The organism is Kitasatospora sp. NPDC057965 (assembly GCF_042887135.1).
GTDB lineage: Bacteria > Actinomycetota > Actinomycetes > Streptomycetales > Streptomycetaceae > Kitasatospora.
On record NZ_JBHVPZ010000007.1, the window covers coordinates 316940 to 357639 of the forward strand.

Genomic DNA, 40700 nt, shown 5'->3' on the forward strand with positions numbered 1-40700 from the left:
AGGTGGTCGGCTGCCTGGCGCACGGCGGCCTCGGCTGGATCTACCTGGCGGTGGACCGCCGGGTCAACGACAAGTGGGTGGTGCTCAAGGGCCTGCTGGACACCGGGGACGAGGACGCGCTGGCGGTGGCCGTCGCCGAGCGCCGCTTCCTGGCCGAGGTGGACCACCCGGGCATCGTGCGCATCATCAACTTCGCCGAGCACCCGGACCTGCGGACCGGCGCCACCGACGGCTACATCGTGATGGAGTACGTCGGCGGCAAGTCGCTCAAGGACATCGCCAACGAGCGCCGCGCCCCGGACGGCCGACGCGACCCGCTGCCGGTCGAGCAGGCCATCGCCTACGCGCTGGAGGCGCTGCCGGCGCTGGGCTACCTGCACCAGCGCGGGCTGGTCTACTGCGACTTCAAGATCGACAACGTGATCCAGAGCGGTGACACCCTCAAGATCATCGACATGGGCGCCGTCCGCCGGTTCGACGACGACGGCCCGATCTACGGCACCATCGGCTACCAGGCGCCGGAGATCGCCGCCGACGGCCCCTCCCCCGCCTCCGACCTCTACACGGTGGCCCGCACCCTCGCCGTCCTCAGCTTCGACTTCCAGGGCTACTCCACCACCTACCGGGACACGCTGCCCGGCCCGGAGTCCGTCCCGGCCTTCGCCGCCTACGAGTCGTACTACCGGCTGCTGGTGCGCGCCACCGACCCCGACCCGGCCCGCCGGTTCGCCTCCGCCGAGGAGATGGCCGACCAGCTCACGGGTGTGCTGCGCGAGGTGCTGGCGCTCCAGGACGGCCGGGCCCGGCCCGCGCTCTCCACCCTGTTCGGACCGGAACTGCGCGTCGTCGACACCGAGTTGGTGGCCCCCACGGTGCAGGTGGGCGCACTGCGGCTGACCGCCGTCGACCCGGCCGGCGCCGCACTCGCGCTGCCCGTCCCCCGGGTCGACCCGGACGACCCCAACGCCGGCTTCCTCGCCACCCTGCTGGCCACCGACCCGCGGGAGGCGCTCGCCGCGCTGGACGGCGCGCCCACCGACTCGCTCGAACGCCGGCTGCGGGCGCTGCGCGCGCTGCTCGAACTCGGCCGCGGCCGGCAGGCCGCCGAGGCGCTCGCCGCGCTGGAGCAGGACCACCCGGACGACTGGCGGGTGGTCTGGTACCGGGGCCTGGCCTCGCTGGTCGCCGCCGCCGACCCCGACACCGCCGGTCCCGACACCGCCGGTCCCGACACCGCCGGTCCTGACACCGCCGACCCCGACACCGCCGGTCCCGCCGCCACCGGTCCCGACACCGCGGCGGCGAACCCCCGCGAACAGGCGCTGCGCGCCGCCACCGAGGCCTTCGACGCCGTCTACGACGCCTTCCCCGGCGAGGCCGCCCCCAAGCTGGCCCTGGCCGTCTGCGCCGAACTCCTCGGCAACGGCGGCGACGCGGCCGAGTTCTACCGTCTGGTGTGGAGCACCGACCAGAGCTACCTGAGCGCCGCCTTCGGGCTGGCCCGGGTCCGGCTCGCCGGCGACGACCGGGCCGGCGCGGTCGCCGTCCTGGAGTCCGTCCCGGCCACCTCCAGCCAGTACACCGCCGCCCGGATCGCCGCCGTCCGGGCCCGGCTGCGCGAGCGGCCCGCAACCGACCCGCTCGGCGCCGACCTCGGCGCGAGCTCCGAGCAGCTGACCGCGCTGCGCCTGGACGACCGCCGCCGCGAGGAACTCGCCGTCGAGGTGCTCGGCGCGGCGCTCGGCTGGGTGACCGCCGGGTCGCCCGGCGGACCCGGCGCTTCCGGCGGATCCGGCCCCGGCCGGACGACCGGCGAGGTCAGCGTGCTGGGACGGCCCGCGGTGGAACGGGAACTGCGGTTCGCCCTGGAGCAGTCCTACCGGGTACTCGCCCGGTTGGCCGACCGGGCCGATACCAGGATCGAGATGGTGGAACGGGCCAACCGGGCCCGTCCCAGGACGTGGGTGTAAGAGATGCCGCAGCAGACCGTGTGCCAGAGCTGTGCCGAGCCGATGGACCCGGAGGACGTCTTCTGCGGCTCCTGCGGCACGAGCCGGGACGGCCGCCCGGCCCCCGGCGCGATGCCGCCCGGCTGGTCCGCCGCCCGGGCGGCCGCCGGCGACGAGGACCATCCGCCGACCCTGCCCAACACGCCCGCCGTGCCCGCCCAGGGCGGTCAGGGCGGTCAGAGCGCCCACGGCGGCCACGGCACGCCGGGCGCGGCCGGGTGCGCCCACTGCGGACTCCACCAGGTGACCGCCGACGGCTACTGCGAGGCCTGCGGCCGCGCCCAGCCGCGCCCCCGCGACCACATGGAGAAGGCGCTGGCCGGCGTCGCCGGGGTCAGCGACCGCGGCCTGCGGCACCACCGCAACGAGGACTCCTTCACCGTCGCCGCCACCTCGCTGCCCGGCGGCGAGCCGGTCGTGGTGGCCGTGGTCTGCGACGGCGTCTCCTCCTCCGACCGGCCCGACCAGGCCTCCGAGACCGCGGTCGACGCCGCCTCCGAGTCGCTGCTCAGCTCGCTGGAGGCGGGCACCGACCCCACCACCGCGATGCGCCGGGCCATCGCCGACGCGGCCGACGCGGTGGCCGCGCTCGCCACCGACGGCACCCGGCCGAGCCGGCCCGACGTCAACGCGCCCGCCTGCACCTACGTCAGCGCCATCGCGGCCGGCGGCCGGATCACCGTCGGCTGGGTCGGCGACACCCGCGCCTACTGGATCCCCGACGACCGGCGCTCCGCCGAGCCGTTCCGGCTCACCCAGGACGACTCCTGGGCCGCCCGGATGGTCGAGGCGGGGCTGATGGGCGAGGCCGAGGCGTACGCGGACCCGCGCGCCCACGCCATCACCGGCTGGCTCGGCGCGGACGCCGAGGAGGTGGTGCCGCACACCCTCGGCTTCACCCCGCACGTCCCCGGGGTGCTGCTGGTCTGCACCGACGGGCTGTGGAACTACGCCGAGGCCGCCACCGACCTGGCGCAGTACGTCCGGCCGGACGCCCGCACCGAACCGCTGGCCGCCGCACAGGCCCTGGTGCAGTTCGCCGTCGCGGCCGGCGGGCACGACAACATCACCGTCGCGGTGCTGCCGATCGACCCGCCCCCGCCGGCCGAGGACCAGGAGGAGGACGCCCGGACCGCCACCGCGCTCGACCTGCCGGTGGTCACCGCGGGCGGGGACGAGGACGAGGAGGAGTACGAGCCGACCCTGCCGGACATCCCGGTGATCGGCTCCGCCGCCGCCCCGCTGCCGCCGGTGCCCCCGCTGCCCGCCGTCCCGCCGCCGCCCGTCGTGCCGCCGACCGTCCCGCCCCGCCCCACCGTGCCGCCGGCCCGCTGACCCGGCCGTCCTGCCAGGGCCCGCGCCCTCCCGGGCGCGGGCCCCACCACGCTCGCCCCAGCACGGCCACCCGACCTCCGAGCACCGCAGCCCCCGCACCAACCGACCACCCGACGGGAGCCACCGGCCCATGGCAACACTGGCGAAGCCGAACCTGCCCAGGTTCGACGTGGAGATCTTCCAGAACGAGTACCTCGCGGACGGCGCCCGCGAGGTGAACGCCATCGTCACCGTGACCGCGACCGGCGGCGGCACCTCCGGCGGGCGGCCGCTCGGCGTCGCCGACGCCGCGCAGGGCGGCGGGCAGTCCGCCGCGGTGGTGATCCTGGTGGACTGCTCCGGTTCGATGGACTACCCGTCGAGCAAGCTGCGCGGCGCCCGCGAGGCCACCGCCGCCGCCATCGACACCGTCCGCGACGGCGTCGCCTTCGCCGTGGTCGCCGGCACCCACGAGGCCCGCGAGGTCTTCCCCGGCGACGGCACCCTCGCCGTCGCCTCGGCGCGGACCCGCGACCTGGCCAAGGACTCGCTGCGCCGGCTCACCGCGGCCGGCGGCACCGCCATGGGCACCTGGCTCACCAAGGCCGACCAGCTCTTCCTCACCCGCCCCGACATACCGATCCGGCACGCCATCCTGCTGACCGACGGCAACAACGAGCACGAGAGCGCCGCCGAGCTGGAGCGCGTGATCGACCGGGTCGGCGGCCGCTTCACCGCCGACTGCCGGGGCGTGGGCACCGACTGGAAGGTGGAGGAGCTGCGCAGGATCTCCTCCGCGCTGCTCGGCACCGTCGACATCGTCCCCGAGCCGTCCGGCCTGGCCGAGGACTTCCGCTCGATGATGGCCGGCGCGATGGGCAAGCAGGTCGCCGACGTCGCGCTGCGGATCTGGACGCCCGCCAACGCGGTGGTCAGGTTCGTCAAGCAGGTCGCCCCCGCGCTGGAGGACCTCACCGACCGCCGCTCCGAGGCCGGGCCGCGGGCCGGTGACTACCCGACCGGCTCCTGGGGCGACGAGAGCCGCGACTACCACGTCTGTGTGGAGGTCCCGGCGGCGGCCGTCGGCAACGAGATGCTGGCCGCCCGGGTGAGCCTGGTCCTGCCGCCGTCGGTCGTCGGGGGGACGCCCGAGGTGCTGTCGCAGGGCCTGGTCAAGGCGGTCTGGACGGACGACCTCGCCTCGTCCACCCGGATCAGCCCGCAGGTCGCCCACTACACCGGTCAGGCGGAGCTCGCCGCGGCCGTCCAGGAGGGCATGGAGGCGCACCGCGCGGGGGACGTCCACCGGGCCACCGCCAAGCTCGGGGCCGCCGTGCGGATCGCGCACGCGACGGGGAACGAGGGCACCTACCGGCTGCTGCAGAAGGTGGTGGACGTGGTGGACCCGAAGGAGGGTACCGTTCGGTTCCGTAAGAACGTGAGCGAGGCCGACTCGATGATCGTCGAGACCCGGTCGACCAAGACCGTCCGTGTGAAGAAGTGACCGCCGAAGCGTCGACCGGGCCGCGAACCGGCCGGGGCCGGCCCCGGCCGGGCTGGAATTGAGGGGGGACCTGATGCCGATCTGCCCGAGGGGCCATGAGTCGCAGGCCGAGGACTGGTGCGACTTCTGCGGTTTTCCGATGACACCACCGCAGCCACTGCCGCCGCAGCCCGGCACGCACCCCGGTGCGCCCGGGAACCCGGGGGCGCACGGTGCTCCCGGCACGCCCTACGGGGCCACGCTCCCGCCGGGCGCGCTGCCGCAGCCCGGCGCCGTCCCGCCGCCCCCGGGGGCCGTGCCCCCGCCCCCGCCGGCCGGCCCGCCGTCGGCCCCGCAGGGCTTCCCCGACCTCACCGAGGGCCTGGCCGTCTGCCCGATCTGCCGCAGCCCGCAGACCGGACGGTTCTGCGAGGAGTGCGGCTACGACTACGACCTCTCGGCGCCGCAGCGCGCCCCGCAGCCGTTCCCGGCCGCCCCCGCGCCGCCGCCCGCGCCCGCCCCGCTGAACATCCCGGCGGCGTACGGCGGTGCCCCGCAGGCCCCGGCCGCCCCGCACCCGGACCAGCACCCCGGCCACCACCAGGGCCAGCACCCCGGCCAGCACCCGGGTCAGGGCCTGCACCCGGGTCAGGGCCTGCACCCGGGTCAGGGCCTGCACCCGAACCCCTACCCCGGCCCGTTCGCCGGGCAGCAGCACGGCGGCCACCCGGACGAGGCCCCGGCGCTGCCGCCGCAGCCCGCCGTGCCCTCCGGCTACGGCTACCCGCCGCCGGTCCCCGCGCAGCAGGCCCCGGCCCCGGTCGAGCCGCCCGTCCCCACCCAGCCGAACCCGCGGCCCGACGGGCCGTACGGGGCGCCGCCGCCGCGCGAGGACTCCGGCCCGGTCTACGCCCAGCCCGGACCGGCCCGGCGCGGGGACGAGTTCGGCACCTCGTTCCACCTGGCCCCGCCCGCACCGCCGCAGGGCCCGCCCGCCGAGCCGGTGCGGACCACCTGGTTCGCGGTGATCGCGGCCGACCGCGAGTACTTCACCGACATGATGGCCCGCAGCGGTCCGGAGGCGGCCGGGCTGTTCTTCCCGCCGTACTGCCCCGAGCGGCGGATCCCGCTGACCGGGCGCGGCCAGCTGCGGATCGGACGGCGCAGCCAGCACCGCGGAACCGTGCCGGAGATCGACCTCTCGGTCGCGCCGGAGGACCCGGGCGCCTCGCACCAGCACGCCCTGCTGGCGGAGCAGCCGGACGGCGGCTGGGTGCTGGTGGACCAGGACTCCACCAACGGCACCACGGTGAACGGCGGCGCGGAGCCGATCGCCCCGCACACCGCGATCCCGCTGAACGACGGCGACCGGATCCACATCGGCGCCTGGACCACGATCACCGTGCACCGCGCCTGACCCACCGGCACTCGACAACGTTGTAAAACTGATCATCAAATGATGCTTGGACAACTCCCCGCGACGGCCTGCCACCCCTACCCTCAGTCGTTATGACTGCTGCAATATCCGCCGACGGAATCCGTCAGCGGTACGGGGACGTGCAGGCCGTCGACGGGGTGTCACTCACCGTCGACGCCGGCGAATTCTACGGAATCCTCGGGCCGAACGGCGCCGGGAAGACCACCACGCTGGAGATCCTGGAGGGGATCCGCAAACCCGACGAGGGCCGGATCGAGCTGCTGGGGCTGGCGCCCTGGCCGCGCAACCCCCAACTGCTGCCGCGCATCGGCGTCCAGTTCCAGGCCTCCGCCTTCTTCAACAAGCTCACGGCGCGGGAGACCATCCGCACCTTCGGCTCCTTCTACGGCGTCGGCCCCAAGCGTGCCGACGCCATGCTGGAACGGGTCGGCCTGACCGAGTCGGCGGGGGTGATGACCGACAAGATGTCCGGCGGCCAGGCCCAGCGCCTCTCGATCGCCTGCGCCCTGGTCCATGGCCCCGAGCTGGTGTTCCTCGACGAGCCCACCACCGGCCTCGACCCGCAGGCCCGCCGCAACCTCTGGGACCTGCTGCGCGACATCAACGCCGAGGGCCGCACCGTCGTGCTCACCACCCACTACCTGGACGAGGCCGAGGTGCTCTGCGACCGCGTCTCGGTGATGGACCACGGCCGGATCCTGCGGACCGGGGCGCCCGCCGCGCTGGTCCGGGAGATCGACGACACCGTCCGGATCAGCGTGGAGTCCGGCCAGCTGGCCCTCGACACCGCGCGCGAGCTGCTCACCGCCGCCGGGGCGGAGATCACCTCGCTGGAGGACGACGGCACCTCGCTCTCGCTGTCCACCCGCCTGCCGGCGCCGGTGCTCTCCGTGCTGGCCGAGCAGGGCGCGCTGCGCGGCCTGGAGGTCCGCGGCGCCACCCTGGAGGACGTCTTCCTCCAGCTCACCGGACGGGAGTACCGCGCATGAGCGCCGAGCCCACCACGGCCCGCCCCGCGGCCGGCCCCACGACCGCCTCCTCCGCACCGGGCGGCACGCCCCCGGCGGCCGGCGAGCGCGAGCGGGTCTCCGCCTTCGTCAGCCTCTCCCGGGTGATGCTGGTCTCCTTCCTCCGCGACCGCAGCGCGCTGTTCTTCGTGCTGCTCTTCCCGCTGATGTTCCTGCTGCTGTTCGGCACCCTGCTCAAGGGCGCCACCACCCAGCACGCCAAGGTCGAGCAGGTCGGCGCGGTGCGGCTGCTGGACTCGGTCCAGGGCGAGGCCCGGACCGGCCTGGAGCAGGTGCTGACCATCACCCGGAGCGACGACGAGGCCGCCTCGCTGGAGAAGGTCCGCAAGGGCGATCTGGACGCCGTGATCAAGGAGGGCCCGGACGGCAGGGTCGAGGTCCGCTACAGCGCCGCCGACCAGGTCCGCGCCGGCACCGTCCGGGGCATCGTCAACTCCGTGGTCCAGCAGGCCAACCAGGCCGCCACCGGCAAGCCTCCGGCGTTCACCCTGGAGAGCAGCCAGGTGGAGGACGGCTCGCTCAAGCCGATCCAGTTCCTCACCCCCGGTCTGCTCGGCTGGGCGGTGGCCACCGGCGCGGTGTTCAGCGCCGCGCTGACCCTGGTCGGCTGGCGGCAGAAGAAGGTGCTGCGGCGGCTGCGGCTCGCCCCGGTGAGCGCCGGGTCGATCGTCGCCTCCCGGGTCGCCGTCTCGGTGCTGACCGCGCTCGCCCAGACAACGATCTTCCTGGTCCTCGCCACCCTGCCGTTCTTCGGGCTGAAGCTCACCGGCAACTGGTGGCTGGTGATCCCGCTGGTGATCTGCGCGACCATCGCCTTCATGTCGATCGGTCTGCTGGTCGGCTCGATCGCCAAGACCGAGGAGGCGGCCAACGGCTTCGCACAGATCATCGTGCTGCCGATGTCGTTCCTGTCCGGCTCGTTCTTCCCGACCGACGACATGCCGGGCTGGCTCAAGGCGATCTCCGAGGCGCTGCCGCTGAAGCACCTGGTCACCTCGGCGCAGTCGGTGCTCTCCCGGGGCGGCGGCGTGATGGACGCGCTGCCGACCATGGGCGGGCTGCTGCTCTTCGCCGCCGTGCTGACCGGCATCTCCTGGAAGCTGTTCCGCTGGGAGGACTGAGCACGCGGCGCCGCGCTCGGTCGTGGCGGGGTCGTACGCCTGCGGTCCTGGTCCCCAGGTCCCGGTGTACGGCCCCGCCGCCGTCTGCGACCATGGTCGGGTGAACGAGATCCGGCGTGGCACGCTCAGCGAGGAGACCTTCTTCGAGCAGGTCGGCGGCGAACCGACCTTCCGGCGGCTGGTCCACCGGTTCTACCAGGGCGTCGCCGAGGACGAGTTGCTCCGGCCGATGTACCCGGAGGAGGACCTCGGGCCGGCCGAGGAGCGGTTCGCGCTCTTCCTGATGCAGTACTGGGGCGGCCCGCGCACCTACAGCGAGCAGCGCGGCCACCCGCGGCTGCGGATGCGGCACGTGCCGTTCAAGGTGGACCGGGCCGCGCACGACGCCTGGCTGAAGCACATGCGGACGGCCCTGGACGAGCTGGGCCTGCCCGAGGACGCCGAGCGCCAGCTCTGGGACTACCTCACCTACGCCGCCGCCTCGATGATCAACACCGAGGGCTGACCGGGGCGCTGTGCCCCGGCGCGCATCGGGGACGGGCCCCTACCCGAGCGGGCTGAGGCCGAGCCCCGCGCCGGGCGCGGCCGCCGTGCGGACCGCCACCGACCCCGCCGGGGCGGACAGCCGCAGCCAGCCGCCGGCCCGGTGCACGGTCAGCGGGGCCTGCGGGGCCAGGAAGCCGATCACCTGGGCCGCGTGGGCGGCACGCAGCGGCAGTTCGGGCAGGACGGTCAGCGGGCGGGACCAGATCTCGTCGGCCAGCGCGTCGAGCACCGCGCGGGTCCGGTGGTGCGCCGGGACGGCCTCGCTGCGCTCGCGGAACTCCCGCACGGCGGCGGCCACTTCGAGGCGCACCTGGGCGGCGGGCGGGGTGCCGGCCGGCCGCCAGCCGGTGCGCGGCGGCAGCAGCCCGGCCCAGGCCGGGCCGGTGACCGGGGCGGGCAGCGCGAGGCCGTCCGTCGTGGTGTCCACGCCGTCCAGCAGTTGCCCGGCCGAGACCGTCAGGTCGAGCGGCCCGTCGAGCCGGGCCAGCCGCGCGGTGCGCACCACCAGCGCGCCCGAACCGCCCAGCGGCAGCCGCCCGAAGACGGCCAGGACGCCGCCGTCCGGTCGCGGCACCCCCTGCAGTCGGACCGACGCCGTCTTGTCGAAGCGCAGCAGACGGACCAGGAAGGCGGCCAGGTCGGCGGCCTCCCCGGTGTCGGCGAGGGCGAGGGCGGCGGTGCTGTTCAACGCTTCGGCTCACATCCGGGCATCGGGCGTACGGGTTCGGGCGGGGCGGGCACGGTCAGACCGCGACGGCCGGCTCCTCGTCCATGAAGCGTGCCAGGAACTCCCGCTCCACCGCGCTGATCCGGCGCGGCCGGCCCTCGGCGAGGTCGTAGGGCACCACCACGGTGGACGCCCGGACGTAGACGGTCTCGGTGCCGTCCTCGGCGGTGTCCTTGATCTCGTAGGAGACGGTCAGCGAGGCCCCGCCTATCCTGGTCACCCAGGTCTCGATGGTGACCGGCTGCGGCCGGTGCACCAGCGGACGCTTGTAGTCGATCTCGTGGCGGGCCACCACCGAGCCGCCCGCGAACTCGCCCGCGCCGGCCTCGGCGGCCTGGGTGAACATGAAGTCGATCCGGGCCTCCTCCAGGTAGCGCAGGAAGACCACGTTGTTGACGTGCCCGAAGGCGTCCATGTCGGACCAGCGCAGCGGGCAGGCGTAGATGTGGCGTGCCACGGAATCTCCTCGACGTCCGGTGGGCCGCCGGCGGTGGTGCCGGTCGGGCCGCGGCCCGGCAGGCCGGCCCCCACGGGGCGGGCGGCCTGCCGGGCCGTCGTCACGACTGGGTGTCAGCCGCGGGTCAGCTTCTTGTAGGTGGCCCGGTGCGGACGGGCGGCGTCCGCGCCCAGCCGCTCGATCTTGTTCTTCTCGTAGGACTCGAAGTTGCCCTCGAACCAGAACCACTTGCTCTCGCCCTCGTAGGCGAGGATGTGGGTGGCGACCCGGTCCAGGAACCAGCGGTCGTGCGAGATGACCACGGCGCAGCCGGGGAACTCCAGCAGCGCGTTCTCCAGCGAGGAGAGGGTCTCGACGTCGAGGTCGTTGGTGGGCTCGTCGAGGAGCAGCAGGTTGCCGCCCTGCTTGAGGGTGAGCGCCAGGTTGAGGCGGTTGCGCTCACCGCCGGAGAGCACGCCGGCCGGCTTCTGCTGGTCCGGGCCCTTGAAGCCGAACGCGGAGACGTAGGCGCGGGACGGCATCTCGACCTGGCCGACGTTGATCCAGTCCAGACCGTCGGAGACGACCTCCCAGAGGGTCTTCTTCGGGTCGATGTTGGAGCGGGTCTGGTCGACGTAGCTGATCTTGACGGTCTCGCCGACCTTGACCGTGCCGCTGTCCGGGGTCTCCAGGTCCTGGAGCATCTTGAACAGGGTGGTCTTGCCGGCGCCGTTCGGGCCGATGATGCCGACGATGCCGTTGCGCGGCAGGGTGAAGCTGAGGTCGTCGATCAGGACCTTCTCGCCGAAGGCCTTGTTGAGGTTCTCGACCTCGATGACGACGCTGCCCAGACGCGGGCCCGGCGGGATCTGGATCTCCTCGAAGTCCAGCTTCCGCATCTTGTCGGCCTCGGCGGCCATCTCCTCGTAGCGGGCCAGACGCGCCTTGGACTTGGCCTGGCGGCCCTTGGCGTTGGAGCGGACCCACTCCAGCTCTTCCTTGAGCCGCTTGGCGCGCTTGGCGTCCTTCTGGCCCTCGACCTTGAGACGGGACTGCTTGGTCTCCAGGTAGGTGGAGTAGTTGCCCTCGTACGGGTAGGCGCGGCCGCGGTCGAGCTCCAGGATCCACTCGGCGACGTTGTCCAGGAAGTACCGGTCGTGGGTGACGGCGACGACGGTGCCCTTGTACTTCTCCAGGTGCTGCTCCAGCCAGTTCACCGACTCGGCGTCCAGGTGGTTGGTGGGCTCGTCGAGCAGCAGCAGGTCGGGGGCCTCCAGCAGCAGCTTGCAGAGCGCCACGCGGCGCTTCTCGCCACCGGAGAGCTTGGTGACCGGCCAGTCGCCGGGCGGGCAGCCCAGGGCGTCCATGGCCTGCTCCAGCTGGGCGTCCAGGTCCCAGGCCTCGGCGTGGTCCAGCTCCTCCTGGAGCTTGCCCATCTCGTCGAGCAGCGCGTCCGAGTAGTCGGTCGCCATCTGCTCGGCGATCTCGTTGAAGCGGTCGAGCTTGCCCTTGATCTCCTTGACGCCGTCCTGGACGTTCTCCAGGACCGTCTTGGACTCGTCCAGCGGCGGCTCCTGGAGGAGCATGCCGACGGTGAAGCCGGGCGAGAGGAAGGCGTCGCCGTTGGAGGGCTGCTCCAGACCGGCCATCATCTTCAGCACGGTGGACTTACCGGCACCGTTGGGGCCCACGACGCCGATCTTCGCTCCGGGGAGGAAGCTGAGCGTCACGTCGTCAAGGATGACCTTGTCTCCGTGCGCCTTGCGCACCTTGCGCATCGTGTAGATGTATTCCGCCACGTGAGATCGCTCCGGCGTCGTCGGGAGTAATTCGGCTTGCAGCCTTCCATTGTGCCGCACCCGGCCCGGAGCCCCGAACCGCCGGGTACCCGTCCGCCGGTGCCCCGCAGGGGCGTCCCGCACGCGGCGCGGCCCGGCTCCCCGCACGCGTGGTGCGGGGAGCCGGGCCGGGTGTCACCGGATCACGCCCTGCCGGGCGGTGCTCCGGGCCGTGCTCCGGGTCTGGCCTCAGGCGGCGTTGCCACCGCGGCGGCGGCGCAGCAGGAAGACCGCGGCACCGCCGGCGACGACCAGACCGCCGGCGACGGCGGCGATGACCGGGGTGGCGTCGCTGCTACCGGTCTGGGCCAGGCCACCGGTGGCGGCGGGCGCCGTGGTGGCCGGCGGCAGCGGGTGGGCGGCCGTGGTGGTGGCGGAGGCCGACGGGGTGGCGCTCGGGGTGGCCGGCTTGGCGGTGGTGGTGGTCGGGGCCGGGCTGGTCGGCGCCGGGGTCGACGGCTTGGCGGTCGTCGGGGTGGCGGACGGGCTCGGCGTGGTCACGCTGGCGGTCTTGCAGTCCAGGATGCCCTTGAAGTTCTTGGTGAAGCCGTTCGGGCCGGTCACCGTGATGTCGTAGGCGGTGTCCTCGTCCACCTTGACGACCAGGGTCTCGATCTTGCCCGGCTGGACGGTGAGGTCCTTGCCCGGCTTCACCGAGACCGCGGCGGCCTCGTCGCCGCCGTTGGCCACGGAGACCTTGACGCCGTTGGCGACGCACTCGACGACCGCGGTGCTGTCGATCAGCGGGCCCTTGCCGGCCTGCCAGGTCGCCTTGGTGGCGTCCTTGACGCCGAGCTTGGTGGAGCCGGCCAGGATCATGGTCTGGCTGTGCTTGGCCGGGGTGTAGCCCTTGCTGAGGAAGACACGGCCGCTGGGCACGACGGTCTCGGCGGCGGCGCTGACGGTGGCGGTGCCGTCCGGGGTGCCCGCGGGCACGTCCAGGAACAGCTGGGTGTCCTTGGCGACCGGGCCGGTCAGACCGTTGACCTCCTTGCCGTCCTTGTCGACCAGCTTGACCTTGTCGGCGGAGTCGCCGCCGACGGCGAGCTTCACCTCGTTGGCGCTGGAGTTGATGGTGAACGGACCGAGCTTGTTGCCCGGCTTGCCGGACGCCGAGTCGGGGGTGAGGCTCAGCGAGGGCTTGGGCTCGGCGGCGATGCCCTTGTTCTTCTCGCTGACGAGGTAGTCGCGCAGCTGCTTGGCCTCGGCGTCGACCGGGGTGGCGGTCTTGCCGTCGGAGAACTTCCAGATCGCGGCCTGGGTTCCGGCGGCGGCGTCCTCCTTGGTCAGCTCGCCCTTGACGCCGGCGGCGTCGGCCAGCTTCTTGAGGTCGGTGACCTGCGGGTAGGAGTTCTCCAGGATCCAGCGGATCTTGGAGGCGTCCTCGGCCTTGTCCGGGCGGCCGAGCGAGCTCGACTTCCAGTCGGACTCCTGGTACTCGACGCCACTCTTGATGTCGACGGGGTGGTCGATGTCGATGCAGTACGTCTGGATCTCGCCGTCGGGCGTGGTGAGGGTGAAGAGGCCGCCCTGGATGGAGTGGCTGCCCTCGATGGCGATCTCCTCGCTCATCAGGGTCGGCTTGATCACCGCCGTGACGGCCCCGCCGGGGGCGTCCGCCGCAGCCGCCGCACCGGCCGCGAACAGGCCCCCGCCCAGCGCAACGCTGGTCGCGAGCATGACAGTAGTGATGCGGGGAAGCGTCCGCCCCTGCCTCTGCAACATCTTGGGATCCCTCCGGGCCGGGCCATGCCGATGGGCAGCCCGCCTTGCCTGCCGCGCCCCCTGTGGCGCTGCTTCATGATGTGAACCAGACGCATCCTATGAAGCGTCAGAGGCCCGGAAACCCCCATGCGAAATTAGGACGATACCGTATCCGAATCGTTATCAACCCTCTCGGTGTCTCCACAAGCTGACGGACAGCCAGAATTCCGGGATCATTCCGCTAACCGGGACGGGATTGCGCGTGCGGGTCGCAACACCCTTCTCGATTCGCATATTTGTCGACAGTGATACCGCCCCGTCGGACATCTCGCCGGCCGCTAGGCGTCGGCCCCGCCTTCCCCCTCCGCCACCGCGCCGGCGGCTGCCCCGGCCGGCCGCCGACCGCGCAGGGCGTCCACGATCCACCCGGGCACCGCCTCGCCGAACGCCGCCCCGGACGCCTCCTCCGGCCCCGCCGCCCCGCCGACCGACCCCCCGGCCGCCCGGCCCGGGGAGCCGCCCGGGGAGCCGCCCGGAGAACCGCCCGCGGATCCGGTCGCGGATCCGTTCCGCGCACCCGGCGCCCAGCTGAACCGCGCGGTGCCGCGACTCAGATCGTGTCCGACCGATCGCGCGTCGATCTCGACCCGGCTCCGCTTCGCCTCCCCTTCCGCCCACTCACGCACCCTCAGCCTCCCGCTCACCACCACCGGGTCCCCCTTCACCAGCGAATCGAGCAGGTGGCCCGCCAGCGCCCGCCAGGCCGTCACCGTCACCCACTGCGTCTCGCCGTCGACCCAGCCGTCCCGCGTCCGGTCGTAGCGCCGCTCGGTCGACGCGAGCCGGAAGTTGGCGACCGGCACCCCGCCGGGGGTCTGGGTGTACGTCACCTCGGTGGCGACATTCCCGATCACCGTCACCTGGGTCTCGTTCACAACACGCTCCGCTCTCTCGGATGCACCGTACGGAATCGACCGGTGCGCGTTGAGAGTGCGCTTCCCGGGAAATGCGCACCAGGGAGATCCGAAATCCTGTGGACAACTCGGGCCTGTGGAAAACCCATGTCGCCCGCAGGGGTGAATTTCAGCCTTTGTGCGACCATCACACCCATACCCTGCGGGGCCATGACAAGAATCTCCGGCCCGTCCCGCCGCCCCGGGACACCCCCAGGGGTGGCCCCGGGGACCGTCCGCGCACGTCATCCGACCGAACGAACCCGAATACGGCCCCCCACCCGCGTCGATGCCGGCCTCGGCCGCGGCGCTTTCTCCGTGCCGAATCCATAACGGGTGGGCAGACAGCCCCGTAACGAGTGCACAACGTCCGGCGCGGAACACCGCCAGACCGCTGCACTCACGGCCTTCACCTGCGATTATCGGACCGCTCCACCGAGGCCGACACACCAGCAACGGTGCCGCAACACCCGGCCGAGGAACGGGACACCCTTATCCTGTCCCCGACAGGGCAAGGACCCGCCAACTCCCACACCCCGCCCTCAAGGTACGGGGACGGACAGCGGGCGCCACGCGCCCACCGCCCGATCCCGGCAACGGTCGCGCCCGCCGGGGCGCCGCCCGTCCCGCCCCCATAGCTCAGCGGATAGAGCACCCGCCTTCTAAGCGGTAGGTCGCAGGTTCGAATCCTGCTGGGGGCACCACCCGACACCGCGCCGTCACGGCGCCGCGCACTGCGCGCACTTCGCGCACCGTGCGCATTTCCGCCCGGCACCGAGCGCGCATAACCCGTGACCATCCGTGTCATGCACTCTCCGAAAAGACCCGAGCGGGGAATTCCGGTACCGGAAACACCGGACCGGCACGCCCTACGCCGACGAACCGCCCGCGTCCCCGTCGGCGTCCCCGCCCGCCGTCAGCCGCGCCAGGTAGGCGTCCACCAACTCCGTCTGCCGCCGCGCCGGGAACTCCGCCGGGGCGAACAGCGCCTGCACCACCAGTCCCAGGACGAAGGCCTGCGCCGCCGCCGCGACCTCGGCCGCCGGCGGGCCGGCCGGGAGCTCGCCGAGCCGCCGGGCGACCTCCACGCACTCAGCCAGCAGGCCGCGGGCCCGCGCGTACCGCGCGGCGTGCGCCCCGGCCAGCTCCGGATCGGCCAGCGCGACGTCCCAGGAGCCCACCCAGATCCGGTTGCCCGCCCGGCCCGGCTCGTCCAGCGGCAGCACGTCCAGCAGCGCCGCCCGCAGCCGCGTCAGCCCCTCGGGCGGCGGCGCCGCCCCGTCGGCCGGGGCCAGCCGCCGCGGCCGGGCCAGCGAGTGCCGGTCCAGCACCTCCAGCGCATGCGCGACCAGCGCCTTCTTGCTGGGGAAGTAGTGCGTCAACAGCCCGGTGGTGGCCCCCATCTCGGCGGCCACCGCACGCAGCGTGAGCCCCTCGAAACCCCGGGTGGACAGCACCCGCCAGACGGCCTCGGAGACTTCGGTCCGGCGGGCTTCGTGATCTCCACGGGCGGGTGTCATGGGGTTATCTTACGTACCAAACGTTTGTTACGGACGTCCGCGCCACCGGCCGCACCGCCGCCCGCACCACCACCGCCGCACCACCGACCCCGCCGCGAAAGGCCCGCCCATGTTCGCCGTCCCCCTCGCCGAGAACGCCGAGCTCCGCCCACTGGAGCCCTGGCAGGCACCCGAGTACCTGGAGCACATCGAGCGCGGCCGGGCCCACATCGACGCCTGGATCGGCTGGGCCGCCCTGGCCACCGACCTCGACTCGGCCCGCGCCGTGCTGCAGCGCTACGCCGACCGGCAGGCCGCCGACGGCTCCCGCCTCTACGGCATCTGGCGGAACGGCACGCTGGTCGGCGGCGTGATGTTCGTGCAGTTCGACGCCAAGAGCGGCAACTGCGAGATCGGCGTCTGGACCGAGCCCGCCGGCCAGGGCCACGGCCTGGTCACCACCGCTGTCCGGCACCTGATCGACTACGCCTTCACCGTCCGCGGCATGCACCGGATCGAGTGGCACAACCGGCCGGAGAACGTCCGAAGCCGGTCGGTGGCCCAGCGCCTGGGCTTCACGCTGGAGGGTGTCATGCGGGAGAGCTACCTGCACGGCGGCGTGCACCACGACGGCGAGGTCTGGTCGCTGCTCACCCACGAGTGGAAGCCGCAGGGCGCCCCCGCCTCCTGACGGCACGGCGGCGGGGCCGGTGAACGACCCCCCGGCCCCGCCGCTCCCCCGCTCCCCCGCTCCCCCGGCCCGCTCCCCCGGCCCGCTCTTCCCGGCCCCGTCTTCCCCCGGTCCCCGGCCCGTGCCCCGCTCAGGCGGCCAGCGCCTGCTCCCCGGACACCGGCTCCGCCGGCGCCGCCGGCTTCCGCAGCCGCAGCGTGAGCAGCACCGCCAGCGCCATCACCCCGGCCGCCGAGAGGAAGACGGCGTCCACCGCGCCCACGAACCCGGTCACCGCGTGCTCCCGGGCGGCGCCGCTCAGGGCGCCGACCGCCCCCAGCGGCATCCCCGGCTCGTACCGCTCGAACACCCGGGCCAGCGCGGTGCCGAACAGCGCCGCCCCCAGCGCACCGCCCAGCGTCTGGAAGAACCGGATGCCGGTGGTCGCCACGCCCAACTGGTGCGGCGGCGCCGCGAGCTGGACGACGGTGATCAGGTGGCCGATCAGCTGGCCGAGCCCGACCCCCAGCAGCGCCAGCTCGGCCCCCACCAGCCAGAGCGACGTCCCCGGCCCGCTCAGCCCGAGCAGCAGCAGCGCCGCCGCGGTGCACCCGGAACCGGTGGCCAGCACCGTGCGGACCGACCAGCCCCGCGCCGTCAGCCGGCCGACCACCAGGCCGATCGCGGTCATCCCGACCGCCATCGGCAGCAGGAAGAGGCTGGCCGAGGTCGCGGCGATGCCCCGGGCGACCTGCAGGTAGAGCATCACGTACATGATCGCGCCGGTCAGGCCCATGCCGACCAGTCCCTGCACCACGAAGCCGATCCGGATTTCCGGGATCCGGAACAGCGAGAGCGGCAGCACCGGTTCGGCCGCCCTCGCCTGCCGCCACAGGAAGAGGCCGAGCGCCAGCAGGGTCGCCGCGGCCAGGCCGAGCAGCTGCGGGGACGTCCAGCCGTACGTCTTGCCGCCCCACTCGGTGACCAGCAGCAGGCCGGTGGCGAACGCGGCGGCCAGCGCCGCGCCGGGGAAGTCCAGCCCCCGGTGGCCGACCGAGGCGGGCAGCCGCAGCACCAGCGCCGCGCCGACCAGGACGAACAGGCCGATCGGCAGGTTGACGTAGAAGATCCAGCGCCAGCCGAGGTGGTCCGCGAGCAGCGCGCCGATCAGCGGACCGAGGGCCATGCCGCCGCCGGCGACGACGCCGCCCAGCGCGCCGCCCCCGCCGCCGCGACCGGGCTGAGCGACCAGCGGCAGGTGATCGACGTGGTCCGGCTGGTCCACCGCACCCCGGTGCTGGCGCTGCGGGCGTACGCCGGGTTCTACACCAAGGCCCGCGCCGAACTCGCCGCCGAATTGCTCGCCCAGGATCCGGAGCACGACCCGCTGGCCGCCAAGGCCGCCGCCTCCCAGCTGCTCGGCATCCAGCTGATGCTGACGGAGGAGAACCAGCGCCGGATGCTGGCCGGCGAGCGGGCGGCGGACGTCCTTCCCGAGGCCCTCGCCGACGCCCACCGGGCCTTCGCGCTGGTCGAGCGCGGACTCGGCGACTACGGCGCCACCCGGCCCTGACCGGCACCGCCGCGCTCTGCGAGAGTGTCCGCACCCACACCCTCCCGGAGGTGCCCATGGCCACCAGGCCGCTGCTGACCCGCGAGCGCGCCCCGCTGCCCACCGGGGCCGACGGCCTCAACGCCCACGTCGGCGAGGACGGCGTCGCGGTCCTGGAGTTCGACCGCCCGCACCGGCGCAACGCCGTCACCCTGGCGATCTGGCAGGCGCTGCCCGAGGTGCTGAAGCGGCTCGCCGGGGAACCGGGGGTACGCGCCCTGCTGGTCACCGGCGCCGGCGGCACCTTCAGCGCCGGCGCGGACATCGACGAACTCGCCGGCGTCTACGGCGATCCGGACCGCGCCGACGCCTACCACGCGGTCAACGTCGCCGCCGAGGAGGCGCTGGCGGCCTTCCCGCACCCGACCCTCGCCGTGGTGCACGGCGCCTGCGTCGGCGGCGGCTGCCAGCTGGCGCTCGCCTGCGACCTGCGGTTCGTCGCCGAGGACGCCCGGCTCGGCATCACCCCGGCCAAGCTGGGTGTGGTCTACCCGGCGGTGCCGACCCTGCGGCTGGCCCGGCTGGTCGGCCCGGCCCGCGCCAAGTACCTGCTGTTCTCCGGGGAGTTGCTGCCCGGACCGCGGGCCGCCGCGCTGGGCCTGGCCGAACGCGTCCTGCCGGCCGCCGAACTGGACGCGGCGGCACTGGAGTTCGCCCGGCTGCTGACCACCCGCTCGCCGCAGACCATCGGCGCCGTCAAGGCCGCCCTGGCCGTCCCGCCGGAGCAGGCCGCCGCCGCGCTCGCCCCCTGGGAGCGGCGCTCGCGCGAGACGCCGGACGTCCGCGAGGGCCTGGCCGCCTTCCTCGAACGCCGCCCGCCCCGGTTCTGATCCCTCGTCCGCCCCGCGCCCGCATCCGTTCCGAGCCCTCACCGGTGCCGCCCGGCTGCGAGCCCTCACCGGGGGACGGCGGGCCGGGGACAGGTCGATACGATCACCCGATCGAATACGACCGATTCACCGCCGTCCCCTTGGAGCACCACGCGATGACCGCCCCCACGCCCGCGACGTCCTGGGCCCGCCGGATCACCGACGGACTGGAACCGAAGAACGTCATCATCGCGATGCTGCTCCTGCTCGGCGGGGCCCGCTACGGCTGGACCGGCCTCGCCTGGGCCGCGTTCGCCGCCCTCTTCACCGCCGTGATCCCCACCCTGCTCATCCAGTACGGGATGCGCCGGGGCACTGTGGACGACCGGCACGTCGGCAACCGCAGCCGGCGCCTGACGCTCTTCCCGCTCATCATGGTCTCGGTCGCGATCGGCCTCACCGGGATGCTCCTCGCCCACGCGCCGCGCGACCTCACCGCGGTGGTGCTGGCGATGTTCGCCTCGCTGGTCCCGATCCTGGTGATCACCGCCTGGTGGAAGGTCTCGGTGCACACCGCCGTGGCGAGCGGTGCGGTGGTCTGCCTGGCCGTCGCGCTCGGAGCGTGGTGGCTGCTGCTGCTCCCGCTGGTCGCGGTGATCGGCTGGTCCCGGGTGGTGCTGCGGGACCACACCGTGGCGCAGACGGTCGTCGGCACGGCGGTGGGCGCCCTCTCGGCCGGGCTCACCTTCTGGGCCGCCCGGTAGCGGCGGCCCGATGACGGTCACCCGGTGGCGGCGGCCCGCCGGAGCGGCGGCGGTCAGCGGATCGGCAGCCCGGAGATCGCGCGGGCGATGACCAGCCGCTGGATCTCACTGGTGCCCTCGAAGATCGAGTAGATCGCGCTGTCCCGGTGCATCCGCTCGACCGGGTACTCCCGGGTGAAGCCGTTGCCGCCGAGGATCTGCATCGCCTGCGCGGTGACCCACTTCGCGGTCTCGCCCGCGTACAGCTTGGACATCGAGCCCTCGGCCGCGGTGAACGGCTGCTTGGTGGCGGCCATCCAGGAGGCCCGCCACACCAGCAGCCGGGCCGCGTCGATCCGGGTCCGCATGTCCGCCAACTGGAAGGCCACGCCCTGGTTGTCGATGATCGGGCGGCCGAACTGGACCCTGGTCCTCGCGTAGTCGAGCGCCACCTCGTAGGCGGCCCGGGCGATGCCGATCGCCTGCGCGCCGACGGCCGGCCGGGAGGCCTCGAAGGTGGCCATCGCGGCATTCCGCCCGCCCTTGCGGACGCCCTCGCGGGCCCGCGCAAGCCGCTCGTCCAGCTTCTCCCTGCCGCCGAGCAGGCAGTGCCCGGGCACCCGGACGGAGTCCAGCACCACCTCGGCGGTGTGCGAGGCCCGGATGCCGTGCTTCTTGAACTTCTGGCCCTGGCTGAGGCCGGGCGTGCCCGGCGGCACCACGAAGGAGGCCTGCCCGCGCGCGCCGAGCGCCGGGTCGACGGTGGCGACGACCACGTGCACGGCGGCGATCCCGCCGTTGGTGGCCCAGGTCTTGGTGCCGTTCAGCACCCACTCGTCGGTGGCCTCCTCGTACCGGGCCCGGGTGCGCAGCGCGGAGACGTCGGAGCCGGCGTCCGGCTCGGAGGAGCAGAACGCGGCCACCTTGACGTCGTCCGGGGTACCGAACATCTGCGGGGCCCAGGTGCCGATCTGCTCGTCGGTGCCGTTGGCGAGCACCGCGACGGCGGCGAGGGTGGTGCCGACGATCGACAGGCCGAGCCCGGCGTCGCCCCAGAACAGCTCCTCCATGGCGATCGGAATGCCCACGCCGGAGGGGTCGAAGTACTGCTGGGCGTAGAAGTCGAGCGAGTAGACGCCGATCTTGGCGGCCTCCTGGATGATCGGCCAGGGGGTCTCCTCCCGCTCGTCCCACTCGGCGGCGGCGGGCCGCAGCACATCGGCGGCGAAGCCGTGCAGCCAGTCGCGGACGGCGATCTGGTCCGGACCCGGGTCCAGCGAGAAGGTGCTCATGGGTGGGGGCCTCCGAGGAAGGGTGCGACCGACCGGGGTGTTACCGCCGGTAACATCGTCGGAGTCTGCTACTGCTTGGTAACCGGTGTCAACGCCCGTACGCACGAAACGAGGGAACCGCGCATGGATCCAGAGCCCCGCCGGGAACAACTGCTCAACGCCGCCGACCGGGTCATCCAGCGCGAGGGCCCGGGCGCCAGCATGAACGCCATCGCCGCCGAGGCCGGCATCACCAAGCCGATCCTCTACCGGCACTTCGGCGACCGGAACGGCCTGGTCCGGGCTCTGACCGAGCGTCACACCGGCGGGCTGCTGGCCGCCGTCCGGGCCGCGCTCGCCGAACCGCTGGAACGCCGCGACCGGGTCGAGCACGTGCTGGACACCTATCTCGCCGGGATCGAGGCCCGCCCGCAGGTCTACCGGCTGCTCACCCACCCCGAGCCGGGTGACCCCAGCGGCGCGGGCAACGCGCTCGCCCCGGCGCTCCAGCAGATCGCCGAGGAGATCACCCGGGCCGTCGCCGCCCAGATCGACCTCGGCGCCGACCGCGAACTGCTCGCCGAGGCCTGGGGCCGGGCCATCACCGGCATGGTGCTGGCGGCCGGCGACTGGTGGCTGGAGTCCCGGCCCTGTTCACGCACCCGGATGGTCCAGGCCCTCGCCGACCTGCTCTGGGGCCGGCTGGCCGCCGCCGCCGACCTGCCGAGCGCCGTCCTGCCCGCCGGCCCGGCGCCGGAGCCGACCGACTGAGCCGACCGACTGAGCGCACCGGCCGAGGGCACCGGCCGAGGGCCGCCGGGCGGGCTTCTCGAACGGCCGCCCGGCACCGCGCTCTTGTGGCGGCCGTGCCCGCCCCGGCATCATCGGGCCCCACCCTCGCCCGCCCCGGAGGTCCCGATGCGCCCCCGCCGCACCGCCGCCACCCTCCTGCTCGCCGCCGCCCTAGCCCTCCCGGCCGTCCCGGCCCGGGCCCAATCCCCCTCCCCCGCACCGGCGTTCCCCACCGGGACGGCCACCGCCCCGGACGGCCGCACCGACCTCACCGACGCCGCCGGCCGCCGGCTCCGGCTGCGCGGCTTCAACCTCGACAAGTACGCCGAGGCCACCGAAGGGGACGTCCGGTCCATCGCGGCCCAGGGCTTCACGCTGATCCGCCTGCCCGTCTCCTGGACCAGGCTGGAGCCCGTCCGCGGCCACCTCGACCCCGCCGAACTGCGAAGGCTGCAAGCGCTGCTCGGCTGGGCGGACCGCTACGGCGTGCTCGTCCTGGTCGACTTCCACCAGGACGTCTACGGCCCGCGGTTCGTCGGCGGCACCAACGGCGTCCCACCCTGGGCCACCCGCGACGACGGCCTGCCCTTCGAGGCGGACCCCGACGACTGGTTCGCCGGCTACTTCCAGCCCGCCGTCCAGGCCGCCTTCCGGCACCTCTACGACGACCCCGACCTGCGCGCCTGGCAGGCCGACTTCTACACCCGGCTGGCCCGCGAACTGCGCGGCCACCGCTCGCTGCTGGGCTACGACCTGTTCAACGAGCCGTTCGGCCCGGTGGACGGCGACCCGGCCGACCCGCAGGTGCTGGCGCGCTCCGCCGCCGAACTGGAGCAGGGCCGGCTCGCCGCCATGTACCGCCGGCTGATCGCCGCCGTCCGCCGAGTGGACGCCCGTGCCTGGCTGTTCGTCGAACCGACGGTCCTGGTCGGCCAGGGCGTCCCGACCCGGCTGCCCGGCTTCGCCGACCCGCGCCCGGGCGCGCCCCGGCTCGGCTACGCGCCGCACTTCTACGACACCGCCGTCGAGTCCGGTGCCGACTGGGACCCGTCCGGCGGCTTCGTCGAGCGCTACACCGCCGCCGTCACCGCCTACCCGGCCGCGCACCGGCTGCCGGTCCTGGTCGGCGAGTGGGGCCCGCCCGACTCCCGCACCCCCGGCAACACCCTGCTGGTGCGCCGTCAGGTCGACGCGATGGACGGCTTCGCGGCCGGCTGGACGATGTGGTACTGGTGCCGGGGCAACGGCGGCTACTGCGTGCTCGACCCCGCCGGGCGGCCCGCCCCGGGCGACGGACCGGCCTTCGGCCCGTACCCCGTCGCGGTCGCCGGCACCGCCGTCCGCACCGGCGCGGACGGCACCCGGCACACCGTCCGCTGGCAGGCCGACGGCACCGGCCGGTCCACCGAACTCGCCCTGCCCGCCGCCGGCTTCCCCGCCGGGGCACGGGTGACCGTCACCCCGGACGGCGCGCTCGCCGAGGTCGAGCAGCCCGGCGGCGAGCACGCCGGCCGGGTCCGGGTCCGGCTGCCGCACGCCCGCCCGGGCACCCCGGTCACCGTCACCGTCGAGCCGCGCTGAGGCGTGGGCGCGGCCCGGCGGCACCGACCGTGCCGCCGGGCCGGGCCGCTCGCCCGCCGCCGGGCCGTACCCGCCCGGGATCGTTCCGGCCGCCCGGGCTCAGACCAGCCCGCGCCGGGCCAGCAGCGGCCCGGTCTCCGGGTCGCGTCCGACCACCGCGCGGAAGGAGTCCAGCGCGTCCCGGCTGTCGCCGCGCGCCAGCAGCTCGCGCCGGAACACCTCGCCGCTCTCCCGCACGCTCCGGCCGTCGCCCTTGAACCACTCCACGGTGTCCGCGTCCAGCACCTCCGACCAGATGTACGCGTAGTAGCCCGCGCTGTACCCGCCCGCGAAGATGTGCCCGAAGTAGGTGGTCCGGTAGCGCGGCGGGATCGCCGCCACCGCGAGCCCGGCCCCGGCCAGCGCCGCCGCCTCGAACTCCCGGGCGTCCGCGATCTCCTGGCCCTCCGGCAGGGTGTGCCAGGCCCAGTCCAGCAGGGCCGCCGCCAGGTACTCGACGGTCCGGAAGCCCTGCCCGAAGGACTCCGCCGCGGCCATCCGCTCGACCAGCCCGGCCGGCAGCGGCTCGCCCGTCTCGTGGTGCCGGGCGTAGTTGGCCAGCACCTCCGGCCACACCATCCACATCTCGTTGACCTGCGAGGGGAACTCCACGAAGTCCCGCGGCACCGCCGTACCCGCCACGTACGGGTGGCGGACGTCCGAGAACAGCCCGTGCAGCGCGTGCCCGAACTCGTGGAACAGCGTGCGGACCTCGTCCCAGGAGAGCAGCACCGGCTCGCCGGGCGCCGGCTTGGCGATGTTCAGGTTGTTGTAGACCACCGGCCGCTGCCCCAGCAGACCGGACTGGCTGACCAGTTCGTCCATCCAGGCACCGCCGCGCTTGGACGCCCGGGCGTGGAAGTCGCCCAGGAACAGGCCCAGCGCCGAGCCGTCCGCGTCGAACACCTCGAAGACCCGGGTGTCCGGGTGGTAGCCGACCAGGTCCGGCCGCTCGGTGAAGGTCACCCCGTAGGCCAGGTTGGCGGCGAAGAACACGCCGTCCCGCAGCACCCGCTCCAGCTCGAAGTAGGGGCGCAGCGCCCCCGCGTCCACCCGGTACGAGGTCTGCCGGACCTGCTCCGAGTAGTACGCCCAGTCGTGCGCGGCGATCTCGTCGACACCGTCGGCGGCGGCGACCTTGGCCAGCTCCTCGGCCTCGCGACGGGCGTTCGCCACCGCCGGCGGCACCAGCCGGGCGAGCAGCGCGTCCACCGCCTCGACGGTGCCGGCCGTCTCGTCGGCCACCACGTAGGCGGCGTGGGTGTCGTGGCCCAGCAGCCGGGCCCGCTCGGCGCGCAGCGCGGCCATCCGGATCGCCAGCGGGCCGTTGGTGTCGACGGCGCGGTCCAGCGAGGCGGCGAGCAGCCGCTCGCGCACCGAGCGGTCGGTCAGCGAGGCGAGTTCGGTCTGGTTGGAGAAGTTCTTCAGGCTCAGCACGTACTTGCCCGGGTGCCCGAGCGCCCGGCCGTTCTCGGCGGCCGCCGCGACCTCGTCGGCCGAGAGGCCGGCCAGCTGCTCGGCGGAGTCCAGCACCAGCGCCCTGGCCTGCGAGTCGGCGGACACGTTCTGCCGGAACTCCGAGGAGGCGGCGGCCAGTTCGGTGTTGATCGCGCGGAGCCGCGCCTGCTGCTCGGCGCCCAGCCGGGCACCGGCCCGGACGAACGCGGTGTGGCGGCGCTCCAGCAGCCGCAGCGTCTGCGGGTCGAGGTCCGCCTCGGCGCGGCCGGCGTGCAGCTCCTCGATCCGGGCGAACAGCGCGGCGTCCAGGTGGATCGCGTCCCGGTGGGCGGCCAGCCGGGGGCTGATCCCGGCGTCGATCCGGTCGACCTCGGGGGTGGTGTCGGCGGCGGAGTGGTTCTCGAAGACCACCTTGACCCGGTGCAGCAGCCTCCCCGAGCGCTCCAGCGCGAGCAGAGTGTTCTCGACCGTCGGCGGCTGCGGGTCGGCGGTGATCGCGGCGATCTCGGCGAGCTGCTCGGCCATCCCGCGCTCGAAGGCGGGCAGGTAGTGCTCCGGCCGGATCTCGGCGAACGGCGGCAGTTCGTAGGCCAGGGTACTGGGCCTGAAGAACGGGTTCTCGGTCATTTCGCCGACCTTACGCGCTGTCATCGGCGCTGCCCACACCCTTTCCGGCACCGTCCGGCGCACCTGCGGCGGCACGCGCCGGGGGCGTCCCGGGGCCCGCTCCGGACGGCGCGGCTCCGGTTGTCGTACCCTCCCGCTACCGTCGACACCGGCCGACCGTACGCCCCCGGACGGCCCGGCCGGGCCACGGTCCGCGCCGGAGTCCGCGCCGGAGTCCACGCCGGAGTCCGCGCGCAAGCCCGTCCACAGTCCGCACCGAGCCCGAACAGCGCCCGCACGGGAGGAGGAGCCCAAATGGCACCCCGGATCGCCCTCGCCCCCGATCCGCACGGCCCCGGCGGCCGGCTCCGGCCGCTCGACGACGCCGGCGCCCCGCTCGGCCCGCCCGAACCCGTGGCCGACCTCGCCGCCGCCGTCGCCGCCCGGGAGGCCGCCGAGCATCCCCGGTGGGTGTGGGCCGCCGCCGACTCCGGGTACGCGCCGCTGCTCCCCCGGCTGCCCGACCGGCTCGCCCGCTGCCACGACCTCCGGCTGGTCGAGGCGCTGCTGCTCGCCCACGAGGGCCGGTTCGGCGCCCCGCGCTCGCTCGGCGCCGGCTGGGCCCGGCTGCGCGGGCTGCCGGTCCCGGCCGACCTGCCCGAGCCCGGCTCCGCCGAGGCCGGCGACGGCCAGGACACCCTGTTCGCCCCCGACCGGCTCCAGCTGCCGCCCGGCACCGACCCGCTGGCCGCCGTGGTCGCCGTGCACGCCGAACAGCAGCGCCGGCTCGCCGCGATCACCGACCCGGCCGCCCGCGCGCGGTTCCGGCTGCTGGCCGCCGCCGAGTCGGCGGGCGCGCTGGCCGCCGCCGAGATGGCCCACGACGGCCTGCCCTGGAGCGTCGACGTCCACGACCGGCTGCTCACCGAACTGCTCGGCCCGCGCCCCACCGTCCCCGGAACCCAGCCCCGGCTGCTCGCCGAGCTCGCCGTCGAGCTCCAGCGGGCGCTCGGCGGGCGCCCGTTCAACCCCGACTCGCACAGCCAGGTGCTGCGCGCCTTCGCCGACGCCGGCATCCCGCTCGGCTCCACCCGCTCCTGGGAGCTGAAGACGATCGACCACCCGGCGGCCCGGCTGCTGGTCCGCTACAAGGAGCTGTCCCGGATCCACGTCGCGCACGGCTGGGCCTGGCAGGACGCCTGGGCCCGCGGCGGGCGGTTCCGCCCCGAGTACGTGGTCGGCGGCGTGGTCTCCGGCCGCTGGGCCAGCCGGGGCGGCGGCGCGCTGCAGATCCCGCGCATCCTGCGCCGCGCCGTGGTCGCCGACCCGGGCTGGCTGCTGGTGGTCGCCGACGCCGCCCAGCTGGAGCCGCGGGTGCTCGCCGCGCTCTCCGGGGACGCCGGGCTGGCCCGTACCGCCGCCGGCGGCGACCTTTACGAGGCACTGGCCGCCACCGCCTTCCAGGGCGACCGCGACAAGGCCAAGCTCGGCCTGCTCGGCGCCATGTACGGCCAGACCAGCGGCGACATCGGCCCGCTGCTGACCACCCTGCGCAGCCGCTACCCGGCCGCGATGGGCTACGTCGAGGCGGCCGCCCGCACCGGCGAGGACGGCGGCGTGGTCGCCTCCCGGCTGGGCCGCCCGTGCCCGCCCGCCTCGGCCGACTTCCTCGACCTCACCGAGGCACCCGGGGCGGCGGGTGACGCCGGCGGCCGGTCCGCCCGCGCCCGCGGCCGGTTCACCCGCAACTTCGTCATCCAGGCCAGCGCCGCCGACTGGGCGCTCGCCCTGCTGGCCGCGCTGCGCCGCCGGCTCGCCGAGCTCCCGGTGGCCACCGCGGCCGACCGCCCGCACCTGGTGTTCTTCCAGCACGACGAGGTGATGGTGCACACCCCGGCCAACCTGGCCGACGAGGTGGCGGCGGTGGTCGACGCCGCGGCGGACGAGGCCCGCCGGCTGGTCTTCGGCGACACCCCGGTGCGGTTCCCGCTCAGCACCGCCGTGGTGGAGTGCTACGCCGACGCCAAGTGAACCGTCACAGCTTGCGGAAGCCGCGCGCCTCCTCGGCCGCCGCCACCACCTCGGCCAGCGGGGCCCCGGTCGAGGCGGTCACCGCCGCGGCCACCGCGCCCTCCACGAACGGCGCGTCGACCAGCACCACGCCGGGGCGCGGCTCGTCCTCCAGCACGGTCACCGCCGTCAGCACCGAACTCCCGAGGTCCGGCAGCACCGCGACCCCCGCGCCGCCGTCCGCCTCGACCACGGCCCGCGCGATCAGCTCGTCGCTGGTCCCGAGCCCGCCCTCCTCGGTCCCGGCGGCCACCACCACCCGCACCTCGTCCGAGGCGAGCTCGGCCAGCAGCTCCTTCAACCCGCCGGCCAGCGCCGCGCTGTGCGAGACCAGAACGATGCCCACGTGTCCACTCATACCGCCGACCCTAGGGGGTGTGCTCCAGCCGGGTGAGTCACTCCGGCGTGTCGGTTTCCGTGCCCCGGCCCCCCGTCTGGCGTAGCGTCGGGGCAGCACCGTCTGCCGAGGGGAGCGCGTACGCCGTGAAGAAGCTCATCAACGACGCGGAGACCGTCCTGGAGGACGCGCTGGCCGGGGTGGCCGCCGCCCATCCGGAGCTGGCGGTGGACCTCACCAACCGGGTGATCACCCGGGCCGTGCGGCCGGCCGCGCCCAAGGTGGCGCTGGTCTCCGGCGGCGGGTCCGGGCACGAGCCGCTGCACGGCGGCTTCGTGGGGCCCGGCATGCTGGACGCGGCCTGCCCCGGCGAGGTGTTCACCTCCCCCGTCCCGGACCAGATGCTGGCCGCGGCCAAGGCCGTGGACTCCGGCGCCGGCGTGGTGTTCGTCGTCAAGAACTACACCGGCGACGTCATGAACTTCGAACTCGCCGCGGAGCTGGCCGCCGAGGAGGGCGTCGAGGTCCGCACGGTGCTGGTCAACGACGACGTCGCCGTGGAGGACTCCACCTGGACGGCCGGACGGCGCGGCACCGGGGCGACGGTGCTGGTGGAGAAGATCGCGGGCGCGCTGGCCGAGCGCGGCGCGCCGCTGGACGAGGTGGCCGCCCTCGGCCGGCGGGTCAACGCGGCCTCCCGCTCCTTCGCCATCGCGCTGAGCGCGGCGACCGTGCCGGCGGCGGGCAAGCCCGGCTTCGAGCTGGCCGAGGACGAGATCGAGGTCGGCGTCGGCATCCACGGCGAGCCCGGCCGGCGCCGGGAGCGGCTGCGCCCGGCCCGCGAGCTGGTCGCCGAGGTGGTGGAGACGGTCCTCGCCGACCACGACCTGACCGCCGGCGACGAGGTGATCGCCCTGGTCAACGGTCTGGGCGCGACACCGCTGATGGAGCTGTACATCGTCTTCGGCGAGGTCGCCGCCCGGCTGGCCGAGCAGGGCATCACGGTGGCCCGCAGTCTGGTCGGCAACTATGTGACCAGCCTGGACATGGCCGGCTTCTCGCTCACCCTCACCAAGGCCGACGGCCCACTGCTGGAACTGTGGGACGCCCCCGTGGACACCCCCGCCCTCAAGCGCGCCTAGGCCGGACAGGAGCACCGACATGGACGTCGACACCCGCCTCGCCGAGGCCTGGGTCCGCGCGCTGGCCGCCGCCGTCGAGCGGGAGCACGGGCGGCTCACCGAGCTGGACTCCGCGATCGGCGACGGCGACCACGGCAGCAACCTGCGGCGCGGCTTCACCGCCGTGCTGGCCGCCCTGGACGCGCCGGACGCCCCGGCTCCCGCCGGGCCCGGCGCACTGCTGACCAGGACCGGCACCACGCTGATCTCCAAGGTCGGCGGCGCCTCCGGCCCGCTCTACGGCAAGGCGTTCCGGGCGATCGGCGCCGCGCTGCCGCAGCCCGGCGAGGCACCCGCCGACGCGGCCGGGCTCGGCGAGGCGCTGGCGGCCGGTCTGCGGGCGGTGCGGGAGCTCGGCAAGGCCGAACCCGGCGACAAGACCATCGTGGACGCCTGGACGCCCGCCCTGGACACCTACCGCGCGGCGGTCGCCGCCGGCGCCGACCTCCCGGAGGCCACCGCGGCCGCGGCCGCCGGCGCCGAGCGGGGCGCCCTGGCGACCGTGCCGCTGCAGGCCCGCAAGGGCCGCGCCTCCTACCTGGGCCCGCGCAGCACCGGGCACCAGGACCCGGGCGCCACCTCCACCGCCCTGCTCTTCCGCGCCCTCGCCGAGGCTGCTGGTCGCCCGCTCGCCTGACGGCGACGGGGCTCGGGGCGTGGGGCTTCCGGAGACCGACGCGTGTCTCAGGCCGTGTCCGTACGCGTGATCAGCAGCAGCAGCGCGTCGTCCCGCAGTTCGCCGCCGGTGTGCGCCAACAGGTCGGCGTAGACCCGCCCGACCGCCGCCTCCAGCTCCGCCGCGGAGCGGGCCGCGCCCCGCACCAGCGGGCCGACCCGCTCGGCGAGCGGGTAGAACACGCCGCTGTGCCGGTGCTTGGCCTCGATCACGCCGTCCGTGCAGAGCACGAGCACGTCGTCGGTCCCGAACGGCTGGTCCCAGGTGCTCGGTTCGCCGTGGGCCAGCCGGCCCAGGCCGAGCGGCACCCAGGGGTCGGGCGCGTCCAGGACGTGCACCCGGCCGTCCGGGTCCACCCGGATCGGCGGCACGTGCCCGTACTGGAGCAGCTGCACCACGCCGGGCCGGCGGAACTCGGCGAACAGCGCGGTGGTGAACTCGCCGTCCGGCACGTGCCGCTCGACGCTGGCCTCGATCCGGGCGGCCACCCCGCGCAGCCCGGCCTCGTCGTACGCGGCCTCCCGGAAGGCGCCGAGCACCACGGCGGCGGTCTGCACCGCGCCGAGCCCCTTGCCGCGCACGTCGCCGACCGCGACCCGGGTGCCGTGCGGCGTCTCCAGGACGGAGTAGAGGTCCCCGCCGATCCTGGAGGCGTCGGCGGCGGAGACGTACCGCACCGCGAGGTGCAGCGGCCCGACCACCGGGCCGGGCAGCCGCAGCAGCGCGCGCTGCGCGGCCTCCGCGACGGAGCTGACCGCGGCGTAGGCGGCGGCCCGGCGCATCCGGATCCTGGCGACCCAGGCGGAGAACACCGAGAGCAGCAGGTAGCTGACCATCGCGCCCCACAGGAAGCGGACGTCGTTGATGTTGTCGACCTGGTCGTAGTGGCTGAGGCCGAAGACGGTGAGCAGGCCGACCGAGCAGACGCCGAGCAGTTCGAGCGGTCTCAGGGTGAGCGCCGCGATGCTGGGGACGACGGTCATCAGCGGCGCGAGGTAGCGGTCCTGGCCGGAGTACAGGTCGGCGATCCCGACCAGCACGATCGCGATCAGCGCGGGAGTGGCCCGGCGCCAGAACGGGAGGTCGAGCAGGTCGACGGCGAGCAGCGCGCTGCGCCGCCTGGCCGGTGGCTGCCCGACGCCGGTCGGGACGGACGGCGACTGGGCACGGCGGATCGGTGACACATATCGAACATAACGGACGAGCGGTACGCCCACCGCCGCACCCCCGGCCCCTTCGCGCCCCGGGGACCCTCCCGGCCCCTCCCGGCGCCCGAATCCGCCCATGTCACGGCGCGGTTTCGAGCGCGGCGTGTCCGGACGCCTACGCTCTGCTCTCGGAGCGCGCACCGGCCGAGGCCCGGGCGACACCCGAGCGCCAACCGGAATGCGATCCACACCACACCATCCGTACCCCTACGGAATACCCCTTAGGGGTATGGTGTGGTTATCAGCCGGGCCCGGGCGTACGCTCGCGGCCGTACCGACCTTGCGGAGGCCACGATGTCCAGCACCATCACCTACACCGTCACCGGCATGAGCTGCGGACACTGCGAGAGTTCGGTCAGCAAGGAGCTCTCCGCCCTCGACGGCGTCACCGAGGTCTCCGCCGACGCCAAGGCCGGCACCGTCACCGTCTTCGCCGCGGCCCCGCTGGACGACGAGCAGGTGCGCGCCGCCGTCGACGAGGCCGGCTACGAGCTGGTCGGCCGCGCCGCCTGAGAGCCCCCGCCGCGCGGCGGGGGCCCGGCGAACCCCGCCCCCGCCGTGCCCTCCCCTAGGAGCTGATCAGCACATGAGCACCTCCACCTCGGGCTCCACCTCCCCGGACGCGGCGACCGCCATAGCCGGCCAGGAGGACCCCACCGCGGTCCGCGAGCGCGTCGAACTCCAGATCGGCGGCATGACCTGCGCCGCCTGCGCCGCCCGGATCGAGAAGAAGCTCAACCGGATGGCCGGCGTCGAGGCGACCGTCAACTACGCCACCGAGAAGGCCAGGGTCGAGTTCACGCCGGACGTCACCGTGGCCGACCTCATCGCCACCGTGGAGAACACCGGCTACACCGCCGAACTCCCCCCGCCGCCGGTACCCGTCGCCCCGGCCGAGGCCCCCGCCGGCGCCGCCCACCCGCAGCCGGCCGACCCGCTGCTCGACCGACTGCTCGTCAGCGCCGTGCTCAGCCTCCCGGTGGTCCTCTGGTCGATGGTCCCCGCCCTCCAGTTCACCAACTGGCAGTGGCTGGCCTTCGCCCTCACCGGCCCCGTCGTGGTCTACGGCGGCCTGCCGTTCCACCGCGCCGCCTGGACCAACCTCAAGCACGGCGCCGCGACCATGGACACCCTGGTCTCGCTCGGCACCCTGGCCGCCTTCGGCTGGTCCTTCTGGGCCCTGTTCTGGGGCGAGGCCGGCATGCCCGGCATGCGGCACGAGTTCTCGTTCTCGGTCGGCGACACCGACGCCTCGTCCATGCTCTACCTGGAGACGGCCTCCGCCGTCACCGTGCTGATCCTGCTGGGCCGCTACCTGGAGGCCCGCTCCAAGCGCCGCGCCGGGGCCGCCCTGCACGCCCTGCTGGACCTCGGCGCCAAGGACGTCGCCGTGCTGCAGGGCGGCCGCGAGGTGCGGCTGCCCGTCGGGCACCTCACCGTCGGGACGCGGTTCGTGGTCCGCCCCGGGGAGAAGATCGCCACCGACGGCGTGGTCGTCGAGGGCGCCTCGGCCGTCGACGCCTCGATGCTCACCGGCGAGTCGGTCCCGGTGGAGGTCGCCGTCGGCGACACCGTCACCGGCGCCACCGTCAACGCCGGCGGCCGGCTGGTGGTCGAGGCGACCCGGGTCGGCGCCGACACCCGGCTCGCCCGGATGGCCGCGCTCGTCGAGGAGGCGCAGAGCGGCAAGGCCGCCGCCCAGCGGCTCGCCGACCGGATCTCCGCCGTCTTCGTGCCCGTGGTGATCCTCATCGCGATCGGCACCCTGATCGTCTGGCTGCTGACCGCCGACAGCGCCACCGAGGCGTTCACCGCCGCCGTCGCGGTGCTGATCATCGCCTGCCCGTGCGCCCTCGGCCTGGCCACCCCGACCGCCCTGATGGTCGGCACCGGCCGCGGCGCCCAGCTCGGCATCCTGATCAAGGGCCCCGAGGTGCTGGAGAACACCCGCCGGGTCGACACCGTCGTCCTGGACAAGACCGGCACCGTCACCACCGGCCGGATGACCCTGCTCGCCGTACGGACCGCCGAGGGCGTCACCGAGGAGCAGGCACTGCGCCTGGCCGGCGCCCTGGAGCACGCCTCCGAGCACCCGATCGCCGCCGCCGTCGCCGGCGCGGCCGCCGAGAAGCTCGGCACCCTGCCCGCCGTCGAGGGCTTCGAGAACGTCCCCGGCCTGGGCGTGCGGGGCGACGTCGAGGGCCACCGGGTGGTCGCCGGCCGGGAGTCCCTGCTCGCCGAGCACGGCCTGCCGCTGCCCGCCGCGCTCGCCGGGGCCAAGCGCGCCGCCGAGGCCGCCGGACGGACCACCGTCGCGGTCGGCTGGGACGGTGCGGCCCGGGCCGTCCTGGAGGTCGCCGACGCGGTCAAGCCCACCAGCGCCGAGGCCATCGCCGAACTGCGCGCCCTCGGCCTGCGGCCGGTGCTGCTCACCGGTGACAACCGGCTGGTTGCCGAGGCGGTCGCCGCCGAGGTCGGCATCCCGGCCGAGGACGTGTACGCCGAGGTGCTGCCCGAGGACAAGGTGGCCACCGTCGAGATCCTCCAGGCCGAGGGCAGGATCGTCGCGATGGTCGGCGACGGCGTCAACGACGCCGCCGCGCTCGCCCAGGCCGACCTCGGCCTCGCCATGGGCACCGGCACCGACGCCGCCATCGAGGCGGGTGACCTCACCCTGGTCCGCGGCGACCTGCGCTCGGCCGCCGACGCCATCCGGCTCTCCCGCAGGACCCTCGGCACCATCAAGGGCAATCTCTTCTGGGCCTTCGGCTACAACGTGGCGGCGATCCCGCTGGCCGCCGCCGGCCTGCTCAACCCGATGATCGCCGGTGCCACGATGGCCTTCTCCTCGGTCTTCGTGCTCACCAACAGTCTGCGGCTGCGCCGCTTCCGGGCCGCCTGACCCGGGGCGCCCCGGCACCTGGTGCACCCTCCGGACCCGCAGGGCCCGTACCGCGCGTGCGGTACGGGCCCTGCGGGCGTCCGCCCCGGCTCAGCGGCCGAGCAGCTCGCCGCCGTTGCAGTGCAGGATCTCGCCGGTGATGAACCCGGCCTCCGGCGAGGCCAGGAAGTGCACTGCCGCCGCCACCTCGCCGGTCTCCCCGATCCGCCCGAGCAGCGTCCGGGCGGACCGCCGGGAGACCTCCGCCTCGTCCAGCCGCGGCCCGAAGAACTCGGTGCCCGCCACCGTCCCGGGCGCCACGATGTTGGCGGTGATGCCCGAGGTGCCGAGCTGGGCGGCGAGGAAGTGGTTCCAGGCGTGCAGCGAGGCCTTCGCCGCCCCGAACGAGCCGGCCCCGCGCAGGGCGGCGATCGAGCTGATGGTGACCACCCGGCCGGAGCCGGGGGTGAGCCGGTCGCGGATCGACTCGGTGAGCAGGACCACGGTCAGCACGTTGCGCTCGAAGTCCCCGCGCCAGCGGGCCAGCAGGGCGTGCGGCCCGGCGCCGATCACGGTCTCCCGGCTGCCCGCGTTGTTCACCAGCACGTCGATCCGCTCCGGCAGGTCGGCCAGCGCGGCCTCCACGGCGTCCGGGTCGGCGAGGTCACAGACCAGCGGGGTCACGTTCGGTCCGAGCGCCGCGGCGGCGTCCTCCAGCACCACCCGCCGTCGGCCGACGATCACGACCTGTTCGCCCGCCTCGGCGAACCGTCGTGCCACCTCGTACCCGATCCCCGTGCCACCGCCGGTGACAACCACGTTCCTGGTCATCTGCGCACTCCCTCCCCAGCTCCGCCGCCACGCTGCAAGGTGCGCGACGGTCCGTACCGGAATGCCACGATTCCTATCACGCTCGGTTGCCGTGACTGCGGGGAGGGTGACGTCGCCGCCGGTGGAAGGTGTGGTATGGGGGCGGCACGGCACGCACACGGAGCGTGGCGAGAGGCAGCTCACACCCCCCCGGCGTAACTTCTCACACGCTGATACGTCTTAGGTTGGTAGTGCGGCAGTTTTTCGGTGGGCGGAGACGTGGCGAACGGCACAGCGTCGACGCATGACCACCGCTGCCGCCGACGGGGCTCCGGCGGGCCCCGGGTCGGTCGCCGACAGTTGGCGGCCTTCGCGCACGACGCCGGGGTGTGGCGGGACCGGGAACGCTTTGAGCGGCCGTTCCCGGTCCACCGCCGCCCCCGGAGTCGTGCGCCGGACGTTGAGGTGGAGAAGCGCGAGGGCCCGGCCGCAGGAGTGCGGCCGGGCCCTCGTGGCACGGTGTCAGGGCGTGCGCATGGCGTCAGTGCGGGTGCACGGCGTCAGCGGGCGTCGATCTCGACGTAGTCGCGGATCGCGGTGCCGGTGTAGATCTGGCGCGGACGGCCGATCCGGCTGGTCGGGTCCTTGATCATCTCGTGCCAGTGGGCGATCCAGCCCGGCAGCCGGCCGAGGGCGAACAGCACGGTGAACATGCTGGTCGGGAAACCCATCGCCCGGTAGATCAGACCGGTGTAGAAGTCCACGTTCGGGTAGAGCTTGCGCGAGACGAAGAAGTCGTCCTTGAGCGCGTGCTCCTCCAGCTTGAGCGCGATGTCGAGCAGCTCGTCGGACTTGCCGAGCTGGCCCAGCACCTCGTGGGCGAGCAGCTTCACCTGGGCGGCACGCGGGTCGAACGCCTTGTAGACCCGGTGGCCGAAGCCCATCAGCTTGACGCCGGCTTCCTTGTTCTTCACCTTCGTGATGAAGGCGTCGACGTCGCCGCCGTCCTTCTGGATGCTCTCCAGCATCTCCAGCACGGCCTGGTTGGCGCCGCCGTGCAGCGGGCCCCACAGCGCCGAGATGCCCGCCGAGATCGACGCGAACAGGTTGGCGTGGCTGGAGCCGACCAGGCGCACGGTGGAGGTCGAGCAGTTCTGCTCGTGGTCCGCGTGCAGGATCAGCAGCTTGTCCAGGGCGTTGACGATGACCGGGTTGAGCTCGTAGTCCTCGGCCGGGACCGCGAAGGTCATCCGCAGGAAGTTCTCGACGTAGCTCAGGTCGTTGCGCGGGTAGACGAAGGGCTGGCCCATCGCCTTCTTGTACGCGTACGCCGCGATGGTCGGGAGCTTCGCCAGCAGGCGGACCGTCGACAGGTGGCGCTGGGCCGCGTCGAACGGGTTGTGGCTCTCCGGGTAGAACGTCGACAGCGCGCCGACCACCGAGGACAGCATCGCCATCGGGTGCGCGTCCCGGGGGAAGCCCTGGAAGAAGCGCTTGACGTCCTCGTGCAGCAGGGTGTGCTGGGTGATCTCGCGGTTGAACTGCGCGAGCTGCTCGGAGTCCGGCAGCTCGCCGTTGATCAGCAGGTACGCGGTCTCGATGAAGTCACCCTTGGCGGCGAGCTGCTCGATCGGGTAACCGCGGTACCGCAGGATGCCGTTGTCACCGTCCACGAAAGTGATCGCGGACTTGTAGGCGGCGGTGTTGCCGAAGCCGTTGTCCAGGGTGACCAGGCCGGTCTGCGGGAGCAGCTTCGAGATGTCGAAGCCGGCGTTGCCCGCAGTGCTCTCGACGACGGGGTATTCGTACTCGCCGTCCTGGTACCGCAGTACTACCGAGTTGTCGCTCACGTCTTCCTCACCGACGAAATGAATCCTCTTCCAAGGTGCCCTGACTGTCTCTACCATCCCCCATCCGGCGGACAGCCGCGCACCCGGGGTGACCCGAAAGGGCCCGCCCCTACAAAACCTGCCGCCGCCGCCGGTACGAACCGGACAAGATCGGCACCCCACCAGGCTCTGCCGTAAATCTCTTCACGTCAAGAGAACAATAGAGGCAACCATCCCTTGGAGAATCATCCAGACGCAAGCCGGTGGTCCAGCGCCGCATGCCTCCGACCTGCGCTGACGCTGCGAACCGCCTGCCCGATCGCTTTCCGTGACCCGACCAGCACGACCAGTTTTCGGGCCCTGGTCACCGCTGTGTAGAGCAGATTTCGCTGGAGCATCGTCCACGCGGACATGGTGACCGGAATCACCACCACGGGGTACTCGCTCCCCTGCGACCGGTGGATCGTGACCGCGTAGGCGTGCGCCAACTCGTCCAGCTCGTCGAAGTCGTAGGGCACCTCCTCGTCCTCGTCCGTCAGCACCGTCAGGCGCTGGTCGTCCGCGCTGAGGGACGTGACCACTCCCACTGTGCCGTTGAAGACCCCGTTCCGCCCCTTGTCGTAGTTGTTGCGGACCTGCGTGACCTTGTCCCCCACCCGGAACGTCCGCCCGCCGAACCGCCGCTCCGCCAGCCCCTCCCGGGCCGGCGTCACCGCCGCCTGCAGCAGCGTGTTGAGGTTCCCCGCCCCGGCCGGGCCCCGGTGCATCGGCGCCAGCACCTGCACGTCCCGCCGGGCGTCGTAGCCGAACTTCTGCGGGATCCGGCGCGCCACCACGTCCACCGTCAGCCCCGCCGCCCGCTCCGCGTCGTCCTCGGCGAACAGGAAGAAGTCGGGCAGGCCCTCGGTCAGCGGCGGCAGGCCCTCGTTGATCCGGTGCGCGTTGGTCACCACGCCCGACTGCTGGGCCTGCCGGAAGATCCGGGTCAGCCGCACCGACGGGATCGGCCCGCCCTCGGCCAGCAGGTCCCGCAGCACCTCGCCCGCCCCCACCGAGGGCAGCTGGTCCACGTCCCCCACGAACAGCAGGTGCGCCCCCGGCGCGACCGCCTTGACCAGCTTGTTCGCCAGGATCAGGTCCAGCATCGACGCCTCGTCGACCACCACCAGGTCCGCGTCCAGCGGCCGGTCCCGGTCGTACGCGGCGTCCCCGCCCGGCCGCAGCTCCAGCAGCCGGTGCACCGTCGAGGCCTCCACCCCGGTCAGCTCCGACAGCCGCTTCGCCGCCCGCCCGGTCGGCGCCGCCAGCACCACCTTGGCCCGCTTCGCCAGCGCCAGCGTCACGATCGACTTCACGGTGAACGACTTGCCGCACCCCGGCCCGCCGGTCAGCACCGCGACCCTCTCGGTCAGCGCCAGCCGCACCGACTGCTCCTGCTCCGGCGCCAGTTCCGCCCCCGTCCGCCGCGCCAGCCAGGCCAGCGCCGCCGGCCAGTCCACGTCCGCGAACCACGGCATCCGGTCGGTGTCCGCCCGCAGCAGCCGCAGCAACTGGTTCGCCAGCGAGATCTCCGCCCGGTGGAACGGCACCAGGTACACCGCCGTGATCGGCCGGCCGTCGTCCCCCGGCACCTGCTCGCGCACCACCCCCTCCACGGCCACCAGCTCCGCCAGGCAGTCGATCACCAGCCCCACGTCCACCTGGAGCAGCTTCACGCCGTCCGCGATCAGCCGCTCCTCGGGCAGGTAGCAGTGCCCCTGGTCGCTGCTCTGCGACAGCGCGTACTGCAGCCCCGCCTTCACCCGCTCCGGACTGTCGTGCGGGATGCCGACGGCCTGCGCGATCCGGTCCGCGGTGAGGAAGCCGATGCCCCAGACGTCCGACGCCAGCCGGTACGGCTCGTTCTTCACCACCCCGATCGAGCCGTCCCCGTACTGTTTGTAGATCCGTACAGCCAGCGACGTCGAGACCCCGACCCCCTGCAGGAAGACCATCACCTCCTTGATGGCCTTCTGCTCCTCCCACGCGGCCGCGATCTTCTTGGTCCGCTTGGGACCGAGCCCCGGCACCTCGATCAGCCGGCCCGGCTCGTTCTCGATCACCTCCAGGGTGTCCACCCCGAACCGCTCCACGATCCGTTCCGCGAACCGCGGCCCGATCCCCTTGATCAGCCCCGACCCCAGGTACCGCTGGATGCCCTGCACCGTCGCCGGCAGCACCGTGGTGTAGTTCTCCACCACGAACTGCTTCCCGTACTGCGGATGCGACCCCCACCGGCCGTGCAGCCGCAGCGACTCGCCCGGCTGCGCCCCGAGCAGCGCGCCCACCACCGTCAGCAGGTCGTTGCCGCCCCGCCCGGTGTCCACCCGGGCCACCGTGTAGCCGGTCTCCTCGTTGGCGTAGGTGATCCGTTCCAGCACACCCTCGACCTGGGCGAGCTGGCGCGGCGGCGCGGCCGCCTGCGCGGTGCCGCCGGTGGCGGTCCGTGCCCCTGTCTGCCTGGCCACCGGGCCCCCTTCACCGCGCGGGACGACTTCCGCTACGCACCGTACCGTCCGGGTGCGACACCGGGGGCCCGAGTGCCACGCTGGAAGGACGAGGGAGGGGCCAGGCACGTCGTCGAAGGGCAGCACACCATGCTCACCACCGCCTTCCGTCCCGGCTCACCCAACTGGCTCGACCTCACCAGCCCCGACACCGAGGCCTCGGTCGGCTTCTACACCTCGGTGTTCGACTGGACCTACGCCTCGGCCGGTCCCGAGGCCGGCGGCTACGGGTTCTTCCAGCAGGACGGCCGGACCGTCGCCGCGCTCGGACCGTTCACCGACACCCACGCCGCCCCCGCCTGGACCGTCTACTTCTGCACCCTGGACGCCGACCGCACGACGGCCCTAGTCCGCGAGGCTGGCGGCCGGGTCCGCTTCGCCCCGTTCAACGTGTTCACCAGCGGCCGGATGGCCGGCTACACCGACCCCACCGGCGCCGACTTCGCGATCTGGCAGCCGCAGGACGTGCACGGCCTGGACACCGTCACCGAGCCCGGCAGCCTCTGCTGGACGGAGTGCTACAGCGTCGACGCCGAGGCGTCCAAGGCCTTCTACCGCGCGGTCTTCGCCTGGCAGGAACAGGACGTCCCAGTCGGTGGCGAACTCCAGTACACCGTCCTCACCCCGCCCGGCGGCGGCACGGAGGACGCCCACGGCGGCATCATGCAGCTCGGCCCCGAGCAGACCGCCGCCGGCACCTCCTCGCACTGGCTCCCCTACTTCGAGGTGCCCGACGTCGACGCGCGCCTCGCCACCGCGGAGCGCCTCGGGGCCACCGTCCGGATCCCCGCCATGGACGTCCACGGCGTCGGCCGCCTCGGCCAGCTCGTCGACCCGCAGGGAGCCGTTTTCGCGGTCATCACCAGCCCGCCGACCGGCACATGACGCCGGATCACGCCCAAGGGGCCTCCAGGGGCCTTCTAGGGTGTGCCCATGAACGATCTGATCATCCGCCGGGCGACCGAGGACGACCTCCCGGCCATCGTCGCCATGCTCGCCGACGATCCGCTCGGCGCGACCCGCGAAAGCCCCGACGACCTGACCCCCTACCGCACCGCTCTCACGCGCATCGACGCCGACCCGCACCAGCACCTCGTGGTCGCGGAACGCGCCGGCCGGACGATCGGCACCCTCCAACTGACCGTCGTCCCGGGCCTCGCCCGCAAGGGTTCGACCCGCACCGTCATCGAAGCCGTCCGCATCCACGCCGACGAACGCGGCACCGGCCTCGGCACCGACCTGATCCGGTGGGCGATCGACCGCTCCCGCGCGCTGGACGCCGACCTGGTCCAGCTCACCTCCGACGCCACCCGCACCGACGCGCACCGCTTCTACGAGCGCCTCGGCTTCGTTCCCTCGCACATCGGATTCAAGCTCGCCCTCTGACCCGGAAATGCGAAAAGCCCCTGCCGGTATCCCCGGCAGGGGCTTCTCAGAAGAATTGTTCGGCGGCGTCCTACTCTCCCACAGGGTCCCCCCTGCAGT

The 40700-nt window shown here is 73.9% G+C and carries 34 protein-coding genes and 1 tRNA gene (1 of these 35 cut by a window edge); 21 read left to right on the plus strand and 14 right to left on the minus strand.

Going from position 1 to position 40700, the window contains the following annotated elements; translation table 11 throughout:
* The 7 genes from ACFVVU_RS12055 to ACFVVU_RS12085 form a co-directional block, all read left to right on the plus strand.
* Nucleotides 1–1970, plus strand: the 3' portion of a protein-coding gene (locus ACFVVU_RS12055) for a tetratricopeptide repeat protein (protein WP_387789539.1). It extends 730 nt beyond the left edge of the window; 1970 of the gene's 2700 nt are visible here — the last part of the coding sequence; its start codon lies beyond the left edge, outside the window; it ends in the stop codon at nt 1968–1970.
* Between the two features lie 3 nt (nt 1971–1973).
* On the plus strand, nt 1974–3344 hold the full coding sequence (locus ACFVVU_RS12060) for a PP2C family protein-serine/threonine phosphatase (protein WP_387789540.1): 1371 nt from the start codon (nt 1974–1976) through the stop codon (nt 3342–3344).
* A 130-nt stretch (nt 3345–3474) separates the two neighbouring features.
* Nucleotides 3475–4827 carry a VWA domain-containing protein gene (locus ACFVVU_RS12065; RefSeq protein ID WP_380687511.1) on the plus strand — a complete coding sequence of 451 codons (1353 nt, stop codon included), beginning with the start codon at nt 3475–3477 and terminating at the stop codon, nt 4825–4827.
* 139 nt (nt 4828–4966) lie between these two features.
* Nucleotides 4967–6223 (plus strand): FHA domain-containing protein, encoded by a 1257-nt coding sequence (locus tag ACFVVU_RS12070; RefSeq protein ID WP_387789542.1) that lies wholly within the window; start codon nt 4967–4969, stop codon nt 6221–6223.
* Nucleotides 6224–6315: 92 nt separating this feature from the next.
* Complete coding sequence (locus ACFVVU_RS12075) at nt 6316–7233, plus strand: ABC transporter ATP-binding protein (RefSeq protein WP_380687507.1); 918 nt, start codon at nt 6316–6318, stop codon at nt 7231–7233.
* Nucleotides 7230–8393, plus strand: a complete 1164-nt coding sequence (locus ACFVVU_RS12080; RefSeq protein ID WP_387789544.1) for an ABC transporter permease — start codon at nt 7230–7232, stop codon at nt 8391–8393. Before ACFVVU_RS12075 ends, ACFVVU_RS12080 begins: the two co-directional genes overlap by 4 nt.
* 100 nt (nt 8394–8493) lie before the next feature.
* A complete protein-coding gene (locus tag ACFVVU_RS12085; RefSeq protein WP_380687503.1) occupies nt 8494–8898 on the plus strand; it encodes a globin in 405 nt (134 codons plus the stop codon).
* A gap of 39 nt (nt 8899–8937) precedes the next feature.
* Here ACFVVU_RS12085 and ACFVVU_RS12090 read toward each other — a convergent pair whose 3' ends face one another.
* The 5 genes from ACFVVU_RS12090 to ACFVVU_RS12110 all read right to left on the minus strand — a co-directional run bounded on the left by ACFVVU_RS12090 (nt 8938) and on the right by ACFVVU_RS12110 (nt 14579).
* Nucleotides 8938–9627, minus strand: a complete 690-nt coding sequence (locus ACFVVU_RS12090; RefSeq protein WP_387789546.1) for a hypothetical protein — start codon at nt 9625–9627, stop codon at nt 8938–8940.
* Between the two features lie 55 nt (nt 9628–9682).
* Nucleotides 9683–10123, minus strand: coding sequence for a thioesterase family protein (locus ACFVVU_RS12095; protein ID WP_355368561.1), 441 nt, complete (start codon nt 10121–10123; stop codon nt 9683–9685).
* 113 nt (nt 10124–10236) lie between these two features.
* Nucleotides 10237–11901 (minus strand): energy-dependent translational throttle protein EttA, encoded by a 1665-nt coding sequence (ettA, locus tag ACFVVU_RS12100; RefSeq protein ID WP_355368563.1) that lies wholly within the window; start codon nt 11899–11901, stop codon nt 10237–10239.
* Between the two features lie 228 nt (nt 11902–12129).
* Complete coding sequence (locus ACFVVU_RS12105; protein WP_387789549.1) at nt 12130–13620, minus strand: Cys-Gln thioester bond-forming surface protein; 1491 nt, start codon at nt 13618–13620, stop codon at nt 12130–12132.
* 362 nt (nt 13621–13982) lie between these two features.
* Complete coding sequence (locus tag ACFVVU_RS12110; RefSeq protein ID WP_387789551.1) at nt 13983–14579, minus strand: single-stranded DNA-binding protein; 597 nt, start codon at nt 14577–14579, stop codon at nt 13983–13985.
* 646 nt (nt 14580–15225) lie between these two features.
* On the opposite strand from ACFVVU_RS12110, the gene ACFVVU_RS12115 reads away from it, so the two are divergent.
* Nucleotides 15226–15301: transfer RNA gene (locus ACFVVU_RS12115), tRNA-Arg, on the plus strand.
* Between the two features lie 165 nt (nt 15302–15466).
* On the opposite strand, the gene ACFVVU_RS12120 is transcribed toward ACFVVU_RS12115, so the two are convergent.
* Complete coding sequence (locus ACFVVU_RS12120) at nt 15467–16117, minus strand: TetR/AcrR family transcriptional regulator (protein WP_387789552.1); 651 nt, start codon at nt 16115–16117, stop codon at nt 15467–15469.
* A 109-nt stretch (nt 16118–16226) separates the two neighbouring features.
* Here ACFVVU_RS12120 and ACFVVU_RS12125 point away from each other — a divergent pair, with 109 nt between their 5' ends.
* A complete protein-coding gene (locus ACFVVU_RS12125) occupies nt 16227–16787 on the plus strand; it encodes a GNAT family N-acetyltransferase (protein ID WP_387789554.1) in 561 nt (186 codons plus the stop codon).
* 130 nt (nt 16788–16917) lie between these two features.
* Here the strand turns inward: ACFVVU_RS12125 and ACFVVU_RS12130 are convergent, their stop codons facing one another.
* Entirely contained in the window at nt 16918–17952 is a 1035-nt protein-coding gene (locus tag ACFVVU_RS12130) for an MFS transporter (protein WP_387789556.1), read from the minus strand.
* Between ACFVVU_RS12130 and ACFVVU_RS12135 the strand changes: the two genes are divergently transcribed.
* The 3 genes from ACFVVU_RS12135 (at nt 17911) to ACFVVU_RS12145 (ending at nt 19951) form a co-directional block, all read left to right on the plus strand.
* The gene (locus ACFVVU_RS12135) at nt 17911–18339 is read left to right on the plus strand and encodes a hypothetical protein (protein WP_387789557.1); all 429 of its coding nucleotides are present in this window, start codon (nt 17911–17913) and stop codon (nt 18337–18339) included. The genes ACFVVU_RS12130 and ACFVVU_RS12135 overlap by 42 nt on opposite strands.
* A gap of 56 nt (nt 18340–18395) precedes the next feature.
* Nucleotides 18396–19208: an enoyl-CoA hydratase/isomerase family protein gene (locus ACFVVU_RS12140; RefSeq protein WP_380687361.1), complete on the plus strand. Its 813-nt coding sequence runs from the start codon at nt 18396–18398 to the stop codon at nt 19206–19208.
* 155 nt (nt 19209–19363) lie between these two features.
* Entirely contained in the window at nt 19364–19951 is a 588-nt protein-coding gene (locus tag ACFVVU_RS12145) for a hypothetical protein (protein ID WP_387789559.1), read from the plus strand.
* A 53-nt stretch (nt 19952–20004) separates the two neighbouring features.
* Here ACFVVU_RS12145 and ACFVVU_RS12150 read toward each other — a convergent pair whose 3' ends face one another.
* The gene (locus ACFVVU_RS12150; RefSeq protein WP_387789560.1) at nt 20005–21222 is read right to left on the minus strand and encodes an acyl-CoA dehydrogenase family protein; all 1218 of its coding nucleotides are present in this window, start codon (nt 21220–21222) and stop codon (nt 20005–20007) included.
* Nucleotides 21223–21345: 123 nt separating this feature from the next.
* On the opposite strand from ACFVVU_RS12150, the gene ACFVVU_RS12155 reads away from it, so the two are divergent.
* Nucleotides 21346–21972 (plus strand): TetR/AcrR family transcriptional regulator, encoded by a 627-nt coding sequence (locus ACFVVU_RS12155; RefSeq protein ID WP_355368581.1) that lies wholly within the window; start codon nt 21346–21348, stop codon nt 21970–21972.
* A 147-nt stretch (nt 21973–22119) separates the two neighbouring features.
* Entirely contained in the window at nt 22120–23574 is a 1455-nt protein-coding gene (locus tag ACFVVU_RS12160; RefSeq protein ID WP_387789562.1) for a cellulase family glycosylhydrolase, read from the plus strand.
* A 99-nt stretch (nt 23575–23673) separates the two neighbouring features.
* Here the strand turns inward: ACFVVU_RS12160 and ACFVVU_RS12165 are convergent, their stop codons facing one another.
* A complete protein-coding gene (locus ACFVVU_RS12165) occupies nt 23674–25698 on the minus strand; it encodes a M3 family metallopeptidase (RefSeq protein WP_387789564.1) in 2025 nt (674 codons plus the stop codon).
* 294 nt (nt 25699–25992) lie between these two features.
* Here ACFVVU_RS12165 and ACFVVU_RS12170 point away from each other — a divergent pair, with 294 nt between their 5' ends.
* Nucleotides 25993–27708, plus strand: coding sequence for a bifunctional 3'-5' exonuclease/DNA polymerase (locus ACFVVU_RS12170; RefSeq protein ID WP_387789565.1), 1716 nt, complete (start codon nt 25993–25995; stop codon nt 27706–27708).
* 4 nt (nt 27709–27712) lie between these two features.
* Here ACFVVU_RS12170 and dhaM read toward each other — a convergent pair whose 3' ends face one another.
* The gene (dhaM, locus tag ACFVVU_RS12175; protein WP_387789567.1) at nt 27713–28105 is read right to left on the minus strand and encodes a dihydroxyacetone kinase phosphoryl donor subunit DhaM; all 393 of its coding nucleotides are present in this window, start codon (nt 28103–28105) and stop codon (nt 27713–27715) included.
* Nucleotides 28106–28230: 125 nt separating this feature from the next.
* Here dhaM and dhaK point away from each other — a divergent pair, with 125 nt between their 5' ends.
* A complete protein-coding gene (gene dhaK, locus ACFVVU_RS12180) occupies nt 28231–29226 on the plus strand; it encodes a dihydroxyacetone kinase subunit DhaK (protein ID WP_387789569.1) in 996 nt (331 codons plus the stop codon).
* A 19-nt stretch (nt 29227–29245) separates the two neighbouring features.
* Nucleotides 29246–29902 (plus strand): dihydroxyacetone kinase subunit DhaL, encoded by a 657-nt coding sequence (gene dhaL, locus ACFVVU_RS12185; protein WP_387789571.1) that lies wholly within the window; start codon nt 29246–29248, stop codon nt 29900–29902.
* Between the two features lie 47 nt (nt 29903–29949).
* Here dhaL and ACFVVU_RS12190 read toward each other — a convergent pair whose 3' ends face one another.
* Nucleotides 29950–31125: a PP2C family protein-serine/threonine phosphatase gene (locus ACFVVU_RS12190; protein WP_380685850.1), complete on the minus strand. Its 1176-nt coding sequence runs from the start codon at nt 31123–31125 to the stop codon at nt 29950–29952.
* A gap of 318 nt (nt 31126–31443) precedes the next feature.
* Between ACFVVU_RS12190 and ACFVVU_RS12195 the strand changes: the two genes are divergently transcribed.
* Nucleotides 31444–31662 carry a heavy-metal-associated domain-containing protein gene (locus ACFVVU_RS12195; protein WP_380685848.1) on the plus strand — a complete coding sequence of 73 codons (219 nt, stop codon included), beginning with the start codon at nt 31444–31446 and terminating at the stop codon, nt 31660–31662.
* 73 nt (nt 31663–31735) lie between these two features.
* Nucleotides 31736–34051 carry a heavy metal translocating P-type ATPase gene (locus ACFVVU_RS12200; RefSeq protein WP_387789574.1) on the plus strand — a complete coding sequence of 772 codons (2316 nt, stop codon included), beginning with the start codon at nt 31736–31738 and terminating at the stop codon, nt 34049–34051.
* A gap of 90 nt (nt 34052–34141) precedes the next feature.
* Here ACFVVU_RS12200 and ACFVVU_RS12205 read toward each other — a convergent pair whose 3' ends face one another.
* The 3 genes from ACFVVU_RS12205 to ACFVVU_RS12215 all read right to left on the minus strand — a co-directional run bounded on the left by ACFVVU_RS12205 (nt 34142) and on the right by ACFVVU_RS12215 (nt 39089).
* Complete coding sequence (locus tag ACFVVU_RS12205) at nt 34142–34861, minus strand: SDR family NAD(P)-dependent oxidoreductase (protein ID WP_380690376.1); 720 nt, start codon at nt 34859–34861, stop codon at nt 34142–34144.
* Nucleotides 34862–35400: 539 nt separating this feature from the next.
* Nucleotides 35401–36690 carry a citrate synthase gene (locus ACFVVU_RS12210; protein ID WP_380688356.1) on the minus strand — a complete coding sequence of 430 codons (1290 nt, stop codon included), beginning with the start codon at nt 36688–36690 and terminating at the stop codon, nt 35401–35403.
* A 224-nt stretch (nt 36691–36914) separates the two neighbouring features.
* Nucleotides 36915–39089: an ATP-dependent RecD-like DNA helicase gene (locus ACFVVU_RS12215; RefSeq protein WP_380688358.1), complete on the minus strand. Its 2175-nt coding sequence runs from the start codon at nt 39087–39089 to the stop codon at nt 36915–36917.
* A 216-nt stretch (nt 39090–39305) separates the two neighbouring features.
* Here ACFVVU_RS12215 and ACFVVU_RS12220 point away from each other — a divergent pair, with 216 nt between their 5' ends.
* Together ACFVVU_RS12220 and ACFVVU_RS12225 are read left to right on the plus strand one after the other, a co-directional pair.
* Nucleotides 39306–40100, plus strand: coding sequence for a VOC family protein (locus tag ACFVVU_RS12220; protein ID WP_380688354.1), 795 nt, complete (start codon nt 39306–39308; stop codon nt 40098–40100).
* Between the two features lie 48 nt (nt 40101–40148).
* Complete coding sequence (locus tag ACFVVU_RS12225; RefSeq protein ID WP_380688352.1) at nt 40149–40601, plus strand: GNAT family N-acetyltransferase; 453 nt, start codon at nt 40149–40151, stop codon at nt 40599–40601.
* Nucleotides 40602–40700: the final 99 nt, after the last annotated feature.

Coding starts and splice junctions, on each gene's coding strand:
- ACFVVU_RS12205 (WP_380690376.1), bottom strand. CDS start 34,861: ATGACCAGGAACGTGGTTGTCACCGGCGGTGGCACGGGGATCGGGTAC.
- ACFVVU_RS12080 (WP_387789544.1), top strand. CDS start 7,230: ATGAGCGCCGAGCCCACCACGGCCCGCCCCGCGGCCGGCCCCACGACC.
- dhaL (WP_387789571.1), top strand. CDS start 29,246: ATGGACGTCGACACCCGCCTCGCCGAGGCCTGGGTCCGCGCGCTGGCC.
- ACFVVU_RS12195 (WP_380685848.1), top strand. CDS start 31,444: ATGTCCAGCACCATCACCTACACCGTCACCGGCATGAGCTGCGGACAC.
- ACFVVU_RS12155 (WP_355368581.1), top strand. CDS start 21,346: ATGGATCCAGAGCCCCGCCGGGAACAACTGCTCAACGCCGCCGACCGG.
- ACFVVU_RS12200 (WP_387789574.1), top strand. CDS start 31,736: ATGAGCACCTCCACCTCGGGCTCCACCTCCCCGGACGCGGCGACCGCC.
- ACFVVU_RS12105 (WP_387789549.1), bottom strand. CDS start 13,620: ATGCTCGCGACCAGCGTTGCGCTGGGCGGGGGCCTGTTCGCGGCCGGT.
- ACFVVU_RS12070 (WP_387789542.1), top strand. CDS start 4,967: ATGACACCACCGCAGCCACTGCCGCCGCAGCCCGGCACGCACCCCGGT.
- ACFVVU_RS12065 (WP_380687511.1), top strand. CDS start 3,475: ATGGCAACACTGGCGAAGCCGAACCTGCCCAGGTTCGACGTGGAGATC.
- ACFVVU_RS12150 (WP_387789560.1), bottom strand. CDS start 21,222: ATGAGCACCTTCTCGCTGGACCCGGGTCCGGACCAGATCGCCGTCCGC.
- ACFVVU_RS12170 (WP_387789565.1), top strand. CDS start 25,993: ATGGCACCCCGGATCGCCCTCGCCCCCGATCCGCACGGCCCCGGCGGC.
- ACFVVU_RS12060 (WP_387789540.1), top strand. CDS start 1,974: ATGCCGCAGCAGACCGTGTGCCAGAGCTGTGCCGAGCCGATGGACCCG.
- ACFVVU_RS12125 (WP_387789554.1), top strand. CDS start 16,227: ATGTTCGCCGTCCCCCTCGCCGAGAACGCCGAGCTCCGCCCACTGGAG.
- ACFVVU_RS12165 (WP_387789564.1), bottom strand. CDS start 25,698: ATGACCGAGAACCCGTTCTTCAGGCCCAGTACCCTGGCCTACGAACTG.
- ACFVVU_RS12140 (WP_380687361.1), top strand. CDS start 18,396: ATGGCCACCAGGCCGCTGCTGACCCGCGAGCGCGCCCCGCTGCCCACC.
- dhaM (WP_387789567.1), bottom strand. CDS start 28,105: ATGAGTGGACACGTGGGCATCGTTCTGGTCTCGCACAGCGCGGCGCTG.
- ACFVVU_RS12225 (WP_380688352.1), top strand. CDS start 40,149: ATGAACGATCTGATCATCCGCCGGGCGACCGAGGACGACCTCCCGGCC.
- ACFVVU_RS12075 (WP_380687507.1), top strand. CDS start 6,316: ATGACTGCTGCAATATCCGCCGACGGAATCCGTCAGCGGTACGGGGAC.
- ACFVVU_RS12120 (WP_387789552.1), bottom strand. CDS start 16,117: ATGACACCCGCCCGTGGAGATCACGAAGCCCGCCGGACCGAAGTCTCC.
- ACFVVU_RS12220 (WP_380688354.1), top strand. CDS start 39,306: ATGCTCACCACCGCCTTCCGTCCCGGCTCACCCAACTGGCTCGACCTC.
- ACFVVU_RS12160 (WP_387789562.1), top strand. CDS start 22,120: ATGCGCCCCCGCCGCACCGCCGCCACCCTCCTGCTCGCCGCCGCCCTA.
- ACFVVU_RS12130 (WP_387789556.1), bottom strand. CDS start 17,952: ATGGCCCTCGGTCCGCTGATCGGCGCGCTGCTCGCGGACCACCTCGGC.
- ACFVVU_RS12145 (WP_387789559.1), top strand. CDS start 19,364: ATGACCGCCCCCACGCCCGCGACGTCCTGGGCCCGCCGGATCACCGAC.